Origin of the sequence: Actinoplanes sp. NPDC089786, assembly GCF_040684855.1 — a bacterium.
In the GTDB taxonomy this organism is placed as follows: Bacteria; Actinomycetota; Actinomycetes; order Mycobacteriales; family Micromonosporaceae; genus Actinoplanes.
In genome coordinates this window covers 170,736-226,467 of sequence record NZ_JBFBGU010000006.1, presented here as the reverse complement: position 1 = coordinate 226,467, position 55,732 = coordinate 170,736, and the positions used below count along the sequence as shown (strand labels likewise).

General features: G+C 72.3%; 57 protein-coding genes (1 of these 57 running past the window's edge). 36 read left to right on the top strand and 21 right to left on the bottom strand.

Annotated features, from left to right (window positions below; translation table 11 throughout):
• Positions 1-161: 161 nt before the first annotated feature.
• The 4 genes from AB0O15_RS21445 to AB0O15_RS21430 all read right to left on the bottom strand — a co-directional run bounded on the left by AB0O15_RS21445 (position 162) and on the right by AB0O15_RS21430 (position 2,871).
• Positions 162-644 carry a sigma factor-like helix-turn-helix DNA-binding protein gene (locus tag AB0O15_RS21445; protein WP_364321020.1) on the bottom strand — a complete coding sequence of 161 codons (483 nt, stop codon included), beginning with the start codon at positions 642-644 and terminating at the stop codon, positions 162-164.
• A gap of 74 nt (positions 645-718) precedes the next feature.
• Complete coding sequence (locus AB0O15_RS21440) at positions 719-1,261, bottom strand: TetR/AcrR family transcriptional regulator (RefSeq protein WP_364321017.1); 543 nt, start codon at positions 1,259-1,261, stop codon at positions 719-721.
• 90 nt (positions 1,262-1,351) lie between these two features.
• Positions 1,352-1,588, bottom strand: a complete 237-nt coding sequence (locus AB0O15_RS21435; RefSeq protein ID WP_364321014.1) for a hypothetical protein — start codon at positions 1,586-1,588, stop codon at positions 1,352-1,354.
• 518 nt (positions 1,589-2,106) lie between these two features.
• The gene (locus AB0O15_RS21430; RefSeq protein ID WP_364321011.1) at positions 2,107-2,871 is read right to left on the bottom strand and encodes a phosphatase PAP2 family protein; all 765 of its coding nucleotides are present in this window, start codon (positions 2,869-2,871) and stop codon (positions 2,107-2,109) included.
• 62 nt (positions 2,872-2,933) lie between these two features.
• Between AB0O15_RS21430 and AB0O15_RS21425 the strand changes: the two genes are divergently transcribed.
• The 6 genes from AB0O15_RS21425 to AB0O15_RS21400 all read left to right on the top strand — a co-directional run bounded on the left by AB0O15_RS21425 (position 2,934) and on the right by AB0O15_RS21400 (position 9,347).
• Complete coding sequence (locus AB0O15_RS21425; RefSeq protein WP_364321008.1) at positions 2,934-4,106, top strand: helix-turn-helix domain-containing protein; 1,173 nt, start codon at positions 2,934-2,936, stop codon at positions 4,104-4,106.
• Between the two features lie 164 nt (positions 4,107-4,270).
• Positions 4,271-5,431, top strand: coding sequence for an acyltransferase domain-containing protein (locus AB0O15_RS21420; protein WP_364321005.1), 1,161 nt, complete (start codon positions 4,271-4,273; stop codon positions 5,429-5,431).
• A gap of 31 nt (positions 5,432-5,462) precedes the next feature.
• Positions 5,463-6,413, top strand: a complete 951-nt coding sequence (locus tag AB0O15_RS21415; RefSeq protein WP_364321002.1) for a beta-ketoacyl-ACP synthase III — start codon at positions 5,463-5,465, stop codon at positions 6,411-6,413.
• Positions 6,414-6,447: 34 nt separating this feature from the next.
• Positions 6,448-6,690 (top strand): acyl carrier protein, encoded by a 243-nt coding sequence (locus tag AB0O15_RS21410; protein ID WP_023359558.1) that lies wholly within the window; start codon positions 6,448-6,450, stop codon positions 6,688-6,690.
• Between the two features lies 1 nt (position 6,691).
• Positions 6,692-7,918 (top strand): beta-ketoacyl-ACP synthase II, encoded by a 1,227-nt coding sequence (gene fabF / locus AB0O15_RS21405; protein ID WP_364320998.1) that lies wholly within the window; start codon positions 6,692-6,694, stop codon positions 7,916-7,918.
• A 19-nt stretch (positions 7,919-7,937) separates the two neighbouring features.
• Positions 7,938-9,347 (top strand): carboxyl transferase domain-containing protein, encoded by a 1,410-nt coding sequence (locus AB0O15_RS21400; protein WP_364320995.1) that lies wholly within the window; start codon positions 7,938-7,940, stop codon positions 9,345-9,347.
• A 7-nt stretch (positions 9,348-9,354) separates the two neighbouring features.
• Here AB0O15_RS21400 and AB0O15_RS21395 read toward each other — a convergent pair whose 3' ends face one another.
• Positions 9,355-9,846, bottom strand: coding sequence for a DUF3145 domain-containing protein (locus tag AB0O15_RS21395; RefSeq protein WP_364320992.1), 492 nt, complete (start codon positions 9,844-9,846; stop codon positions 9,355-9,357).
• 241 nt (positions 9,847-10,087) lie between these two features.
• Here AB0O15_RS21395 and AB0O15_RS21390 point away from each other — a divergent pair, with 241 nt between their 5' ends.
• On the top strand, positions 10,088-10,414 hold the full coding sequence (locus tag AB0O15_RS21390; protein ID WP_364320989.1) for a hypothetical protein: 327 nt from the start codon (positions 10,088-10,090) through the stop codon (positions 10,412-10,414).
• A 92-nt stretch (positions 10,415-10,506) separates the two neighbouring features.
• Here the strand turns inward: AB0O15_RS21390 and AB0O15_RS21385 are convergent, their stop codons facing one another.
• Positions 10,507-11,136: a carbonic anhydrase gene (locus tag AB0O15_RS21385; RefSeq protein WP_364320987.1), complete on the bottom strand. Its 630-nt coding sequence runs from the start codon at positions 11,134-11,136 to the stop codon at positions 10,507-10,509.
• A gap of 148 nt (positions 11,137-11,284) precedes the next feature.
• Between AB0O15_RS21385 and AB0O15_RS21380 the strand changes: the two genes are divergently transcribed.
• On the top strand, positions 11,285-12,226 hold the full coding sequence (locus tag AB0O15_RS21380) for an alpha/beta hydrolase (protein WP_364320984.1): 942 nt from the start codon (positions 11,285-11,287) through the stop codon (positions 12,224-12,226).
• 108 nt (positions 12,227-12,334) lie between these two features.
• On the top strand, positions 12,335-14,473 hold the full coding sequence (locus tag AB0O15_RS21375; protein WP_364320981.1) for an AAA family ATPase: 2,139 nt from the start codon (positions 12,335-12,337) through the stop codon (positions 14,471-14,473).
• Here the strand turns inward: AB0O15_RS21375 and AB0O15_RS21370 are convergent.
• Positions 14,451-15,341, bottom strand: a complete 891-nt coding sequence (locus AB0O15_RS21370) for a superoxide dismutase (protein ID WP_364320978.1) — start codon at positions 15,339-15,341, stop codon at positions 14,451-14,453. The genes AB0O15_RS21375 and AB0O15_RS21370 overlap by 23 nt on opposite strands.
• 165 nt (positions 15,342-15,506) lie before the next feature.
• On the opposite strand from AB0O15_RS21370, the gene AB0O15_RS21365 reads away from it, so the two are divergent.
• The 3 genes from AB0O15_RS21365 to AB0O15_RS21355 all read left to right on the top strand — a co-directional run bounded on the left by AB0O15_RS21365 (position 15,507) and on the right by AB0O15_RS21355 (position 17,701).
• The gene (locus AB0O15_RS21365; RefSeq protein WP_364320975.1) at positions 15,507-16,424 is read left to right on the top strand and encodes a cation diffusion facilitator family transporter; all 918 of its coding nucleotides are present in this window, start codon (positions 15,507-15,509) and stop codon (positions 16,422-16,424) included.
• A gap of 62 nt (positions 16,425-16,486) precedes the next feature.
• Positions 16,487-16,795, top strand: a complete 309-nt coding sequence (locus AB0O15_RS21360) for a hypothetical protein (protein WP_364320973.1) — start codon at positions 16,487-16,489, stop codon at positions 16,793-16,795.
• 66 nt (positions 16,796-16,861) lie between these two features.
• Positions 16,862-17,701, top strand: a complete 840-nt coding sequence (locus AB0O15_RS21355; RefSeq protein ID WP_364320970.1) for a 5'/3'-nucleotidase SurE — start codon at positions 16,862-16,864, stop codon at positions 17,699-17,701.
• Here AB0O15_RS21355 and AB0O15_RS21350 read toward each other — a convergent pair.
• A complete protein-coding gene (locus tag AB0O15_RS21350) occupies positions 17,676-18,551 on the bottom strand; it encodes an alpha/beta hydrolase (RefSeq protein ID WP_364320967.1) in 876 nt (291 codons plus the stop codon). The two genes, AB0O15_RS21355 and AB0O15_RS21350, sit on opposite strands and share 26 nt — an antisense overlap.
• Positions 18,552-18,571: 20 nt before the next feature.
• Between AB0O15_RS21350 and AB0O15_RS21345 the strand changes: the two genes are divergently transcribed.
• Positions 18,572-19,324: a PIG-L deacetylase family protein gene (locus AB0O15_RS21345; RefSeq protein ID WP_364320964.1), complete on the top strand. Its 753-nt coding sequence runs from the start codon at positions 18,572-18,574 to the stop codon at positions 19,322-19,324.
• Here AB0O15_RS21345 and AB0O15_RS21340 read toward each other — a convergent pair.
• Both AB0O15_RS21340 and AB0O15_RS21335 read right to left on the bottom strand, forming a co-directional pair.
• On the bottom strand, positions 19,321-20,091 hold the full coding sequence (locus AB0O15_RS21340) for a serine/threonine-protein kinase (protein ID WP_364320961.1): 771 nt from the start codon (positions 20,089-20,091) through the stop codon (positions 19,321-19,323). The genes AB0O15_RS21345 and AB0O15_RS21340 overlap by 4 nt on opposite strands.
• Positions 20,092-20,198: 107 nt before the next feature.
• The gene (locus AB0O15_RS21335) at positions 20,199-20,555 is read right to left on the bottom strand and encodes an STAS domain-containing protein (protein WP_364320959.1); all 357 of its coding nucleotides are present in this window, start codon (positions 20,553-20,555) and stop codon (positions 20,199-20,201) included.
• 337 nt (positions 20,556-20,892) lie between these two features.
• Here AB0O15_RS21335 and AB0O15_RS21330 point away from each other — a divergent pair, with 337 nt between their 5' ends.
• From AB0O15_RS21330 to AB0O15_RS21300, 7 genes are all read left to right on the top strand, one after another.
• Positions 20,893-21,477: a hypothetical protein gene (locus AB0O15_RS21330; RefSeq protein ID WP_364320956.1), complete on the top strand. Its 585-nt coding sequence runs from the start codon at positions 20,893-20,895 to the stop codon at positions 21,475-21,477.
• A 54-nt stretch (positions 21,478-21,531) separates the two neighbouring features.
• Positions 21,532-22,110 (top strand): YdeI/OmpD-associated family protein, encoded by a 579-nt coding sequence (locus AB0O15_RS21325; protein ID WP_364320954.1) that lies wholly within the window; start codon positions 21,532-21,534, stop codon positions 22,108-22,110.
• 70 nt (positions 22,111-22,180) lie between these two features.
• Complete coding sequence (locus AB0O15_RS21320) at positions 22,181-23,602, top strand: serine/threonine-protein kinase (protein ID WP_364320951.1); 1,422 nt, start codon at positions 22,181-22,183, stop codon at positions 23,600-23,602.
• Between the two features lie 3 nt (positions 23,603-23,605).
• Positions 23,606-24,451: a MerR family transcriptional regulator gene (locus tag AB0O15_RS21315; RefSeq protein ID WP_364320948.1), complete on the top strand. Its 846-nt coding sequence runs from the start codon at positions 23,606-23,608 to the stop codon at positions 24,449-24,451.
• Between the two features lie 79 nt (positions 24,452-24,530).
• The gene (locus tag AB0O15_RS21310; RefSeq protein WP_364320945.1) at positions 24,531-25,088 is read left to right on the top strand and encodes a hypothetical protein; all 558 of its coding nucleotides are present in this window, start codon (positions 24,531-24,533) and stop codon (positions 25,086-25,088) included.
• A gap of 23 nt (positions 25,089-25,111) precedes the next feature.
• Positions 25,112-26,509 carry a signal peptidase I gene (locus AB0O15_RS21305; protein WP_364320942.1) on the top strand — a complete coding sequence of 466 codons (1,398 nt, stop codon included), beginning with the start codon at positions 25,112-25,114 and terminating at the stop codon, positions 26,507-26,509.
• Positions 26,510-26,592: 83 nt separating this feature from the next.
• The gene (locus AB0O15_RS21300) at positions 26,593-27,228 is read left to right on the top strand and encodes a hypothetical protein (RefSeq protein ID WP_364320939.1); all 636 of its coding nucleotides are present in this window, start codon (positions 26,593-26,595) and stop codon (positions 27,226-27,228) included.
• 74 nt (positions 27,229-27,302) lie between these two features.
• Here AB0O15_RS21300 and AB0O15_RS21295 read toward each other — a convergent pair whose 3' ends face one another.
• The gene (locus AB0O15_RS21295) at positions 27,303-29,045 is read right to left on the bottom strand and encodes a 5'-nucleotidase C-terminal domain-containing protein (protein ID WP_364321294.1); all 1,743 of its coding nucleotides are present in this window, start codon (positions 29,043-29,045) and stop codon (positions 27,303-27,305) included.
• Between the two features lie 106 nt (positions 29,046-29,151).
• Here AB0O15_RS21295 and AB0O15_RS21290 point away from each other — a divergent pair, with 106 nt between their 5' ends.
• From AB0O15_RS21290 to AB0O15_RS21260, 7 genes are all read left to right on the top strand, one after another.
• Complete coding sequence (locus AB0O15_RS21290; protein ID WP_364320936.1) at positions 29,152-29,979, top strand: hypothetical protein; 828 nt, start codon at positions 29,152-29,154, stop codon at positions 29,977-29,979.
• Complete coding sequence (locus AB0O15_RS21285; protein WP_364320934.1) at positions 29,976-30,536, top strand: DUF4129 domain-containing protein; 561 nt, start codon at positions 29,976-29,978, stop codon at positions 30,534-30,536. The genes AB0O15_RS21290 and AB0O15_RS21285 overlap by 4 nt, the downstream gene beginning before the upstream one ends.
• On the top strand, positions 30,533-31,819 hold the full coding sequence (locus AB0O15_RS21280) for a DUF4350 domain-containing protein (RefSeq protein ID WP_364320931.1): 1,287 nt from the start codon (positions 30,533-30,535) through the stop codon (positions 31,817-31,819). Before AB0O15_RS21285 ends, AB0O15_RS21280 begins: the two co-directional genes overlap by 4 nt.
• On the top strand, positions 31,816-32,766 hold the full coding sequence (locus AB0O15_RS21275; RefSeq protein ID WP_364320928.1) for a MoxR family ATPase: 951 nt from the start codon (positions 31,816-31,818) through the stop codon (positions 32,764-32,766). Before AB0O15_RS21280 ends, AB0O15_RS21275 begins: the two co-directional genes overlap by 4 nt.
• The gene (locus AB0O15_RS21270) at positions 32,766-34,085 is read left to right on the top strand and encodes a DUF58 domain-containing protein (protein WP_364320925.1); all 1,320 of its coding nucleotides are present in this window, start codon (positions 32,766-32,768) and stop codon (positions 34,083-34,085) included. The genes AB0O15_RS21275 and AB0O15_RS21270 overlap by 1 nt, the downstream gene beginning before the upstream one ends.
• 78 nt (positions 34,086-34,163) lie before the next feature.
• The gene (locus tag AB0O15_RS21265; protein WP_364320922.1) at positions 34,164-36,137 is read left to right on the top strand and encodes a DUF4157 domain-containing protein; all 1,974 of its coding nucleotides are present in this window, start codon (positions 34,164-34,166) and stop codon (positions 36,135-36,137) included.
• Positions 36,138-36,278: 141 nt separating this feature from the next.
• Complete coding sequence (locus AB0O15_RS21260) at positions 36,279-36,482, top strand: hypothetical protein (protein WP_364320919.1); 204 nt, start codon at positions 36,279-36,281, stop codon at positions 36,480-36,482.
• Positions 36,483-36,563: 81 nt separating this feature from the next.
• On the opposite strand, the gene AB0O15_RS21255 is transcribed toward AB0O15_RS21260, so the two are convergent.
• Positions 36,564-37,442 carry a thioredoxin domain-containing protein gene (locus AB0O15_RS21255; protein WP_364320916.1) on the bottom strand — a complete coding sequence of 293 codons (879 nt, stop codon included), beginning with the start codon at positions 37,440-37,442 and terminating at the stop codon, positions 36,564-36,566.
• A 199-nt stretch (positions 37,443-37,641) separates the two neighbouring features.
• Between AB0O15_RS21255 and argS the strand changes: the two genes are divergently transcribed.
• Positions 37,642-39,279, top strand: coding sequence for an arginine--tRNA ligase (argS, locus tag AB0O15_RS21250; RefSeq protein ID WP_364320913.1), 1,638 nt, complete (start codon positions 37,642-37,644; stop codon positions 39,277-39,279).
• On the opposite strand, the gene AB0O15_RS21245 is transcribed toward argS, so the two are convergent.
• Complete coding sequence (locus AB0O15_RS21245; protein WP_364320910.1) at positions 39,229-40,137, bottom strand: RDD family protein; 909 nt, start codon at positions 40,135-40,137, stop codon at positions 39,229-39,231. The two genes, argS and AB0O15_RS21245, sit on opposite strands and share 51 nt — an antisense overlap.
• A 36-nt stretch (positions 40,138-40,173) precedes the next feature.
• Between AB0O15_RS21245 and AB0O15_RS21240 the strand changes: the two genes are divergently transcribed.
• Positions 40,174-41,169, top strand: a complete 996-nt coding sequence (locus tag AB0O15_RS21240) for a stage II sporulation protein M (RefSeq protein ID WP_364320907.1) — start codon at positions 40,174-40,176, stop codon at positions 41,167-41,169.
• Between the two features lie 4 nt (positions 41,170-41,173).
• Here AB0O15_RS21240 and AB0O15_RS21235 read toward each other — a convergent pair whose 3' ends face one another.
• On the bottom strand, positions 41,174-41,527 hold the full coding sequence (locus tag AB0O15_RS21235) for a nuclear transport factor 2 family protein (RefSeq protein WP_364320904.1): 354 nt from the start codon (positions 41,525-41,527) through the stop codon (positions 41,174-41,176).
• Positions 41,528-41,676: 149 nt separating this feature from the next.
• Between AB0O15_RS21235 and AB0O15_RS21230 the strand changes: the two genes are divergently transcribed.
• Both AB0O15_RS21230 and AB0O15_RS21225 read left to right on the top strand, forming a co-directional pair.
• Positions 41,677-42,120: a protein phosphatase gene (locus AB0O15_RS21230; RefSeq protein ID WP_364320901.1), complete on the top strand. Its 444-nt coding sequence runs from the start codon at positions 41,677-41,679 to the stop codon at positions 42,118-42,120.
• Entirely contained in the window at positions 42,105-42,503 is a 399-nt protein-coding gene (locus tag AB0O15_RS21225) for a DUF2809 domain-containing protein (RefSeq protein WP_364320898.1), read from the top strand. Before AB0O15_RS21230 ends, AB0O15_RS21225 begins: the two co-directional genes overlap by 16 nt.
• Before the next feature lie 90 nt (positions 42,504-42,593).
• On the opposite strand, the gene AB0O15_RS21220 is transcribed toward AB0O15_RS21225, so the two are convergent.
• Entirely contained in the window at positions 42,594-42,770 is a 177-nt protein-coding gene (locus tag AB0O15_RS21220; protein ID WP_364320895.1) for a hypothetical protein, read from the bottom strand.
• A 548-nt stretch (positions 42,771-43,318) separates the two neighbouring features.
• On the opposite strand from AB0O15_RS21220, the gene AB0O15_RS21215 reads away from it, so the two are divergent.
• Together AB0O15_RS21215 and AB0O15_RS21210 are read left to right on the top strand one after the other, a co-directional pair.
• Positions 43,319-43,678 carry a hypothetical protein gene (locus tag AB0O15_RS21215; RefSeq protein WP_364320892.1) on the top strand — a complete coding sequence of 120 codons (360 nt, stop codon included), beginning with the start codon at positions 43,319-43,321 and terminating at the stop codon, positions 43,676-43,678.
• 78 nt (positions 43,679-43,756) lie between these two features.
• Positions 43,757-43,906, top strand: a complete 150-nt coding sequence (locus AB0O15_RS21210) for a spore photoproduct lyase family protein (RefSeq protein WP_364320890.1) — start codon at positions 43,757-43,759, stop codon at positions 43,904-43,906.
• Here AB0O15_RS21210 and AB0O15_RS21205 read toward each other — a convergent pair.
• Entirely contained in the window at positions 43,863-45,908 is a 2,046-nt protein-coding gene (locus AB0O15_RS21205) for a methyl-accepting chemotaxis protein (protein ID WP_364320887.1), read from the bottom strand. The genes AB0O15_RS21210 and AB0O15_RS21205 overlap by 44 nt on opposite strands.
• A 68-nt stretch (positions 45,909-45,976) precedes the next feature.
• On the opposite strand from AB0O15_RS21205, the gene AB0O15_RS21200 reads away from it, so the two are divergent.
• The 3 genes from AB0O15_RS21200 (at position 45,977) to AB0O15_RS21190 (ending at position 49,915) form a co-directional block, all read left to right on the top strand.
• A complete protein-coding gene (locus tag AB0O15_RS21200; protein ID WP_364320884.1) occupies positions 45,977-46,420 on the top strand; it encodes an SRPBCC family protein in 444 nt (147 codons plus the stop codon).
• 67 nt (positions 46,421-46,487) lie between these two features.
• The gene (locus AB0O15_RS21195) at positions 46,488-47,846 is read left to right on the top strand and encodes a glycosyl transferase (RefSeq protein WP_364320881.1); all 1,359 of its coding nucleotides are present in this window, start codon (positions 46,488-46,490) and stop codon (positions 47,844-47,846) included.
• A complete protein-coding gene (locus tag AB0O15_RS21190; protein WP_364320878.1) occupies positions 47,843-49,915 on the top strand; it encodes a glycosyltransferase family 1 protein in 2,073 nt (690 codons plus the stop codon). Before AB0O15_RS21195 ends, AB0O15_RS21190 begins: the two co-directional genes overlap by 4 nt.
• Before the next feature lie 180 nt (positions 49,916-50,095).
• Here AB0O15_RS21190 and AB0O15_RS21185 read toward each other — a convergent pair whose 3' ends face one another.
• The 5 genes in view from AB0O15_RS21185 to AB0O15_RS21165 are tightly spaced (at most 57 nt apart) and all read right to left on the bottom strand, a layout consistent with a single transcriptional unit that may run on beyond the window.
• Positions 50,096-51,619 (bottom strand): glycosyltransferase family 4 protein, encoded by a 1,524-nt coding sequence (locus AB0O15_RS21185; RefSeq protein ID WP_364320875.1) that lies wholly within the window; start codon positions 51,617-51,619, stop codon positions 50,096-50,098.
• On the bottom strand, positions 51,620-53,245 hold the full coding sequence (locus AB0O15_RS21180; RefSeq protein ID WP_364320872.1) for a glycosyltransferase family 4 protein: 1,626 nt from the start codon (positions 53,243-53,245) through the stop codon (positions 51,620-51,622).
• A gap of 45 nt (positions 53,246-53,290) precedes the next feature.
• Complete coding sequence (locus AB0O15_RS21175) at positions 53,291-54,745, bottom strand: D-glucuronyl C5-epimerase family protein (RefSeq protein WP_364320869.1); 1,455 nt, start codon at positions 54,743-54,745, stop codon at positions 53,291-53,293.
• A 57-nt stretch (positions 54,746-54,802) separates the two neighbouring features.
• The gene (locus AB0O15_RS21170) at positions 54,803-55,447 is read right to left on the bottom strand and encodes a 4a-hydroxytetrahydrobiopterin dehydratase (protein ID WP_364320866.1); all 645 of its coding nucleotides are present in this window, start codon (positions 55,445-55,447) and stop codon (positions 54,803-54,805) included.
• 3 nt (positions 55,448-55,450) lie between these two features.
• Positions 55,451-55,732: the final stretch of an arabinan endo-1,5-alpha-L-arabinosidase gene (locus tag AB0O15_RS21165; RefSeq protein ID WP_364320863.1), read on the bottom strand. 738 nt of this gene lie beyond the right edge of the window; only the last 282 of its 1,020 coding nucleotides appear in the window; its start codon lies beyond the right edge, outside the window; the stop codon is at positions 55,451-55,453.

Here is a 55,732-nt window from a genome sequence, read left to right as displayed (position 1 = left end):
TTTGGGCGCCGCCCTCTTGGGGGCGGGGGTCATGGCGGCCTCGACGTCGCGGGCGGCCGTCGACCTAGCGCGGGAGGATTCGGCCGCGGCGGCCTCCGGGCTTCCTAGGTCGATCTCGGTGGTTGACCCGCGCTTGGCGTCGTCGTGGTCGGGAGCTGTGGTCATGCCGGGACCGCCTCGGGGTTGAGCAGGTCTTGCAGGGCGGCCAGGCCGGCCGCCTCGTAGGCTTCGACGCGCTCGTCGGGCAGGTCGAGGATGTCGGCGGTCTCGTCGACGGTGAAGCTGTCCCACTGGCGCAGGACGATCACGGCGCGGCAGCGTGGTGACAGTTTGTGCAGGGCGGCCAGGACGAGGACGGCCCGGATCGGGTCGGTGTCGCCGGTCGTGGCGTCGGGGCTGGCGACGAACAGGTGTTCGCGGCGCGGGGCCTTGCGCTGAAAGGCGGCCATCACGTCGGCGTACACGTACGCGTCGGGGTCTTCCACCGCGCTCCGGGCGCTGTCGCTCACGAACCGGGCCAGCGCCGCCTGGGTGACCTCCTCGGCCAGGCCCCAGTCCCCGCACATCAGGAAGGCGGACCTGCGCAGGTCCCGGTAGCGGTCGGCCACGAAGTCGTGCAGCCCCTCGTCGTTGTCGCCTGCCATCTCACGCCCCCGCGTCGCGTACCTTTTGCACCCATTTATAGGCCGCCGCAGGCAAGATCAACGCAGAACCGTGCTCACCGCCCCCGAACGGCGACCTCCACCAGCCGCACCAGGTCGTCGAGGTCGGCGTCGTACTCACCCTCGCCGGGCCGGCCGGGCAGCCCGCCGGTGACCTCGCCGGTCGCGTAGCCCAGCAGGAACGCGCAGATCATCCGGGCCAGGCGCGGCTCGTCGTCGGGGCCGGCGCCGGCGTCGTGCAGCACCCCGCGCAGCGCGGCGGTCAGCCAGGAGGCGGAGGCCCCGGCCGCGGACCGGTTCAGCAGCAGGGGGAACGCGCCGGGATGCGCGTGGGCGAGCGCGCGGACCGCCCGCCCCAGGGCGCGGAGCCGCTGCCGCCAGTCGGCGTCGCCGGGTCCGGCGCAGACCGCGCCGAGCTCGAGGTGGAGAAGGTCGACCAGGCCGTCGAGAAGGGCGTCCTTACCCCCGACGTACGGGTAGAGCGCCATCGACGTGAGCCCGACCCGCTGAGCCACCGCGCGCATCGACATGGCGCCCAGTCCCTGCTCGTCCACGAGCGCGAGCGCCTGGTCGAGAATCAGCCGCCGCTTGTCATCCACGCCGTAACGGTTGTCGCCCCGCCCTCCCGCGCGTATCGGACGCGCCGCACACGGCCGCGTGTCCACCCGACCGGGCGACCCGGGGTCAGCTCAGCACCAGCGGCCGGGCGGGCGGCCACGGCCGGCCGCGCGACGGCGGGGACGCACCGCGCCGTGCAGGTGAGCACCGGCCCAGCCGCGCAGGCGGGTGCGGCAGCCATCGCGACCGGGGGTGTCCTTCTCGTCGCCGGCCGCGGGCACAGCGGCCGGCTGCGGCGCGAGCTCGGCTTCCCCGGCCTCGGCGGGCTCAGGTTCGACGCACAGCGGGCCGTCTTCGCGGTCGCTCATGTGGCCTCCTCTCCTCGCCGGTTGCCCGGTTCCATCGGCACGTTCGTGGTGGTCATGAAGCCGCCGGCCTGTGATTCAGGACGACACTGTGCCAGCTCACCGACCGCAGCCACGGCACAGACTCACTGCAATAACGGTCAAATAGTGCAAAAGTTCCCTCAGGGCTCAGCCGTCTCGCGCAACCGCCGACCATCCTTGCTCGCTCACTCCATGGTCACCAAATACAACTACTCTCCGTAAGCAACGAGGCGGAGCCGCCGGAGACGTGGAGATGCATGCTGCCTCGGTCCACTACCCGCTGGCAACCCTCGAACGTCTGAATCGCCCCGCACCGACCAGCTCAACCGCTATGCCCCGGTCGGTCTCGGGCACCTGACGCGAGAGGGTGCCATCCCACAACCTGGCACGGTCACCATCACGGTAAGTAGCCATATGGTCATGGAGATCGCAGAGAGCGGATCTTCAAGGCGAAGTACGAAAGCGCACATCGCGCGAAACGCCGCAGAACGGCGCGTCCACTAGCCGACGGCCGCGGCCCTCCGAGCCGCCCGGGCGTGGAGGCGGGCGACCAGGTTGGCAAGGGCCGGGACCACCGCGGCCGCCAGCAGGAAACCGCCCAGAACCTGGGAGGGGTAGTGGGCCAGGAGAACGACTCTGGTCAGCCCGATCACCAGGGCGAAGGCGATCGCGAGCGTCCAGACGACAGCGCGGCGGGAGCGATGGGCGTGGTGGCCGGTCACCGAAGGACGGTGGCCGGGCGAAACCGACGAGCCGCCAGACAAAAACGGCGAGACGCCAGGCGAGACGCCCGGCAGGGCGCCGGGCAGGGCGGCAGGCGAGAAGCCGGGCGGGGCCAGCAGCAGGATGGCGACGAGGGCGGCCGCCGCGGCGTTCGCGGTGTGGCCGCTGGGGAAGCCGTACGAGGCGACCTGCACGAAGCCGTCCGGCGGGCGAGCGTGCGGCAGCAGCAGGTGGAACAGGGACCACAGGATCGGGATCAACGCCGTCACCGACCACACCAGGTGGCCGGCGGCGTGCTTTCGGCGTACCCGGAGGATTGCACCGAGGGTGAGGCCCGCCACCAGGAAGGGAATCGTCTCGGCCGCGTCCGTCAGGATGGTGACCGTGTCGATCAGGGCGGGATGGGCGGCGCCGAAGGCCCGGAACGCGTCGGCCCCCGCGCGGTCGACGGCACGGAGCCAGCCGGCCAGCACGGCGACCGTCAGCAGGACGTAGAGGATCGCGGCGGTGGCCGGCACCGAGGGGCGCACGCGGGGGATCATCCCGATGATCGTGACATGCGGGCGACGGAGGGCTGGGCGCCGGCGCGTGCGACGCTGAACGCATGAACGCCAAGCCGCCGCTCGCGGCCACCCTGCGCCGGATCGAGCGGCATGCGGGGAAGCTGGCCAGCGCGGCGGTGGCGAAGATGGACGAGACGCTGCCGTGGTTCCGGGCGCTGCCGGCCGACCAGCGGGCGTGGGTCATGCTCGTGGCCCAGGCCGGCGTGCGGTCGCTGGTGGAGTGGTTGCGGTCGGGCGGGACGATCGGTGGCGACTCGCAGGAGATCTCCGACGAGGTGTTCGCGGCGGCGCCCCGGGCGCTGGCCCGGTCGATCACGCTCACACAGACCGTGGCGCTGATCAAGGTCACCATCGACGTGGCCGAGGCCGAGGTGAACGCGCTGGCCGCGGCCGGTGAGGAGGAGGCGCTCAACTCGGCCATCCTCAAGTTCTCGCGGGAGATCGCGTTCTCGGCGGCGCGGGTCTACGCGCGGGCGGCCGAGTCGCGGGGCGCCTGGGACGCGCGGCTGCAGGCCCTGCTGATGGACGCGCTCCTGCGGGGCGACACGCCCGACTCGGTGGCCAGCCGGGCGTCGGCGCTGGGCTGGACCGACAAGCCGCCGGTGTCGGTGGTGGTCGGCAAGTCCCCGGGTGGCGACATCACCGCGGTGATGCACGGCGTCTACCGGGCCGCGAGGCGGGCGCGGGTCGAGGTCATCTGCGGCGTGCACGGTGAGCGGCTGGTCGTCGTCGTGGGGGGTACGGACGACCCGAAGCTGACCGCGAGCCAGTTGCGGGCCTCCTTCGGCGACGGTCCGATCGTGGTCGGCCCGGCCGTGCCGTCGCTGGACCAGGCGTCCGAGTCGGCGAGGGCGGCGCTGGCGGGCTACCGGGCGGCGCCGGCCTGGCCGGGGGCGCCGACCCCGGTGGCGGCCGACGACCTGCTGCCCGAGCGGGCCCTGGCCGGTGACCTCGAAGCGCGGCGGATGCTGCGGCACGACGCCTTTGGTGTGCTGGTCAAGGCCGGTGGCGGCCTGCTCGATACGCTGGACGCGTTCTTCGCCGCCGGTGGGGTGCTGGAGAGCACGGCCCGGGAGCTGTACGTGCACCCGAACACCGTCCGCTACCGGCTGAAGCGGGTGGCCGAGCTGACCGGACTGTCCCCGCTGGACGCCCGGGAGGCGTTCGCGCTGCGGATGGCGCTGAGCCTGGGCCGGTTGGATCCCGGAGCGTAAAAGGCGACGCGAATCACTGCCCACGTTGAGGAAACGTTCAGGCGACAAATCACCTTTTCACCGGCGAGTCCACCCAGCCTTTGTAGGATTCCTCCAACGCCGGTCGTAGGGTTTCGTGCATTGCAGCAGCCGCGCAACGCACCGAGATCCGGGAGAGTCAGATCGTGCTCGCCGTCCTCTCCCCCGGTCAAGGCTCCCAGAAGCCTGGCTTCCTCGCTCCCTGGCTCGCGCTCCCCGGCGCTGAGGCCCGCCTCCGCTGGTGGTCCGCGCTGGCCGGGGTCGACCTGATCCAGCTGGGCACCGAGGCCGGCGCCGACGAGATCAAGGACACCGCGCGTACGCAGCCCCTGCTGGTCGCGGCCGCGATGCTGGCCGCCGAGCACCTTCCGATGTACGACGTCGGCCTGGTCGCCGGGCACAGCGTCGGTGAGCTCGGCGCCGCCGCGCTGGCCGAGGTGATCCCGCCGGAGACCGCGATCACGCTGGCCGGCGTCCGGGGCCGCGAGATGGCCGCCGCCTGCGCGCTCGAGCCGACCGGCATGAGCGCGGTGCTCGGCGGCGACGCCGACGCGGTGGTGGCCGCCATCGAGGAGGCCAAGCTCTACCCGGCCAACCGCAACGGCGCCGGCCAGATCGTCGCCGCCGGCGCCCTCGACGCGCTGGCCACCCTGACCGTGGACGGCGCCCGGGTCCGCGCCCTGCCGGTGGCGGGCGCGTTCCACACGCCGTACATGCGTCCGGCCGAGGAGGCGCTGGCCGCGATCGCCGGCGGGATCACCACCTCCGCCCCGGCCCGGATCCTGCTCTCCAACTTCGACGGCACCGCGGTCGCCCACGGCCGCGAGATGCTCCAGCGCCTGGTCCGCCAGGTCACCGCGCCGGTCCGCTGGGACCTGTGCATGCGGACGCTGCGCGACCTGGGCGTGACCGCGATCATCGAGCTGCCACCGGCCGGCACCCTGGCCGGTCTGGTCAAGCGGGAGCTCAAGGGCGACGACGCCCCCGAGATCCTGACCCTGAACACCCCCGACGACCTGCCCGCCGCCCGCGATCTGATCGCCCGGCACGGCATGGCGCCCAGCCTCGAGCCGACCCCGCTGTTCCGGGTCGTGGTCGCGGCCGGCGCCGGCCTGTTCCACCCCGCCGACGACCTGACCGAAGGCCAGCCGGTGTCCACCGGCCAGGTCATCGGTCAGGTCATCACCCGCCAGGGCGGCGTCGACGTGGCCGCACACGCACCCGGCGTCCTCACCGAGTGGCTGGCTCACGACGACGACCCGGTCGCGCCCGGCCAGCCGCTGGCGCGCATCGGCGGGCCGCAGTGACGGCCCGTCCCGCGAACGAAGGAGCTGCCCGATGAACGCTGGTTCCCGCATCGTCGCGATGGGCCATTACCAACCGTCCCGCGTCGTCACCAACCACGACCTGGCCAAGATCGTCGACACCAACGACGCGTGGATCCGCGACCGGGTCGGCATCGCCGAGCGCCGCCTCGCGGTCAACGAGACGGTCGCCGACATGGCCACCTTCGCGGCCGAGAAGGCGCTGGCCGGCTCCGGCCTGACCGCGGCCGACATCGACATGGTCGCGGTGGCCACCTGCACCTCGGTCGACCGCTGCCCGAACGTCGCCACCCGGGTCGCGTCCCGGCTGGGCATCCCGGCGCCGGCCGCCTTCGACCTGAACACCGCCTGCTCCGGCTTCTCCTACGCGCTCGGCACCGCCGACCACGCGATCCGGGCCGGCGCCGCGCGCAACGCGATCGTGATCGGCGCCGAGAAGCTCTCCGACGTCACCGACTGGACCGACCGCTCGACCGCGGTGCTCTTCGGCGACGCCGCCGGGGCGGCCGTGGTGACCGCGGTGCCCGAGGGCGAGGAGCCGGGCATCGGCCCGGTGCTCTGGGGCTCGGCGCCGGACAAGGGCGACGTGCTGCGGATCGAGGGCTGGCGGCCGTACATCGAGCAGGAGGGCCAGATCGTCTTCCGCTGGGCCACCACCGCGCTCGCGCCGTTCGCGATGGAGGCCTGCGAGCGGGCCGGCGTCAAGCCCAGCGACCTGGCCGCCTTCGTCCCCCACCAGGCGAACACCCGCATCATCGACGGCATCGTGAAGCGGCTGGGGCTCGGCCCTGAGGTCGTGGTCGCGAAGGACCTGGTCGAGTCCGGCAACACCTCCGCGGCGAGCGTGCCGCTGGCCCTGTCCAAGCTGGTCGAGCGCCGTGAGGTGCCGTCCGGCGCCCCGGTGCTGCTGTTCGGCTTCGGCGGCGGCCTCACCTACGCCGGACAGGTCATCCGCTGTCCGTAGCGATATCCCCACCGATGGAAGGAAACAACTGACGATGGCAACCCGCGCTGAGATCACCTCCGGCCTCGCCGAGATCCTCGAGGAGGTCGCCGGCGTGAACCCGGACGACGTCGCCGAGGAGAAGTCCTTCACCGATGACCTGGACGTCGACTCGCTCTCCATGGTGGAGGTCGTGGTCGCCGCCGAGGAGAAGTTCGGTGTGAAGATCCCCGACAACGAGGTCCAGAACCTGAAGACCGTCGGCGACGCCGTTTCGTTCATCGAGGCGAACCACTGACATGAGCAGGCCAGACGTCGTCGTCACCGGGCTCGGCGCGACCACCCCGTTGGGCGGGGACGTCGCGTCGACCTGGGACGCCATGCTCGCCGGCCGCTCCGGGGTGAGTGCTCTCACCCAGGAGTGGGCCGAGCAACTGACGGTACGCATCGCCGCGCAGCTCGCGGTCGAGCCGTCCGAGGTTCTCGAGCGGGTCAAGCTCCGCCGGCTGGACCGGTCCGAGGCGATCGCGCTGATCGCCGCGCACCAGGCCTGGGCCGACTCCGGGCTGGCCGATTCGGGGCTGGACGGCGAGCGGCTGGCGGTCAGCTTCGGCAGCGGAATAGGCGGCGCGCAGACCCTGCTCATCCAGGACGACATCCTGGAGGCCTCCGGGCCGCGCAAGGTCAGCCCGCACACGGTGCCGATGCTGATGCCGAACGGCCCGGCCGCGTACGTCGGCCTCGAACTGGGCGCCAAGGCCGGCGTGCATTCGATGGCCAGCGCCTGCGCCACCGGCGCCGAGGCGATGGCCCTGGGTCTCGACATCATCCGGTCGGGCCGCGCCGACGTGGTGGTGACCGGCGGCACCGAGGCCGTCGTGCACCCGCTGCCGATGGCCGGCTTCGCCGCGATGCGCGCCATGTCGACGCGCAACGACGATCCCCAGCGCGCGTCCCGTCCGTGGGACAAGGGCCGGGACGGTTTCGTGCTCGGCGAGGGCGCCTGTTCCCTGGTCATCGAGCGGGCCGACCACGCCGAAGCGCGCGGCGCCCGGATCTACGCCCGGCTCGCCGGGGCCGGCATCACCTCGGACGGGTACGACATCGTGCAGCCGCACCCGCAGGGTGAGGGCGGCATCCGCGCGATGACCAAGGCCATCCAGGACGCCGGCCTGACCAAGGCCGACATCGTGCACATCAACGCCCACGCCACGTCGACCCCGGTCGGCGACATGGCCGAGATCCACGGCATCCGGACCGCGATCGGCGACCACCCGGTGCTCACCTCGACCAAGAGCATGTCCGGCCACCTGCTGGGCGCGGCCGGGGCGCTCGAGTCGATCGCCACGGTGCTGGCCATCCGCGAGGGTGTCGTCCCGCCCACGATCAACCTGGACGACCCGGACGACGAGCTGACCCTCGACGTGGCGGCCCACAAGGCCCGCCCGATGGACATCCCGGCCGCGATCAACAACTCGTTCGGCTTCGGTGGCCACAACGTGGCGCTCGTCTTCACCCGCGTCTGACCGTCAGCTGGGAGCAGCCGTGACGACCCTTTCCTCGGAGACCGGATCTACCACCGCCGATGAGCGCGACCCGGAGCTGAGGCTGCGGGGGTTCTTCGATCAGGGGACGTTGCGGCTGCTCGCGCCGCGGGACGACAGCGGTGTGCTGTACGCCCGCGGCCTGGTGGAGGGCACGCCGGCCATCGCGTTCGCGTCGGACGGCACCCGGATGGGCGGCGCCCTCGGCGTCGTGGGGTGCCAGCACGTGGTCGACGCGATCGATCTGGCCGTACGGGAGCGCGTACCGGTGATCGGCCTCTGGCACTCCGGGGGCGCCCGCCTCGCGGAGGGCGTGGTCGCGCTGGACGCCGTGGGCCAGATCTTCGCGGCGATGGTGCGGGCGTCCGGCCGGGTGCCGCAGATCTCGGTGGTCCTCGGCCCGGCGGCCGGCGGCGCGGCGTACGGTCCGGCGCTCACCGACATCGTGATCATGAGCAAGGCCGGCCGGATCTTCGTGACCGGCCCCGAGGTGGTCCGCAGCGTCACCGGCGAGCAGGTCGACATGGAGCGGCTGGGCGGCCCCGAGCCGCACGGCCGGCGGTCCGGCGTCGTGCACATCACCACCAAGGACGACGCGACCGCGCTGGCCGAGGCCCGCCGGCTCACCACCCTGCTCGGTCACCAGGGCCGGCTCACCCCGGTGGACGCCACGGACCACGACCTGGGTGCGCTTCTCCCGGCGCAGACCAACCGGGCGTACGACGTGAAGCCCCTGGTCCGGGCCCTGCTCGACGAGCCCGGGGTGGAACTGCACGCCAAGTGGGCCCCGAACGTCGTGACCACGCTGGGACGGTTCGCCGGGCGCACGGTCGGCGTCATCGCCAACAACCCGCTGCGGCTCGGCGGCTGCCTGGACGCCACCAGCGCCGAGAAGGCCGCGCGCTTCGTGCGGATGTGCGACGCGCTCGGCGTGCCGCTGATCGTGCTGGTGGACGTGCCCGGCTACCTGCCCGGCCTCGGCCAGGAGTGGGACGGCGTGGTGCGCCGCGGCGCCAAGTTGCTGCACGCCTTCGCCGAGGCGGTCGTCCCGCGGGTCACCCTCGTCACCCGGAAGGCGTACGGGGGCGCGTACATCGCCATGAACTCCCGCGCGCTCGGCGCGACCGCCGTCTTCGCCTGGCCGGACGCCGAGATCGCGGTGATGGGCGCGAGCGCCGCGGTGAACATCCTGCACCGCCGGAAGCTGGCGGCCGTCCCGCACGAGCGGCGTGAGGCGCTGCGCGAGGAACTGGTCGCCGAGCAGATCCGGGTCGCCGGTGGGGTCGGCCGGGCCCTGGAGATCGGCGTCGTGGACGACACGATCAAGCCCGAGGACACCCGCCGCCGCATCGCCGAGGCCCTGGCCGCGGCCCCGGCCGCACGCGGGGCGCACGGCAACATCCCGCTCTGAGCGACGATCAGCCGACCCGGGTGAGCAACGTCACCGGGGCACCGTCGCCCGCGTAGCGATAGGGCTCCAGCTCGGCGTCCCAGGCCGTGCCCAGCGCCTTCTCCAGCGCGTGCGAGAGGGCCTCGGGCGCGGGGGCCGACGCCATGATCGAGCGCAGCCGATCTTCGCCGATCTGGATGTCGCCGGACGCGCCCATCGTGCCGTGGAACAGGCCACGGCCGGGCACGTGCATGAAGCGCTCACCGTCGACGCCCGGGCTGGGCTCCTCGGTGACCTCGAAACGGATCATGGGCCACTGCCTGAGGGCAGCAGCCAGCTCGGCGCCAGTCCCCTGTCGTCCCGACCAGGAACACTGCGCCCGGCGCATGGCGGGATCAACCGGCTGCGCCGTCCAGTGCAGGGTGACCGGCGCGGTGAGGACGCGCGCGATCGCCCACTCGACGTGCTGGCACACGGCGAGTGGGGTCGAGTGGACGTATACGACGCCACACGTTTGCACGGTGACCTCCCGAGGACCGAGATGCGTCTTCCCCTACGACCTCGACCGCGGTTGATCGTGTCCCATGATGCCGGTTGCCACGGATGGTGCGCCAGAGAAACCGCAATATCGACTATGGGACCGGCCACAGGGGCACACCCGGCCTAACGCCCGGACCTGCTCCGACGGCACGGCATGACCGCCCTCGTGTACGATTACTGCGGCCTTTTTCTGCACATGCTTTTCCCTTAGGAGTACCGCCGTGGCGAGCAACACCTCAAAGACCGCCCGCGCCTCAGTCCGCGCCGGTCAGGGTTCTGGCGGAGCGCTCAGCGTTCTTGGTGAGTACAAGTACCTGATCCCGCTGGCCGAAGGCCGTTTCGCCTACGTGCGTAACCTGACCAACGGCCGCACCAACCACCTCCGCACCGACTCCGACGCCTTCGTCGAAGAGATCCGCGGCCTGGTCGCGGCCGGTCACGGCGCGAAGGTCCGCACCGAGCTCAGCGCCCTCGACGCCGCCCACCCGGCGCACGGCTGGGCCGACACCGAGAAGCGCCTGGTCGACGCCGGCGTCTTCGAGGGCTGATCCCGGCCCCGCCGCTCCACCGCGAACGCCCATCCTCCCCCGGCGGGACGGATGGGCGTTTTCGCATTTCCTGAAGATCAAGACCAACGGCCTCAGTCGAGGAGCTCGACCCAGCCCGTGTCGAGGTCGTAGATGGCGCCGACGACGTCGACACGGCCGGCCGCGATCGCCTCGGTGACGCCCGACAGGTCGCGCATGCGGCGGGCGGTGCGGGTCACGTGGGCGCGCATCGCCTTGTCGGGGGCGTCGGGATCGTCGGCGCCGACCGCCTCGACCGCCGGCGCGATCTCGTCGACCAGGTAGCCGATGTCGCCGCCGGGACGCTCGCCCGCCCGCAGGGCCTCCACCGTCGCGGTGACCGCGCCGCACCGCACATGGCCGAGCACCACGATCAGGGGCACGCCCAGGGCGCTCACCGCGAAGCTCACCGAGCCGGCCACCGCCCGGTCGACCACGTGACCGCCGGAGCGCACCACGCAGATCGAGCCGAAGGTCTGGTCGAAGATCGCCTCCAGCGGCACGCGGGAGTCGATGCAGCCGAGCACGACGGCGTGCGGCTGCTGGCCACCGGAGACGGCGGCCGCGGCGGAGACGTCGTGGCCGTTCTGCGGCCGGCCGCTGACGAAGCGGCGGTTGCCCGCGACCAGGGCGGCCAGCGCGTTCGCGGGGCTGCGGGCCAGGTCGGTGGCGGCGGGCGTCGTGGAGGGCGAGGGGGCCGTCATGAGGTCATTCTTGCCGAGCGGAACGGCTCGGGCACCCACTGCGACGCAGCTCACGTCGTACCGTGAATGACCTTTGCAATTTGCATCTACACGCGTGATGCTTATTACCCGCGGGTATAGCGGGGGGGTGCGACTCGCGGAGGTGCCCATGCCCGAACGCTCGGAAGTGACCCTTCCGGACGGCGTGCGGTTGCAGGTCGAGACGTCGGGACCGGCCGACGCCCCGGTGACCGTGATCCTGCTGCACGGCTGGTGCCTCGACCGCCACATCTGGCACCACCAGGTCAAGGCGCTCGGTGACGTGCGGGTCGTGGCGTACGACGCCCGCGGCCACGGCCGCTCCGACGCCACCCTGCTCAAGGCGGCCACGCTGCCCCAGCTCGGCGCCGACCTGGCCGAGGTGATCCGGGCGACGGCGCCGACCGGGCCGGTGGTGCTCGTGGGTCACTCACTGGGCGGCATGACGATCATGGAGTACGCGGCCGACCACCCCAAGGAGTTCGCCGAGCGGGTGGCCGGGCTGGTCCTCGTCTCCACCACGGCCGAGGGGCACACGCACACCCGCTACGGGATGCCGGCCCAGTTGGCCACGCTGTTCCGCTACTACGAGACGATCGGCGCCGGCGTGCTGGCCCGCTGCGGCACGTGGCGGCCACACCGGATGATGACGCCGGTGCTGCGGCCCACGGTCCGGTGGCTGCTGTTCGGCGACGACTGCGACGACACCTCGCTGACCGTGACCATGCGCGGGGTGGGCCGCGCCTCGCTGCGGTCGATCGGTGGCTTCCGGCCTTCGATCGGGGCCCAGCAGCGCCTGGAGACGCTGGCCGCGTGGACCGGCGTACCCGCCGCGGTCCTGGTGGGTGACCGTGACCGGCTCACTCCCCCGGCCTGCGCGGAGTCCATCGCCGGGGCCCTGCCGGGTGCCGAGGCGACCGTGCTGGCCGGCGGCGGGCACATGCTGATGCTGGAGCGCCCGGAAGAGGTGACCACCACGATCCGCGACGTGGTGCGCCGCGCGGCCGGCGCGACGCCGATCAGGCAGGGGCGCGGGCGGCGGGCGGCGGAAGGTTTCGATGAGGCCGCATAGCGCGCCGCGATCGACGCGGGGCACTGCTCAGGAGTAGGTTCGTATGTCCCCCTTTTCGCGGCCGCACGCGGCCCGGGCGGGGGCGAACCACGAGGGAGCAGATCGAACTTGAGCGACGCCACCATCCTTCAGCAGGAGATCGCCGTCGAGCAGGAGCACGTCGACCGGGTCTACGCCCGGCTCGCGGAACTGCGCCAGGACGCCTCCCGGGCCGAACGGGACGGCTACCGCATGGCCGGCGTCGGCACGTACGGCGCGCTGGTCGAGCGCGACGCCATGGTGTTCCACGCGGCCCGGCGCCGGCACGCGCTCGACACCGAGTACGAGGGGCTGGTCTTCGGCCGCCTCGACCTGACCACCGAGGCCGTGCACTACGTCGGCCGGATGGGCATCCGCGACCAGGACTCGCAGCCGCTGGTGGTCGACTGGCGGGCGCCGGCCGCGGCCGCGTTCTACCGGGCCACCCCGGCCGACCCGATGGGCGTGGTCCGGCGCCGGATGATCCAGTCCAGCCGCGAGAAGGTCACCGGCATCGAGGACGACCTGCTCGACCCGGACGCGGCGCCGGACGGCATGCGGGTGGTCGGCGACGGCGCCCTGCTGGCCAGCCTGTCCAAGGCGACCGGGACCGGCATGCGCGACATCGTCGCCACCATCCAGCGGGAGCAGGACGACGCGATCCGCTCCCCCGCGTCCGGCGTGACGATCGTGACCGGCGGGCCGGGCACCGGCAAGACCGCCGTGGCCCTGCACCGGGCGGCGTACCTGCTGTATTCGGACCGGAGCCGGTTCGCCGGCGGCGGCATCCTGGTCGTCGGGCCGTCGGGGGTGTTCGTCACCTACATCGCCACGGTGCTTCCGTCGCTGGGCGAGGAGACGGCCACCCTGCGGTCGCTCGGGTCGCTGGTGGTGGGCTATTCCGCCACGCGCACCGACCCGACCGACGTGGCCGCGGTCAAGGGCTCGCTGCGGATGCGCAAGGTGCTCGAACGGGCCTCGCACGACGCGGTGCCCGGGGCGCCCGACGAGTTGCGGCTGCTCTACCGGGGCACGCTGCTGCGGCTGGGCCGGACCGACCTGGACAAGATCCGGCGGGCCGCGCTGCCCCGGGGCGCGCGGCGCAACGAGGTGCGCGGGGCCGGCTTCGACCGGGTCTTCGATGCCCTCTGGTCCCAGGCCCGGCAGCACCGGGTGGCCGGTCTGCCCGAGAAACGCGACTTCGAGGCCGAGCTGGCCGACCGCGGCGATTTCCGGGACTTCCTCAAGGCGTGGTGGCCGCGGCTCACCCCGGCCCGGGTGCTGGAGTGGCTGCGCGAGCCGGCGCGGCTGCGGTCGTACGCGACGGGGATCTTGAGCCGCACCGAGATCGCGGCGCTGGAGGGGCGGTTCGGCCCCGAGCCGACGATCGCCGACGTGGCGCTGCTGGACGAGCTGGACGAGCTGCTGGGCCGGCCCCGGCGGGCGCAGAAGAAGAAGGTCAACCCGTTCCACGTCCGCGACGGGATCCAGGAGGTCACCACGCAGTCCGACCGGATGGCCGCGGCCCGGGCGCAGGCGGTCGAGCGGGACGACGACTACCGCGACTACGCGCACGTGGTGGTCGACGAGGCGCAGGACGTGTCGCCGATGCAGTGGCGGATGATCGGCCGGCGCGGGCAGTACGCGTCCTGGACGATCGTCGGCGACCCGGCCCAGACCGCGTGGTCGGGCGACCCGGGCGAACTCGACCGGGCACGTGAGCGGGCGCTCGGCACCCGCAAGCGCAACACGTACGCGCTGACCACGAACTATCGCAACTCGTCGGAGATCTTCGCGGTGGCCGCCTCGGTGATCCGCACGATCATGCCCGACCTGCCGCTGCCGACCGCGGTCCGCAGCACCGGCGTGGAGCCGGTCGACCTGGTGGTGGCGGCGGGCCAGCTGCCCGACGCGGTGCGTGAGGTGGCCGAGAAGCAGCTCGCCGACGTGGACGGCACGATCGGCGTGATCGCCCCGGTGCCGCGCCGCGACGAGGTGGCGTCCTGGCTGACCGGGTTGCCCGAGCGGGTGCAGGTGGTGACCGCCATCGAGGCCAAGGGCATGGAGTACGACGCGGTGGTGCTGGTCGGCCCGGGAGAGATCGCGGTCGACCCGTCCGGCGTACGGACGCTCTATGTCGCGCTCTCCCGGGCCACTCAGCGCCTCACCACGGTGGGCACCGATCCCGGCTGGCTGCCGGACCCGGTCAGGGAATCCGCACCGAGGTGACGTTGTACGGCGTGGCCGGGGTCGGCGGCGTGGTGAACCGCGCGTTGGGCAGGTAGAAGCGGCCGGCGTACTCGGCGATCGTGGTGGGCACGTCGAAGCCCGCCGAGGTGGTCGTCGAGACGACCCGGCCGTGGGTGCCCGAGCCGTCCAGCTTGATCTCGGTGATCTTGTTGTCCCGGTTCTGCACGACGTAGAGCGAACGGCCGCGCAGCCACAGCCCGTCGCCGTTCGGCACCAGGACGCCGCCGGTGTCGATTTTCCGGGTGACGCCGGTGAACGTGCTGCGGAACAGCAGGCCGGTGTTGGACTGCACGATGATCAGGCCGTTGCCGTCCGGCGAGGGCACGATGCCGTTGGCGTTGTTGCCGGGCTGGTAGACGATGTCGCCGGTCAGCGGCACCGCCTTGGCCGCGGCGGGCAGCGCGCCGTGCCGGCCGTACTTGACCCGGTGCAGGTTCGGGTTGGCCGAGTCGGTGAACCAGGCCGAGCCGCCGGCGAAGGCCACGTCGTTGATGAACGCGGCGCCGGTCTGGAGCGGGTACGACTTGAGCACCCGGCCGCTGCGGACGTCGACGACCCGGGCGTCGCCGCCGGTGCCGCCGGCCACGAAGAGCCGGCCGTCCCGGTCGAGCTTCAGGCCCAGCGACGGTGTGCCGGGGCCCTGCGAGATGACCTCGCCCCGGCCCGACTTCAGGCTGACCCGGTAGATGTCGCCGTCGGCCCGGGAGCCGAAGTAGGCGTACGGGGCCTTACCGATCGCGATGCCTTCGGGCTGGAACCCGGCGGGCAGGTCGAAGGTGGTCTCGAGGTGTTCGTGCGACGACGCCGTGGCGGGCGTCGCACCCGCGGTGACGGCCAACGCCGCCATGGCCGCGATCGCAAGAGTTCGCTTGAGCACTGACTACGGTCCTTCCCTTCGGAAGCGGTTGTCACTCAAGGAGTACCCCGGCAATGGCAATCGAGTTCAACTTGCATACATAGCGATGTGAACATACATTGGCCAAGGCTGGGCGCCGCGTCGGAGGGTTGTGTCATGGGAGCAGGTCACGACCACGGGGGCGCGGCCCGGCACGGTGGCGCCCGGCACCGCCGCCGGTTGTGGTGGGCGGGCGGTCTGCTGGCGGCGTTCATGCTGGTCGAGGCGGGCGCGGCCTGGGCCACCGGTTCCCTGGCGCTGCTGTCCGACGCCGGCCACATGTTCACCGACGTGCTCGGCATCGCGATGGCGCTGGCCGCGATCACCGCCGCCGGCCGGACCCAGGGCCCCGACTCCCAGCGGACGTTCGGTCTCTACCGGCTCGAGGTGCTCGCCGCGCTGGCCAACGCGCTGCTGCTGACCGGCGTCTCGATCTACGTGCTGATCGAGGCGGTCCGCCGGTTCACCGACCCGCCCGACGTCCCGGCCGGCTGGATGCTGCTGGTGGCCACCGGCGGCCTGATCATCAACATCGTGGCGTTCCTGCTGCTCCGCGAGGGCGCGGAAGAGAGCATCAACGTCCGCGGGGCCTATCTCGAGGTGGTCGGCGACCTGATCGGCTCGGCCGGGGTCATCGTCGCCGCCGTGGTGATCGCGTTCACCGGGTGGTCGTACGCCGACCCGATCGTCGCCGTCGTGGTGGCGCTGATGATCCTTCCCCGGACGCTGGCGCTGGCCCGGTCGGCCGTCCGCATCCTGGTCCAGGCCGCGCCGAAACACCTGGACGTGGCCGTCGTGCGCACCCGCCTGGCCGCCGTGCCCGGCGTCTGCGACGTCCACGACCTGCACGTCTGGACGCTCACCTCGGGCATGGACGTGGCCTCGGCCCACCTCAGCCTCGAACCGGCGGCCGAGCTGGCCACGGTGCTCGCCGGGGCGCGGGAGGCGCTGCACGACGACTTCTCGATCGACCACGCCACGCTCCAGGTGGAGCCGGTCGGGGCCGGCGGCCGGTGCACCCCCGCGGGCTGGTGAGAGTGGTAGCGCACTCGATGAAGGGTGTGGCGATCATCACGTTCTGAGGTCATCATGAGGCCATGACCATGGTCACGCACATACCTCGCGTCGCCTGGGACGCCGCCCGGGCCTTCGTCATCATGGCCGAGGCGCCCTACTTCGAGGACTTCGCCGACCAGGTGTGGCGGCGGCTCGGTCCGGACATCCACGACGCGCTGACCGACACCCGGGCCCGGCTGGCCGACAACCTGCGGCGCACCGGGGGCGACCGGCGGGTCGCCGACATCGAGCGCGGTGCTTGGCGCGTACGCGTGGAAGAGCTGTTGCGGGCCCGCCCCGATCTCACCGACGTGGTCATGGAACTGAACTCCATGGTGCTGCGCTACTGACGTTTGCCGGGCACCCGTCGCCGCCATCCGTGACAATTGGGGCATGAGCAGCGGCATGGTGTTCGCGTGAGCGAGCGCATCCTGATCACCAACGACGACGGCATCGACACGCCGGGGATCCGGTGGCTGGCCAAGGCCGTGCTGCGGGCCGGGCACGACGTCGTGGTGGCGGCGCCGATGACCGAGGCGAGCGGCAGCAGCGCGTCGATGACCGCGATCGAGGAGGACGGCAAGATCGTCGTAGAGCCGCGGGAGCTGGCCGGGGCCCGGAACGTGCCCGCGTACGGGGTGGCCGCGTCGCCCGCGTTCATCGTGCTGCTCGCGCTGCGGGAGGCCTTCGGCGAGGCCCCGGCGGTGGTGCTCTCCGGGATCAACCGCGGGGCCAACGCGGGGGCGGCGGTGATCCATTCGGGTACGGTCGGCGCCACGCTCACCGCGGCCCACGCCGGACTCCGCGGGCTGGCCGTGTCGCTGGACGTGCTCACCCCGGTGCAGGGGTCGGTGGCCAGTGGCGGTGCCGCGATCGATCAGCTCGACGAGACCGACGAGAAGCGGCACTGGGGCAGCGCGGCCGGCCTGGCCGTCAAGCTGCTGCCGGTGCTCGCGCACACGCCGGCCGGCACGATCCTCAACCTGAACGTGCCCGACCTGCACGTGGACGGGATCCGGGGACTGCGCCGGGCGTCGCTGGCCCGGTTCGGCCAGGTGCAGGTGAGCATCGCCGAGCGGTCCGAGGGTTTTGTCCGCACGGCGGTGCAGGCCGCGCAGGAGAACCTGGAGCCCGGCACCGACCTGGCCGCGCTGGCCGAGGGCTACGCCTCGGTGACGCCGCTACGGTCGCCGTCCGAGAACCGCGACGTGCGGCTGAACCTCGAGTCGATCAGGGTGCAGACCCCGGCGTTGTGATCGCCCGGCTGCGCAGGAACGCCCCGATCTGGGCGACCACGATCGCGGCGGCGTCGAAGATCGCCAGCTTGCGCGGGAAGTTGTGGTTCAGGCCCTGGTAGACCGAGGCGATCACGGGCACGCCGGCGTCCTGGAGCCGGGCCGCGTACCGCTGCGCGTCGCTGACCAGCACGTCCAGTTCGGCCGCGACGATCAGCGCGGGCGGCATCCCGGCCAGGTCCATCCGCGTCGGGTCGGCCTGCTCGGGCAACCCGTCCGGGGCGAACGCGGCCCAGAAGAACGCCATCTCCTCCCGGTGCAGCCCGTAGTCGTCCAGGGGCGGGTAGCTCATCGCCGGGTCGAGGGCCGGGCAGATCAGCACCTGCGCGGCGATCGGGCGGGCCGCGTGCCGGGCCGCCACCACGGCGAGATGCCCGCCGGCCGAGTCGCCGCCCACCGCGACCGTCCGATCCGGCGGCAGCCAGCGCAGCGCGCGCTCCACATCGTCCACCGGCGCCGGGTACGGGTGTTCCGGCGCCCGCCGGTAGTCCACGGCCAGCACCGACCAGCCGGAGTCGTGCACGATCCGCCGGCACAGCCCGTCGTGGGTTTCCAGGTCGCCCAGCACCCAGCCGCCACCGTGGGCGTAGACCAGCACCGGCGCGTCGTCGATGTCGCGATAGAACCGGGCGGGCACCCCACCGGCGTCCACCTCGGCGACATCGCGGACCGCCGGGCCGGGGCCCATCTCGACGGGCGCGGCGTCGGCCATGCTCCGGCGTACCTCGGCCAGATTGTCCAAGGTCAGCGGAGCACGCTGCTGCGCACTAATGGCCGAACGAGCCTGAGGGTGGAGGCGCTTGAGGTCCACAAGCAGAACAATAACCAGTTATGAACGACCTGCTACCGGCGCTGCCGGAGGACTGGGAACGCTGCCTGTGCGTGGCGGCACACCCCGATGACATCGAGTACGGCGCCGCGTCCGCCGTGGCACGCTGGACCGCCCAGGGCAAAACCGTCACCTACCTGCTCGCCACCAGCGGCGAGGCGGGCATCGACTCGATACATCCGGACCAGGCCGGGCCGATGCGCCGCGACGAGGAACGGGCCGGGGCCCGCGAGGTGGGCGTCGAGGTGGTCGAGTTCCTCACCCATCAGGACGGGATCGTCGAGTACGGGCCGGCGCTGCGCCGGGACATCACCTCGGCGATCCGCCGGCACCGCCCGGACATCATCGTCAGCGGCGACTTCAACGTCCGCATGATCGGGGGCATGGTCAACCAGGCCGACCATCGCGCGGTCGGGCTGGCCGCGCTGGACGCCGCCCGCGACGCCGGCAACCGGTGGATCTTCCCGGAGCTCGACCTGCCCGCGTGGGGCGGCGTGCGCTTCGTCGCCTACGGCGGCTCGGCCAACCCGACGCACGGCGTCGACATCACCGGCGACCCGCTCGAGCGGGGCATCGCCTCGCTCGAGGCGCACGCCGAGTACACCAAGGGCCTGGGTCCCGGCGGACCGGACGCGCGGGCGATGCTGAGCTGGATGGCTCGCCAGAGCGGGCCGGCGATCGGCGCCGGCGCGGGCGCGCTCTTCGAGGTCATGTCGCTGGGCTTCGACGGCCCGCCGCCCTGGGTCACCGCCTAGGTGATGGTCGCGCCCTGGGGCGTGTCGAGCAGGCCCCAGAGGTTGAGGGCGGCGTCCCGCGCGGCGGGGCGCAGCCCGGGGCTCTTGGCCATGCAGGCGCGGACCAGGTCACGCAGGCGGGACGGCAGGCCCGGAACGGGCAGGACCGGGGTCGGCGCCAGGCAGGCGGTCCGACCGGCGGCCCGGATGGTGGCGGCGACGGCGGCCGGGTACGGCGACCGGCCCATCACCATCTCGTACAGCAGCACACCCAGCGGGTAGACGTCGTCCTTCTCCGGCCCGGCGGCGTCGAACTCGCGGGCCAGGCCGAAGTCGATGATCTTGGGGCCGGTCGGGGTGAGCATCACGTTGCGGGCGGAGAGGTCGCGGTGCACCACGCCGCGGCGGTGGGCCACGGCCAGCACGTCGGCGGCGGTGGCGGCGATCCGGGCGGCCTCGCGCCAGGGCAGCGGGCCACGGGCCAGGCGGGCGGTCAGCGGCCGGCCGTCGAGCAGTTCCATCGCCACGTACGGGACGACGGTGCCGTCGGGCAGCGGCGCCTCGCCACACTCGAAAACCCGCGGCACGCTCGGGTGGCGCAGCCGGTCGGTGATCATCGCCTCGCGCCGGGCGTTCGAGCCGACCGCGGGGGCCAGCACCTTCACCGCAAGCTTGCGGCCGTGCACGGCGTCGACCGCGGCGTAGACCGTGGAGACGCCGCCCTGACCGATGGCGCGGATCAGCACGTACCGCCGGCTGATGCTCGTACCCAACAGAAGTCGCGCCACGGGAGCGCACTATTCCGCAACTCCTGTGGCACGACCACGGTATGAAAGAAAGCTTTAAGGAGAGAGCGTTTCACGGTCGGATGTCGGACACTTGCCGCTACTCACGGTCAGGTGCCGGACACCGCCGGCTGGTTCCGGCCCTCGCCGTGCGGGTCGGGATTACCGAACAGACCCAGCAGCCCCGTCACCCACAGTTGTCGATGGGCGAACCGGCTGGGCTTCGTCACGACGACCTTGACCCCGGAGATCCCGGCCATCTGATGTGCGCTCACCAGAGCACTGATCCCCACCGAGTCGATGAAGGTCACGTCCTGCATGTTGAGCTCGATGCGGCTCGGCGTCCCCTCCGCCATCGCGGCCACCACCGCATCCTTGATCAGGTACGCGTTCTCTACGTCGATCTCCCCCGCGGGTGCCACCTCGACCGTCTGGTCGGCGGCCGTCCGTGTTATCGACAGCGTCACGCCCTCAACCTCCACCCACCCGGGACGCGCCCGAGCGTCTGCTCAAAAACCGGGGTCGACTACCCCCGAAGAGTCCGGTGAAACTGCCTCGCCAGGCTATGCACCGAACCTGTTAACCACCTGAGTGCCGACCCTGCAAACGCGCTCCACCCTACTCACACCGGTCCACCGGATTTCCCATGGTGACGCTCCACCCACGACCCGGTTGCGGAGGGTACTCAGGTCTTCCGCCGCGGACAACTACGGTTGCGAAGACGTGGCACGTTTGCGCGCGTGTTTGCTCACCGCGACGGTTGGGCACGGTGAGACCGACCCTTGCAGAGCGGAAGGCGAAACTATGTCCTCGAGGAAGAACAAGGCCGAGCGGACGGCCGCTCAGGCGTGGGATTATCTGTCGTCTGCGGTCGCCTCGGCCGGTGAGGCGGGCGTGCACGCGGTCGACGTGACCAGCTCGAAGGCCAACAAGCTGGCCAACCGGGCGGCCAAGCGGTCGTCGAAGCTGGCCGACCGGGCCGCCAAGCGGTCGTCGAAGTTCGCCGACCGGGCGGCCGGCACGTCGTCCAAGGTCGCCGACCGGGCGGCCCGGAAGTCGGCCCAGTTCGCCGACCAGGCGGCCGGCTTCGCGGCTCAGGCGCAACAGTCCGGGCTCAAGCTGGCGGGCAACGCCGGCGACCGGGTGGCCGCGGCCAAGGACGAGGCGTGGACGCGGGCGGCCCTGGCCGCCGACGCGCTGGCCGGGCGCCGGCGTGGCCTGCCCTGGGGCCTGCTGATCGGGGTCGGCCTGATCGGCGTGGCCGTGGGCTGGGCGGCGGCGAACGCGGCCCAGGCGGCGGCCGAGCGCCAGGCTCAGGAGGAAGAGCTCGAGCTGGCCGAGTCGGCGGTCATCGTCACTCCCGAGAGTCGCGGCTACCACGAGTCCTGACATGCGCACCGCCGGGCGGCGCGACTTGCCGCCCGGCGGTCCTAGGCTGTGCCGATGACCGACGCCGTGTTCTTCACCGACGCCGCTGAACTGCGCGAATGGTTCGAAAAGCACCACGATTCGGCGCCGGAGCTCTTCGTCGGCTACTACAAGAAGCACGTCAAGAAGCCGGGCATCACCCACACCGAGGCGATCGAGCAGGCGCTGTGCTTCGGCTGGATCGACAGCATCGGCCGGCGCATCGACGACGAACGCCATCAGGTGCGGTTCACCCCGCGCCGGAAGGGCAGCGTATGGAGCGCGGTGAACATCGCGACCGTCGCCCGGCTGGCCGAGCAGGGGTTGATGCGCCCGGCCGGGCAGAAGGCGTTCGACGAGCGCAAGCCCGACCGGGTCGCGGTGTACTCGTACGAGCAGCCGGCCGACGCCCAGCTCACGCCGGAGCAACTTGCCGAGCTGAAGGCCGACCCGCACGCCTGGGAGTGGTTCTCGGCACAGTCCCCCGGCTATCAGCGCTCGGCGATCCACTGGGTGGTCAGCGCCAAACGCGACGAAACCAGGTCACGCCGCCTCGCCCAGCTCATCACCGACTCGGCGGCCGGGCGCCGTGTGCCACCGCTGGTCCGGCGCTGAACGCCCCGCGTGGGTAGCATGGTCCGTCGTCCGCACTGATCCACCCCCCACACAGATAAGGGTTCGTCTGGTGCTCGATGTCGGTCATCTCCTCGACAACCGTTACCGGTTGGACGAGCGCATCGCCACGGGCGGGATGGGCGATGTCTGGAAGGGCACCGACGTGGTGCTCGGCCGCACGATCGCGGTCAAGGTGCTGCGCGACAACATGATGTCCGACCCGGAATTCGCCGCGCGGTTCTACGGCGAGGCCCGGATGATGGCGGCCTTCCGGCACCCGGGCGTGGTCGAGGTCTTCGACTACGCCAGCTCCACCGGCGACGGCGACAACCAGTGCGCCTACCTGGTCATGGCGTACGTGGAGGGCGAGCCCCTGTCCTCCCGCCTCAAGGAGCAGGGCCGGCTCGACGTCACCGAGACCATGTCGATCGTGTCCCAGGCGGCCGACGCCCTGCACGCCGCCCACCAGAACGGCACGGTCCACCGCGACGTGAAGCCGGGCAACCTGATGATCCGGCCGACCGGCGCGGTCATCCTGGTCGACTTCGGGGTGGCCCGCTCCAACGCCGTGACCAGCGTCACCGGGGTCAACTCGATCGTCGGCACCGCCCTCTACATGGCCCCGGAACAGGTCGCCAAGGGCAAGGTCACGCCGGCCACCGACATCTACGCGCTGGGCGCCGTGGCCTACCACTGCATCGCCGGCCGCCCGCCGTTCGACGGCGACAACGCGCTCCAGGTCGCCCTCATGCACCTCGAGGACGAGCCGGCCCCGCTGCCCGACGAGGTGCCGCCGGCCGTCCGTGAGCTGATCAGCCGGGCCATGGCCAAGCACCCGGACGACCGCTTCCACAGCGCCGCCGAGTTCGCCGAGGCGGCCCTCGCCGCGACCAAGCCGCTCGACTACCGCACCATGACCGGCACGGCCCTGACCGGCACGGCCCTGACCGCGCCGATGAGCCCGGCGTCCCCGACCCGGGCGGTGCCGTTGCCGCGCAACGTCCCGCCGTCGGCGCCTCCGCCGCGGCGCAGGCGGGGCTCGCGGAGCCAGGTGGCCGTACTCGTCATGGTCATCGCTCTGGGACTCGCCGCGGCCGGCCTCGCGCTCGCCCTGGCCATGCGGACCACCAACAGCGACGGCGCCGTGGTCGAGCCGACGACCACCCCGTCCGCCGAGGCCACCGAGAGCGGCGAGCCCCAGGTGCCGACGACCACGATCGAGGACGAGCCGACCGAGGGTGACAGCCGGCCGAACATCCCGGACATCACGCCCACCAAGAAGCCCTCCCCCAGCAAGTCCGCGTCGCCCACACCGTCCAAGACGACCCCGCCGCCGCAGAACAGCCAGCCGCCGGACGACCCGACCGACGACCCGACCGACGACGAGACGACCCCGCCGACCGGCGGGGCCACCACGCCGGCCGACGGCGGCGGCGGCGAAGAGGGCCAGGGCACCGGCGTGGGCGTCGGCCTCGGCAACGGCCAGAACTGACCCTTGTTCGGGATCGGCGAGTTCGCCACCCTGGGCCGCGTGTCGGTGCGCATGCTGCGGCACTACGACGCGATCGGGCTGCTCCGGCCGGCCCGGGTCGACCCGTCCAGCGGCTACCGCTACTACACCGCGGCCCAGCTCACCCAGATCAACCGCATCGTCGCGCTCAAAGACCTCGGTTTCACCCTGGAACAGGTGCAGACCATGGTCGGCGAGAAGATCGATCCGGCCGAGCTGCGCGGGATGCTCCGGCTGCGGCGGGCCCAGCTGGCCGAGCAGGTGGCCGCCGACAACGCCCGGCTGGCCCGGGTGGACGCCCGGCTGCGGATGATCGAGACGGCCGGGGTGCTGGACACCGCCGAGGTCGTCCTCAAGCCGGTCGCCGCGCAGCGGGTCGCCCGGCTCAGCGCGCCCTGCGCGAACTACCTCGCGGCCGACATCGGTCCCGCCCTCCAGCCGCTCTACCCCGAGCTGATCGAGCGGATGGAGCAGGCCGGGGTACGGATGGCCGGCCCGCCGCTGGCCTGGTACGAGCGGGACCACACGGTGGCCGGGGAGGACGCCGTCACGGTGAACGCGGCCTTCCCGATCGAGGGCGAGCCACCGGCCGACCCCGGATTCGAGGTGTATGAACTGCCGGCGCTCGATCGGGCGGCCACGCTGATCCACCACGGGCACATGGACCTGGCCTTCCGGACCGGGCAGACGATCGGCGCCTGGATCGAGGCCAACGGCTACCGCGCCGTCGGCGAGGGGTACGCCCGGGAGGTCTACCTCGACTGCCCGCCCGGCGACTTCGACCGCTGGGTCACCGAGATGCAGGTCCAGGTGACTTTCCCTCAAGTGTGACGCTGCGTAACCGAAATGAAGCCTCGACCAGCTACCGGCGGGTACGAAGGAGAGGCACATGGCGCCGAGCCGAACGCGCGTGGCAACGCTGTTGGGTGTGCTGCTCGGCGCCTCGCTGACGTCCACCGTGGTGGTGCGGACCACCCAGGCCGTGTTCACCGGGAACACCTCGACCACCAACACCTGGTCCTCCGGCGGCGCCGAGATCACCAGCGACGGCACCGGCAGCGCGGTCTTCAACAGCGGCTCGGACGGGGCCCTGGTGAACGGGCAGACGCTGACCAAGTGCATCGTCGTCACGTACAAGGGCGCCACCGTCCCCGCCTCGGTCAAGCTGTACAGCAGCACGGTCGGCGGCACCGGGCTGGCCGACTACCTGAACCTGACCGTCGAGACCGGCAGCAGCACCTCCACCAACGGCAACTGCGCCGGCTGGTCGGCCGGCGGCACGGTGTTCACCGGGACGCTGACCGACTTCGCCGCAAAGAACGCGTTCGCCAACGGAGTGGGTGTCTGGGGGCCTAGCGTCGTGAACGAGAAGCTGACGTACCGCTTCACGGTGACCGTGCAGAACCAGGCGGCCGCCCAGAACAAGACGGCGTCGGCCACGTTCATCTGGGAGGCGCAGACCGTTTGATCCCCGCTCGATCACGCGGGCCGGTGCGCCGGACCGCTGATCGCGGGATCCGGTCCGGCCGGCATCGCCGTGCCGACGGCCGGCGTGGCACCGACCGCCGCCGCCACGGGACCCACCACCACCAGGCGACCGAGCCCGCCCGGCTGGTCGCCGAGGCCGTCCAGGTGGTGCTGGTGATGACCGTGGTCACCGTGATGACGCTCGGCGCCTGGGTGGTGGTGCCGCTGCTGTGGGGCTGGGACGCCTACACCGTCACCTCCGGGTCGATGACGCCGCTGGTCTGGCCCGGTGACGTGGTCGTCGCCGCGGGCCACCACGGCACGGCGGTCGTGCCGGTCGGCACCGTCGTCGTCGTGGAGCCGATCAGCGCCGACGCGCAGCCGGTCACGCACCGTGTTGTCGAACGGTTGCCGGACGGGCGCTACCGGACCAAGTGCGACGCCAACCCGCAACCGGACTCGCGGCTCATCCGCCCCCAGCAGATCATCGGCACCGCCCGGCTCGTGGTGCCGCTCGCCGGGCTGGTGAAGCTCTACCTCGGGCGCGGGGCGCCGGTCGCCGGACTCCTGCTGATCCTGCTCAGCCTCGCTCTGCCCGTACTCAGGAAGAGCCGGAGCCGGAACCACCCCGCGCTCGCCGCCGCCGTGGTCTGCGTGCTCGCCGTCAGCACCGGCGCGGCCGGCACCTCCTGGGGCAGCTCGCGGGCGGCCTGGACCGGCTCGACCAGCGCGTCGCCGACCTGGGCCACGTCGGCGTTCTACTACCAGGCGGTGGTGGCCTCGACGCCGGTCTCCTACTGGCGGATGAACAACACCACCTCGATCCCCGACGTGATGAACGTCAGCCCGCTCACGGTCAGCGGCACCAGCGCGCTGGCCGCGAGCGGGCTGCGCGGCGACCCGGACCCGGCACTGCGCTTCTCCCGCGTCGCCAACACGTACGCGCAGAGCACCAACGCCGCCTACCGGATGACCGCACCGATGTCCGTGGCCTGCTGGACCAGCACCAACGGCATCGCCCTGGGCCGGCTGGTCTTCAAGGGCACGTCGACCAACGGCGACGTCAACTACCTGCTGGCCTTCTCGTCCGACGGCGCCTACATGCGCTTCGTGTTCGACCAGGCCGGGCCGCCGGGCGGGACCCGGGCCACGGCCGGGGCGCCGGGCCGGTCCGACTGGGTGAAGGACGGGACGTGGAAGTTCGTGGTCGGCGTGTTCGACGGCACGATGGCCCGGCTCTACGTCAACGGCGTGGAGAAGCACGCGGTGCCGGCGACCGCCATGGCCGGGTCGAACAACCGGCTGGCGATCAACGAGTCGGGCGCCAACGCCATGGACGGCGACATCGACGAGGTGACGGTCTGGTCGCGGGCGCTGACCCCGGCCGAGATCCAGAACCTGTGGAACATCGGCAAGAAGTAGCTCATGTTCCGGGGATGACCGCCGATGATGAGGCCACTCTGGCACGGCGATGCACCCGAGCCGCTACCGGAAAGGCCCCCGCCATGACGACCCAGCAGCAGCAACCACCGCAACAACCGATGTACCCCACCGCACCGCCCTGGGCGAACCCGGCGCCGCCGCCGGTCGAGCCGGCGCCGCCCGCCTACGGCACGGTCACGCCCTGGGAGGCGCCGTACCCGCAGACCGGGCAGCTCCTCGTGCCCTACCCGGAGGAGATGCGCAACGCCGCGCGTCCCACCCCGCCGCGGTGGTGGCCGGTGGTGATCTGGACGTTCCTCTTCGGGATCCTCGGCGCGGTCTCGGCCGCCCGCCGGGCCAACATCGCCCGGCGCGGCGGCAACAGCACGGCGCCGTACTGGATCACCTGGGCCGCCACGCTGGCCGCCGGCGCCGTCCTGTGGGGCGTCGCGGCGTTCGCCGTGCAGCCCGTCGTCCTCCAGCAGCTGGAGGACGGCCGGACCACCCAGGTGGAGAAGAACATCCGCACCGACGGCGCCCTGAAGGGCCTGATCGGCGTCGACGCCACCGCGGTGAACTGCGACCCGCTGAGCGCCCGGGACGCGACCGGCCTGCGGTTGTACGACTGCGCGCTCACCCTGGACGACGGCCGCACCGGCACCCTGGTGGTCGAGGCCGACAAGGACAGCAAGTGGAGCGTCGTCCGCAAGAAGAAGTAACCGATGGACTCGCGGCGCACCCTCCGGCGGGGAGGGGTGCGCCGCGTACTTCTTTCGTCAGGTCTCGGGTTTCGTCAGGCCTCGGGGAAGACCGGCTCGCCGGCCCGGACCAGGCGCCAGTTGGGCTCGAAGAAGTCGGCCGGGTCGATCGTGCCGCGCCGCTGGGCCCAGTCGATGAGCAGCTGCCGGATCTCCTGCTGGGCGTTGTAGACCTGGGTCTTCACGATGCCCGGGAAGTTTCCGCCACCACTGCGCCGGTAGTTGTTGACCGCCACCACGAACCGGGCCGCCGGGTCGACCGGGTCACGGAACACGATCCGCCGGCCGACCGGTTCGCTGATGTCGATGTCGTAGGCCAGGCCGGAGATCACGTCGTAGTTGTAGTCCGGCACCGCGGGATCGCTGATCGTGGCCGGGTCGACCGGCGCGCCCGGGGCCGACGTGACGAAGTACTTGGCCGAGTACTCGAGGTAGGCCTTCACCTCGGCGCCGGTGAGAACCACCGCCTCCAGGGTGTTGTCGTAGATGTACAGCCCGGCCACGTCCTTGATCTTCACCTCGCCGCGCGGGAAGACGGCGGTCCGGCTGAACGGCGCCGCGATGGACAGCACCGGCAGGCCGGCGTACTCGGTGCCGGCCAGCGCCGCGGTCACCGTGTCGGTCTGCACGCGGTTGATGTAGTCGAGGATCGGCGTGTCCCGGTACCGCGACTCGGCCGCGCTCAGCTCGACGATCGAGGTGGCGACGACCTGGTTCACGTACGCCACGGTCTTGGCGTGCTGCTTGCGCACCGCCTTGAGCACGGCCGGGTCCTCGGCGACCGTGTTGGTGTTGAGCGTGGTCGCCTGCTTCGCGGTGACCGCCCAGCGGCCGCGTTCCCGGGTCAGCGTGAAGTCCATCCGGGTCAGCCGCTGCCCCCACTTGGACGGCTCGGAGAGCAGCACCTGGTCGCCGGTCTCGGCGTTGGTCACGAACCGCTGCGGCACATCGGCGTGCGCGTGCCCGAACAGGATCGCGTCGATGCCCGGCACCCGCTCGGCGATCAGCGCGCTCGGGTTCTCGTTGGGCAGCTCCGGCCCGTAGCTGGAGGTGCCGCTGTCCCCGCCGTGCGCCGAGATCAGCACCAGGTCGGCCCCGTTACGCCGCATGATCGGCACATACTTCGCCGCGGTCGCGACCAGGTCCTCGAAGCGCAGCAGCCCCTCGATGTTGGCCCGGTCCCAGATCGCCACGCCCGGGTTGGTCAGGCCCAGGATCCCCACCCGCAGGGTGCTGCCCCCCACGATCAACTTCTTGATGAGGTACGGGCGGAAGGCCGGCCGCCCCGTCGCCACGTTCACCGCGTTGGCGGCGAGGGCCGGGAACCCCAGCTGCTTGATCCACAGGTTCAGCAGCGGCAGCCCGTAGTTGAACTCGTGGTTCCCCAACGTCACGGCGTCGTAGTGCAGCACGTTCATGGCCTTGGCCATCGGATGCTTCTCGCCGGTCTCGGTGATCGGCTCCTGCTTGGCGTAGTAGGTGGCGAGCGGCGTCCCCTGGATCGTGTCCCCGGCGTCGAGCACCAGCGAGGTGGTGCCGCGCTCGCCCCGGATCTGGTTGATCAGGGCGGCCAGCTTGGCCACACCGACGTCGTTGTGCGCGCTGTCGTCGTACTCGGCGTCGCGGTAGTAGTCCCAGTTGTAGACGTTGCCGTGCGTGTCGGAGGTCCCGAGCACCGAAAGCTTGAAGGAGCGGGCGCCGGCGGTGGCCGGCTCACCCAGCGTGAAAGGAGCGGCGGCGGTGGCCGCCGCGGCCGCGAGCACGCCACGTCGAGTCATACGAGAGGTCACCCGCGCACGATAACCATCGATGCATCCTCCGGCCACCCGGCGGTTTGGGCCACTCGCCCGGAACCGGATGACGGGGTGAAATAGGATTCGCCGCATGTCTGGGCCGCCGGAGCTTCCGTTGCGCCCGATGACGCTCGGCGAGCTGCTCGACGCGGCCATGGCGCTGTTGCGGCGTCGGGCGGTGCCGCTGTTCGCGGCCGGGCTGGTGCTCGCGGCGGCCGAGCAGGTGGCGCTGGCCCCGCTCCGGGCGTGGGCCCATCTGACGCCGCCCTGGTACGGGCCGTCGGAGGAGTACCTCATCCCGTGGTGGATCACGGTCGCCGCGGGGTTCGGGACCGAGCTGTTCGTGCTCACGCTGCTGGGGGCGTACGCCGGAGCGGCGGCGGGGCCGGCGCTGCTCGGGCGGCAGGTGCGGCACCGGGACCTGTGGCGGCGGGCCCGTCCGCTCGCGGCGGTGGGGCTGGCCCTGTGGCTGGGGCTGGTCGGCGCGGTGGGCGCCCTGCTGGTGGTCATCCCGTGGGCGGTCTTCTACGGGTTCTTCGTGATGACCGCGCCGGCGCTGGTGATCGATCGGGCCCGCAATCCGCTCGGGCGGGCGATGCGGCTGGCCGGGCGGCAGACCGCGCGCGGCTTCTGGATCCTGATCCTGGCCTATCTGACCTGGGCCGCCGTGCGCGGGGCGCTGGGTGTCGGCTGGACCGAGCTGGTGGGGCTGGTCAGCGGGGCCGAGCCCGACCTGCAGGCCTGGGTGGTGCCGGCCGCGCGGACGCTGGGCAACGCGGTCGCGTACTCGGCCCTGGCCTGTGTTTCCGCGGTGCTGCTGCTGGACGTGCGGGTGCGAACCGAGGGGCTGGACATTCTGATCAACCGGACCCGCAGCCGCGGCGGCGACGTCGACCAGTCGCTGGTGCACGTGCCGTGAGCCGGACCTGGGACGAGGCCGCCGCCGCCGTCTTCGACGTCGTGCCGGCCGGCACGGCGATCCTGCTGCTGCTCTTCGCGGGCGCGCTGGCCGGAACGCTCTGGTACTTCTGGCCGCGCTGGGTGCCGACCCGGTTCGCCTGGCCGGCGTGGCTGCGCCGGCGGCCCAAGAAGGAGAAGAAGGCGAAGAAGGAGCCGGTGCGGATCGCCGACGACGCGACCGAGCCGGTGATCACCCCGGCCGAGCCCGCGACGGTGGCCGCCGACCTGACGCTGGCCGATCGGCTGGCCGCCGAGGGGCGGTTCGCCGAGGCGCTCCGCCAGCGTCTCCGGGTGACGTTGAGCGAGCTGGTCGCCGCGCGCCTGGTCCCGCCGCAACCGGGCTGGACGGCGGCCGAGCTGGCCGCGATGGCCGGCGGGCAGCGACCGGCGGTGTCCGGCCCGCTGAGCGGGGCGACCGAGCTGTTCGCCGAGGTCTGGTACGGCCAGCGCCCGGCCGCACAGGCCCACGACCAGCACATGCGCGCGCTGACCGAGCAGATCAGGCAGGCGATATGAAGGGCTGGCTGAAGGCCGCGATCCCGCCCGCCGCCGCGATCGCCGTCGTCGTCACCACGCTGATCACGCACGCGATCCAGCAGCCGGATCCGAGCCGACCGACGTACCTCTCGCCGGTGGCCCGGACCGGCGACGGCGCCGCCACCCTGGCCGACCGCCTGACCCAGCAGGGTGTCGCCGTGGTCCGGCGGACCAGCACCCCCGAGGCGATCGCCGCGGCCACCACCACCCGGGACGCCACCCTGTTCGTGCCCGCGCCGGAGATGGTCCGGCCGGAATACCTGGAAGACTTCCGGATCGTGCCGCCGTCGGTACGCATCGTGCTGGTCGCGCCGAACCGGGCCGTGCTGGCCAAGCTGGACGCCTACCTGCCGCAGGCCGGGCCACGCTGGACGGCCGCCGCGCCGGGGCCGGGCTGCGACGCGCCGTTCGCCCGGGGCCGGGCCGCGGTGCTGCGCTGGCAGTACGCCCCGTCCGAGGGCGAGTTGCTGCGCTGCTACGACGGCGCGGTGGTCGAGCTGGACCGGGGCGGCCCGGCGATCACGCTGGTCGGCGCGCCGGACGCGTTCCGCAACGACCGGCAGGGCGAGCACGACAACGCCGGTTTCGCCGCCGGGCTGCTCGGCCGGAGCCGCCAGGTGGTGTGGCTCGACCTGCACCAGCGGGAGCCCGAGCCGCCGCCCGACCCGGTGACGGGCGAGCCCGACGACCCCGACCAGGGCGACCGCGGCGAGGTGGACAACGGCGACGAGTCCGGGGACAACGGTGGCCGGCCCGAGGAGGGCGACAACCAGGGCGACGGCGACTCGGCGCAGCAGCGGCCCGAGGAGCAGACGATCTTCGACGCGTTCCCGCCGTCGTTCTGGGCCGCGGCGCTGCTGGTGATCCTGGCGATGATCGCGTTCGCGGCGGCGTCGGCCCGGCGGCTGGGCGCGCCGGTGAGCGAGCCGCTGCCGGCGCGGGTGCGGGCCGCGGAGACCGTACGCGGGCTGGCCGGCCTCTATCGACGGTCCGGGGCGCGCGAAGCCTCGCTGACCACCGTCCAGGCCGCGGCCGTGCGCCGGCTGGCCGCGCACTTCGACCTGCCGGCCAACGACCTGGACGCGGTGGTCGAGCGGGTGGCGGCCCAGGTGCACCGGCCGGCGCACGAGGTTCGGGCGGTGCTGACCGGCCCGGACGTGGACCCGGACGAGGATCTGACCGACGAGGACATGACCGCGCGGGCCGCCCTGGTGCAGAGGCTGGTCCGAGCGGTGCTGGGTGATCAGAGGGGGAACGTGTGACGTCTTCGGTTGAGGCGCTCGGCCGGCTGCGGGCCGAGGTGGGCAAGGCCGTGGTCGGTCAGGACGCCGTGGTCGGCGGGGTGGTGATCGCGCTGCTCTGCGGCGGCCACGTGCTGCTCGAGGGTGTGCCCGGGGTGGCCAAGACGCTGCTGGTGCGGGCCCTGGCCGCCGGGCTCGACCTGCAGACCAAGCGGGTGCAGTTCACCCCCGACCTGATGCCCGGCGACGTGACCGGCTCGCTGGTGTACGACGCCCGTTCGGCCGCGTTCAACTTCCGGCCCGGCCCGATCTTCACCAACCTGCTGCTCGCCGACGAGATCAACCGGACGCCGCCGAAGACCCAGGCCGCGCTGCTGGAGGCGATGGAGGAGCGGACCGTCAGCGTGGACGGCGAGTCGCGGCGGCTGCCCGAGCCGTTCATCGTGGCCGCCACCCAGAACCCGATCGAGTACGAGGGCACGTACCCGCTGCCGGAGGCGCAGCTGGACCGGTTCCTGCTGAAGCTGTCGGTGCCGCTGCCCGAGCGCCACGACGAGCTGAACGTGTTGCGGGCCCACCACCACGGCTTCGACCCGCGTGACCTGAAGGCGGCCGGGGTGACCGCGGTGGCCACGGCCGAAGATCTGGCCGCCGGCCGGGCCGCGGTGCGCCGGGTGGCGGTCACCGACCAGGTGCTGGAATACATCGTGGACCTGACCCGGGCCACCCGGTCGGCGCCGTCGCTGGAGCTGGGCGCGTCCCCGCGGGGGGCCACGGCGCTGCTCGCGGTGGCCAAGGCGCGCGCGTTCCTGAGCGGCCGGGACTACGTGATGCCGGACGACGTGAAGGCGTTCGCGCTGCCCACCCTGCGGCACCGGGTCCGGTTGAAGGCCGAGGCCGAACTGGACGGCATCACCGTGGACGCGGTGCTGCGCTCGGTGCTGTCCGCCGTGCCCGCGCCGCGCTGATGGTCACCCGCCGGTTCGCGCTGCTGGTCGCCGCGGGTGCGGTCCTCGTCGCGGTGCTTCCGGCGCCCTGGCTGGTGCTGGGCGGCGTGCTGGTGCTGCTGGCCGTGGTCGCCGGCCTGGACGCGCTCGCGGCCGCGCCGCTCACCGAGGTCAAGCTGCGCCGCGACGGTGACAGCCAGGTGTGGCTCGGCCAGTCGGCGACGGTCACGCTGGTCGTCGGCAACGCTTCGGCCAAGGCGCTGCGCCTGTCCCTGCGGGACAGTTGGGTGCCGTCGGCGGGTGCGGCCAACGCGGAGCACCGGCTTCTTCTCCCCCCGGGTACGCAGGAGAGCGTCGCGACCTCGTTGGTGCCGACCCGGCACGGCGACCGGCCGGCCGTGCGCGTGACGCTGCGGTCGTACGGGCCGCTGCACCTCGCGTACCGCCAGCGCCGTGCCTCCTGGAACTCGGCCAACACGCCGGCCTGGACCTTGCGGGTCCTCCCCCGGTTCCCGTCCCGGCGCCTGCTGCCCGAGAAGCTGGCCAAGCTGCGGGTCTTCGACGGCGCCGTGGTCACCCGCGGGCGGGGTCAGGGCACCGAGTTCGACAACCTCCGCGAGTACGTCGTCGGCGACGACGTCCGCTCGATCGACTGGCGGGCCAGCGCCCGGGCCCAGGACGTGGTCGTGCGGACCTGGCGCCCGGAACGTGACCGCCGGGTGCTGTGCCTGTTGGACACCGGCCGGACCGCGGCCGCCCGGATCGGCGACGAGCCCCGGCTGGACGCCTGCATCGACGCCGCCCTGCTGCTGTCGGTGCTCGCCACCCGGGCCGACGACCGGGTCGACCTGCTGGCCGTGGACACCGAGATCCGCGCCCGGGTGGAGGGTGGCGGGCACCGCACCAAGCTGGCCCGGCTGATCGCCGGCCTGGCCGCCCTGGAGCCGGCCCTGGTCGAGACCGACTTCGGCCTGGCCGTGGCCGAGCTGCTGCGCCGCGACCACAAGCGCGCCCTGGTGGTCATCTTCACGGCGCTCGACGCGGCCCCGATCATCGAGGGTCTGCTGCCGGTGATGGGCAAGCTGACCACCCGGCACCGGGTGGTGGTGGCCAGCGTCCGCGACCCCGAGACGGCCCGCCTGGCCCGGCTGCCGGAGACCGGCGTGACGGCCGACGACGTGCACGTGGCGGCCGCCGCCGAACTGGCCCTGGACGAGCGCGACCGGGTTCGTGCGGTGCTCACCCAGCTCGGCGTGACCGTGATCGACGAGACCCGCGACCAGTTCGCCTCGAAGGTCGCCGACGTCTACCTGATGATGAAGTCGGCCGGGCGGCTCTGAGCTGTCGGTTTGCCGATGGTGCGGCTTCGTCCCGGCTGCCATAGTGGCCCGATCGAGCGAACTCGCGCACCGGAGCCCGTGGTCGCGGCCACCCCGGCGGCTGCGCCGGAGTCGCCTGCGCGGCTTCCCGAGGACAACGCCGGGTTCGAGCGGCTGCTGCGCTCCGGTCCGTCGGCCTCGCTGCCCGGCGCCGTCCAGGGCGACATGGAGGCGGCCTTCGGCGGGGAAGACTTCTCCGGGGTACGGGTACACACCGGACCGCAGGCGGCCGCGGCCAGCCAGGCCGTGCGGGCCGAAGCGTTCACCACCGGGCACGACATCTACTTCTCGGGCGGGATGGACGCGTCCTCGTCGTCCGGTCGAGAGCTGCTGGCCCACGAGCTGACGCATGTCGTGCAGCAGCGGTCGGGGTCGATGCCGAGTGGGATCAGCGACCCGGGCGATCCGACCGAGGTGGAGGCTCACCGGGTCGGCCGGGCGGTGGCGTCGTCGCCCGTACCCACCGCCGTGGTCGCCGCTCTGGGCGGGGTGGCGGGCAACGCGGCCGTGGCGCGACTGGCGATCCAGCGTTCGCCCGCCGAGGACCTGATCGACGACAACACCAGCTGGTTCGATCTGGACGAGGCGCAGCTCGGGCGTACCCTCCTCGACCGCGCCGGGAAAGGCCAGCACGCGCTGGTCGTGTCGGTCCTGAACGAGCTGGGCAGCACCAACCGTGACGACGTGGCGCTCGAGTTCTGCGAGGCCGCGTCGGTCGAGCAGCTCGCCGCGCTGGCCGGCGCCGAGTCCGGCCGGCGCCTGCTCGACCGGCTCTACGACGAGCTGACCGGCGGCAACCTGGCCGGGGACGAGCAGAAGCAGGCCGACCGGATCATCGCGGTCAAGGGCCAGCGCGTCGACCCGGCCCAGGCCCAGAAGCAGATGCTGACCGGCAAGGTGTTCCCGTTCCGGCCCGGCGGGATCACCGTCTGGGACGACGCGCCGATCATGGCCGAGCGGCGCGAGGGCGGCCAGATCTGGGTCAAGCAACCGGTCCGGGTCAAGGGCACGGCCATGTTCAAGGGCGAGACGGCCACCCTGCCCGACGACGTCTTCCTCGGCGGCGCGCTGCTGCCCGAGAACGAGATCGTCGGCGTGAAGATCTACGACCTCGGCGGCGAGATCGTCTACCGGCCGGCGCTGTTCCTGATCCAGATCTCGAACCAGAACGAGACCCAGACCCTCACCAAGATCGCCGAGGTGGCCGGCATCGGCCTCACCCTGGGCACCGGCGCCCTGGTCGGGCTGGGCGTCGAGGCGACCATGACGGCCCGGGTGCTGCTCTGGGCCGACCGGGCGGCGTTCGTGCTCGGCACCATCGCGACCGTGATCAACGAGCACCGCGGCGAGATCATCTCGCGGTACGGCGCCTCCGGCCGCGAGTTCCTCAAGTACGTCGACTACGTGCAGAGCGCGACCGCGATCTACGGCTTCGGCCGGGTGGCGCTCGGCATGGGCAAGATCATGACCGGCTTCCGGACCAGCTACCGCAACTGGCGCGACACCGTCCGCCGGGTCGAGCAGGAACTGGAGGAGCACGAACGGACGGTCGCGGCGAAGCTGCAGCAGCAGGCCGACGAGGTGCTGGACAACGCCGACAAGATCGACGACGCGCGTACGCCGGCCAAGCCCTCCCCCGAACCCGAGCCGCAGCCGCAGCCGGCCGCGGAAACGCCGGCCACCGAACCCGCGCCGGACAAACCCAAGCCCAAGAAGACCAAGAAGAAACCGAAGACCTCAGAGGACTTCGAGGACGAGTACGGCGACGACCCGCGCAACGAGCTGCCCAGGAAGAAGCGCATCAGCGACGGGAACAAGGAGGAGCTCCAGGAGAGCGGCTGGCTGCGGAAGAAGCTGCCCGACGTGGAGCGCCGCCGCGAGTTCATGGACTGGCTGAAACGCAACCACCAGGTCGGCGAGGAGCACACGCACCTGCGGCCCGGCTCCCGCGAGGCGGACCGCATGCTGAAGCGTTTCCTCGAGGAGAGCCCCGATCCGGGCGACTTCGACTGACCTCACCGGCATTCCGGTCAGCCCCCGCATCCGACCCGCGGCCGGCTCCACCCGTCACTCCACCGTGGTCACCCGGTCGGGCACCGGACCGGCCATCGAGGACGATTACGCTGCGGGCATCGGCCCGCCACGATACGTGACATGGCATTGGAGAAGCACGTCGAGTTCGAGGTCGGGCCACGGACCTACCGCGTCAAGCTGCGCCTCGGGAACAGCTACGACGTGCACGGGTTCAACGCGCTGATGCAGCAGGTCGGCATCTACGACGACCTCATCACGGGCGAGAAGCTGTTCGTCAACTGGAGCAACATCTCGGTCATCCGCTTCCGTGACGCCACCGACTGACGGGCCGGTCACCAGCTCATCGGCTGCCATCGGCGGCGACGGCGCCACTGCTCGTCGCCGGTGCGAACGGCACGCAGGAAGTCACCGGGCCCGGTCGATGGCGGTGACCAGGTCGGACTTGGTGGCCTTGACCGGGTGATCGTTGACGAGGACGGCGGGGACGGTCTCGACCCCGTTGGCGTGGGCGGCGGCGGTGGCGTCGTTCACCCAGGCGCGTTTCCGGCCTTCGGCGATGCAGTAGTCCCAGTCGGCGCCCAGGCCCAGGGCGTGGCCGGCGATGGCCAGCTCGCGGTCGGTCGGGCCGGCCGTGTTCTCGCCGGGCTGATGGCTCAGCAGGTAGCTGTGGAACTCCAGGGTCTTGCCCTGCTCGTGGGCGCAGGCCACGGCCGCGGCCGAGCGGGTGGAGTACTCGTTGGTGGAGCGACGGTCGGTGAACGCCACCGGGTGGATGTTCAGGGTCACCCGGTCGGCGGCCAGGTAGGTGGTCAGGGAATCGCCGGTCAGTTCCTCGAACCTGGCGCACGGCGCGCACTGGTAGTCGACGTAGACGTCCACCCGCACCGGGCCGGCGCCGACGGCCAGGCCCTCGACCGCGTCGGGCGGGAGGGACGGCGTGACCGGCGCCGACGGGTCCGGCCGGGAGACCACCCAGACGGCCACACCACCGGCGACCAGCATGCCCACGACGGCCACCGCGGCCACGGCCAGCAGGACCAGGTGCGAGGTCGCGAAACGGGATCGCGCCGGCGCCGGCGCGACCGGGCCGGGGACCGGCGGCGGCAGGTGGATCGTGGGCGCGCCGGAAAGCGGCGCCGGCTGTTGAACCGTCGGCGCGCCGGAAAGCGGCGGCGCCTGTGGGGCCGTGGGCGGGCCGGAAAGCGGCGGCGGGAAACCCTCGCCCGTGTGATAGGGATCCTGCGGCGGCGGGTAGGACGGCGGCTGATCCGGATCCGGATTCATCACGCCCACCATTGTCGCCGGGTGATGCCAGGTGCGGGCGTACCCGTCGGTGGCTATTCTGGGCCCGTGATCAGCGTGCGCCGTGACCGACGCCGGGCCCTGCCCGACCGTCCGCGCTGACCCATGTCTCCCGCCGGCGGGCTCGTCTCCGCCGGTCCTTCCCCGCGCAGCGATCCCGCCACAACACCGAGGATCGCTGATGAATCTCGAAGCACTGCTCGCCGATCGGCTGGCCGCCGCGTTCGCCGCGGTCGCCGGGCATCCGGTGGACCCGGCGGTGCGCCGCTCGCCGCACGCCGACTACGCCAGCGGCGCCGCCCTCCAGCTGGCCCGCGAGCTGAACGCGAGCCCGCGTGACGTGGCGGCCGAGGTGGCCCGCAAAGCCGACCTGGCCGGCATCGCGACGGCCGAGGTGTCGGGGCCGGGCTTCGTCAACCTGACCGTGGCCGACGAGCTGCTGGCCCGGGAACGGCCCGAGTTCCCGAAGGCCGCCACGCCGCAGACCGTGGTGATCGACTACTCGGCGCCCAACGTGGCCAAGGAGATGCAGGTCCACCACCTGCGGTCGACCGTGATCGGCGACGCGGTGGCCCGGCTGCTGGTGCGGCTGGGCCATGACGTGCGGCGGGCCAACCACCTCGGTGACTGGGGTACGCCGTTCGGCATGCTCGTCGAGCACCTCCTGGACGGCGGCGAGCTCAGCACCGACGACCTGACCGGCTTCTACCAGGCGGCGCGGGCCCGGTTCGACACCGACGAGGACTTCAAGCGGCGGGCCCGGCTGCGGGTCGTGGCCCTGCAGAGCGGGGACGAGCCGACGCTCGCCACCTGGCGCCGGCTGGTCGGTGTGTCGAAGAAACACTTCATGGCGGCGTACGCACGCATGGGCGTGACCCTCACCGAGGGTGACTTCGTCGGCGAGAGCTTCTACAACGACGACCTGCCTCGCGTGGTCGACGAACTGCACGCCAAGGGCCTGCTGCGGGTCAGCGGGGGCGCGTTGTGCGCGTTCCCCGAGGGCTTCACCGGCCGTGACGGCGAGCCGGTCCCGTTGATCGTGCGCAAGAGCGACGGCGGTTTCGGGTACGCGGCCACGGATCTGGCCGCGGTCCGGTACCGGGTGGGAACGCTCGGGGCCGACCGGCTGCTCTACGTCGTCGGGGCGCCGCAGCGTACCCATTTCCAGATGGTCTGGGCGGTGGCGCGGGCGGCGGGCTGGCTGCCGGACGACGTGCCGGTCGAACATCTGGCCTTCGGGTCGATCCTGGGCACCGACGGCAAGATGCTCAAGAGCCGGTCCGGCGAGACCGTGCGGCTGTCGGCGCTGATCGACGAGGCGGTGCGGCGGGCGGCCGAGCTGACCGGCGACGGGACCACCGCTGAGGCGGTCGGCATGGGCGCGATCAAGTACGCCGACCTGTCCACCGACCGGCGCACCGACTACGTCTTCGACCCCGAACGGATGCTCGCGCTCACCGGCAACACGGGCCCCTACCTGCAGATGGCGTACGCCAGGATCCGATCGATCCTGGAGAAGGCCGGCGAGACGCGGCCCGGACCGGTGATCATCGAGCACCCGAAGGAGCGGGCGCTGGCGCTGGAACTGCTCGCCTTCGAAGCCACCCTGGCCACGGTCGCCGAGACCCTGGAGTTCCACCGGCTGACCGCTTATCTGTACGCGCTGGCCAGCGCCTTCTCCACGTTCTACGAGGCGTGTCCGGTGCTCCGGAGCGCTCCGGGCGTACGGAGGAGCAGGTTGTCGCTCTGTGAGCGGACGGCCGAGACGCTACGGGAGGGGCTGGACCTCCTGGGTATCCGCACTCCCGAGCGCCTGTGAGCGGGTGAAGCGCTCGAGCCGGCCGAAGCCGGGCCAGATCCGCTCGGTCAGCGCGCGGGTGGCCAGCTGCTGACCGCTCGCGCGCCGGCGACGCTCGGCCAGCACCGCCGCCAGCAACATCCACGGCGGTGTGCCGGGCGGCGCCGGCTGCGGGATGCGGGCGATCATCTCGTCGGCCAGGCCGTTGGCGAAGCGGTGCGCGTACAGCGGCTTGATGTCCCTCGACCGCGCCAGGAAGTGCCGCGCGGCCAGCGCGAGGTCGTCGTCGACGCCGTTCAGGTCGGCGGCGGCGGCCCACCCGGCCAGGGGCAGGGGCATCGCGGGCATCCAGCCCCACTCGGCGGCCGACCGCTCGTGGATCACGAACGTGCCGGCGGCCAGGTCACCCAGCCGGCGGCCGTGCGGCGACAGGATCATCGTGGTCATGCTGACCACCCAGGTGACGAACGGCATGATCAGCCCCGGCCACTCCAGGGTCAGCCCGACCAGCGCGCGGGTCAGCGCGTGGCGCAGCCGGATCGGCCCGCCGTCGGCGCGGACGACCCGCAGGCCCAGGGCCCGCTTGCCCGGGCTGCGGCCGTTGGTGAAGGTCTCCACGATCGTCGGGTACGCCAGGACGACGACCACGATGATGACGATGACCAGGGCCTGGACCAGCGCCTCGTCCGCGAGGTCACCGAGGGCCAGGGGCGCGAACGACAACACCAGCACGAACAGCACCAGCGCCAGCACGAACTGGATCATGATGTCGATCAGCAGCGCGAGCGCGCGCGAGCCCAGCCGGGCATAGCGGATGTCGACCTCGACGGCTTCACCGTTGACGAGGCGGTCCGGGGCGCTCTGTTCGGTGCCGGGCACACGCCAAGTCAACACCACGGGGGCTATCCTCCGGCGGTGGACCTCGATGCGTACGTCGCTGAGCGCCGCGGCGAGTGGAATCGTCTCGAGGCGTTGACCCGCAAGCGCAAGCTCCGCCCCGACGAGGCCGACGAGCTGGTGCTGCTCTACCAGCGCGCGGCGACCCACCTCTCGGTGGTGCGCAGCCGCTCCCCCGACCCGGTGCTGGTCGCCGGCCTGTCCCGGCTGGTGCTCGCGGCCCGCGCGGCGATCACCGGCACCCGCCGGTTCTCCTGGGCGCCGATCGGCCGGTTCTTCACCACGACACTGCCCGGTGAGCTGTACCGCACCCGCTGGTGGTGGATCACGGTCAGCGTGGTGTGTGTGGTCGCCGGGACCGCGCTGGTGCAGTACGTCGCCGGCAACCCCGAGGTGGCCGGCCTGTTCATGAGCGAAGCCGAGATGAACCGCCTGGTCAGCAACGACTTCGTGGCGTACTACAGCGAATATCAGGCCCAGAACTTCGCGGCCCTGGTGTGGACGAACAACGCCTGGCTGACGGCACAGTGCCTGGCTTCCGGCGTACTCATCGTCCCGGTCTTCTACCTGCTCGGCAGCAACCTGCTCAACCTGGGCGTGGTCGGCGGGGTGATGGTCGGCTCCGGCTCCGGCGACACCTTCCTGACCTACCTCGCGCCGCACGGTCTGCTCGAGCTGACCTGCGTCTTCGTCGGCTCCGGGGTCGGCCTGCGGATCGGCTGGGCGTGGATCGCGCCGGGCCCGCACCGCACCCGCGCGCAGGCGCTGGGCGAGCGGGCCCGCAGCGGCATGCTGGTCGCGCTGGGCCTGGCGCTGGCCCTGTTCGTCTCGGGCCTGGTCGAGGCGTACGTGACCCCGTCGCCGCTGCCGGCCCCCCTGCGGATCGCCATCGGCGCGGTCGTCTGGCTCGGCTTCTTGGCGTACGCGCTGGTCCTCGGCCATTTCGCCCACCACCACCAGTCCTCCGCCGACCTCGACGAAGACCTGGGCGAGGCGGCCGTTCCTACTCGCTGATCCCCTATTCGGTGATCAAGAACGTGTAGACGCGGGTGATCACCCCGTCCGCGACGGTGGCGATGTCGACGCCACGGACCACCGCTTCTCCGGCCGGCCCGAACTGCCAGGCCAGGTAGCCCAGGTCATCGCTGACGCGGATCGGACCATCCGGGCGGAAGACGAATCCCGGTGCGCCGTCGAGGATGTGCTGCGCCTTGGCGTCCAGCGCCTGGTGGCCGACCACGGTCTCGTCCGGGTCGGAGAACCGCACCTCGGGCGCGTAGATCCGGGCGATCGCCGCCCGGCGCCGGTCGCCGTCACGCTCGTTGAAGACGTCCAGCAGGTTGCCCCGCATCAGTTCCTCGATGCTCGCCATGTCACTTTCCTCCAGATAGGTTCGGGCCGTGAATTCCCTCGAGTTGCGTGCGTGGCGCGGCCTCATCGAGACGACCGCTCTCACACCCGCCCAGTTGGAGGCGCTCGCCGACGCCATGTACACCTTCCGCCATCACCTGGGAAATTCACATGACGCATCATGAATGGGAACCCCAGGCCACCGGGGTGGTGGCTCTGCCGTCCGGCCTGCTGATCCGCGGGCGGGGCCTGCGCGACCCGATGCCCGGCGGCCACGCCCCCACCTTCGGGGTCTACCTGCTGGGCGAGCCGCAACCGGAGTTCGGGTGGGAGAGCCGCTGGGTGGCCTGGCCCGACTTCCGCTTGCCGCGCGACCCCGCATACCTGCGTGCGGTCCTGAAGGAGGTCTTGACCCACGCGCGGGCGGGCCGGGCCGAACTGGCCTGCGGCGGCGGCCGGGGCCGAACCGGCACGGCGCTGGCCTGCCTGGCCATCCTCGACGGCGTTCCCCCCGGGTCGGCGGTCGCCTGGGTCCGCGAGCACTACCACCCGCGCGCCGTCGAAACACCGTGGCAGAAGCGGTTCGTCCGGTCGTGGTCGTGCGACGACGGCTGATCGCGCTGGCCGGGGCCGGCGCCTGCCTGGGGTTGGCCTTCGGGATCCGCCTGCTGACCGGCTCCGACGTCGTCGACAGTTCCGGCGCCCTGGCGCAAAATTCGGGGACGGCGCTGTACGCGTCAATGATCTACGCGGGCGTGTTCGTCCTGGCGCCGTCATCGCGGCCGGCGGTGGCGGCCGGCTTGGCGATCGCGTTCTGCTGGCTGATCGAACTCTTCCAACTGACCGGCATTCCGGCCGACCTGTCCGCGCGAAGCCTCCTGGCGCGCCTAGCCCTAGGCGTCACCTTCGACCCCAAAGACCTCCTCTGGTACGCCATAGGTGTCCTCCCCCTCCTGGCAATCCACAGTGCCCTGCTTCGCCTTCGACGCCGATCCTGACGCTGGAGAGTGAAGGTCTTCTCCGCCATCGCGAGGAATCTCGCGCTCGCCCAAAGCCCCGTCGTGGCTCAAACGTCGTCGCTGAGTTCCTCAACCGTCGCGGAGATCGCTTCCAAGTCGCGCCTCGTCGCCCGGACGCAACGCGGCGGCGAGGTCCGCCACCAGCCGCTGGCTCTCCTCGTCGAACACGGCGTCGGCCAGCGCCCGCCCCCCACCGCGGACATCCGCTCCCGCGCCACCAGCGGAGGCCCGGACAACGCCTCCCACACCCGATCGACGTCCGATGGCAGATCCGCCGAGCATCGGCACACCGGAGCACCCGCCAGGAACACCTTGCTCGTCAGGCGCTGACCGTCGAACCGAACGTCGATCAACAACTCGGTCGGCAGGGCGGCCGACGAGACCCGCCGACCAGGCGAGGACTGCGCGGCAGACGACGGGTCGTTGGACCGAGGCGGCAGCGTCGGCACTGATCCCAGCGGCGGCTCGACGTGAAGGGGCTGGTCGGTCAAAACCCGCAGCACGCGCTCCACACCGGACGGGGCGAGGTCGCGCAGCTCGTAATACGTGGCGCCGGCGGGCAGCAGCCAGGTCGGGAGACCGTCGAGGCTCTCCGGGCAGGATCACCGGCACGATGGGGCGCAGGCCGCGATTTAATCGATCATGAAAGCCGCAAGAAAGTCGGCCTGAAGTAAAGATTTAGCACGCCTGCGCAATGAGCCGAAACAACGCATCGACCGGAATGCGCGGTCGAATCGCTGGCACCTAGCGGACAAGGCGCCGTTGCCACCGCCGCCGATTTCTAGGCTGATGCGATGACCAGACCGACGCGGACCGTGCCGCCGTGGCAGATCGTCGTGCCTGTCCTTCTGTTCGGTGCCATCGTCGTCTTCGTCGTGGTGGTCGTGGTGGCCGCACTGGCCGGGGGCGACTTCAGCACAAGAGGGCTCCTTCCCAGCGCGGCCGTGGTGGCGGTGGCGACCGGGATCTCGGTCGGGCTGTTGCGGCGATGGCGGATCGCCCGGTTCGTCGGGTTCCTGGCCGGCGTCGCGCTGGTCGTGCTCGGCCTGTACATCTACAGCCTGGACTCGACCTGGCTGGAACTGGTGGTGGGTCTGGGGATCGCCATACCGCTGGCCTCCCGGCCGGCCGAGCGGTGGACGCGAGGTGAATGACGCATCATTCGCACAGGTCAGCCGGCCGGTCACCACCCGGGTCGAGGGTGGCACGAGTCGCCGCGGACGAAGCTGGAGATGGACGAGAGCGCGCGTACCCGCAAGCCCGGCAAGTTCGGGGCGGTGAAGTACGTCTACCCGGCCGACCGGATGGCCGAGCTGAGGTCCTGGTTCACCGGCGCGATCAGCGAGCGCCTGCCAGCGTGTCGGGTTCTGTACTGGACATGACGCCGGTCAGGGTGCCGAGGTAGTCCTCGACCCGCTCGGCCTGCTTGTCGTCGGCGAAGAGGAACTGCAGGCCGAGCTCGTGGCCGTCCTTGTTGACCAGCCGGGCCTGGACGGGGTGATCGCCGACGGTCGTCTCGACGACGTCGCCGGTGACCAGGCCGCCGGTCATCGACGGGTCGACCTGGATCCGCATGCCGCCGACCCCGACGTTGATCAGCGTGGCCGGCACCGGGTCGGCGCGGCCCGTCACTCGCAGCTCGATGGCGCCGGTCGCGGTGACCCGGTCGGTCTGGCGGCGTTCGAGCTGGGCGGCCAGGCCGGACATCTCCTCGACCTTCTCGATCGTGGTGCCCATCCGGTCGGCCAGCCGGGTGACCACGGCGCCCTGGTCGGCCGCGGTCGCCCGCAGGGACGTCGCCGCGTCGCCGACGCTGCCGATCCCGGTGACCATCGCCGAGATGGTGCCGGACATCTCGGCCGTGGCCCGTTCAAGCTCCTCGATCGTCTCGGCGATCTGCTCGGTCGACTGGGTGGTCGTGGTCGCCAGTTCCTTGACCTCGTCGGCGACCACGGTGAAGCCGAGGCCCAGCTCGCCCGCCCGGGCCGCCTCGATGGTGGCGTTCAGGGCCAGCAGGCGGGTCTGGCCGGCGATGCCCTTGACCAGCGCCGCGGTGGCCGCCACCCGGCGCAGCGACTGCTCCAGGGTGGAGATGGTCTCCTCGGCGTGCCGGGCGTGCTCGACCACGGTGCTGGTGGCGGCGTCGGTGGCCGAGATCTCCGAGTCGATCGTGTCGGCTGCGTGGCGTACGTCGGCGACCTGGGCGGTCACCTCGCGCAGTTCCTCGGCGATCACCGTGGTGGACTCGTCGATGATCGACTGGGCGCGGTCGCGGAGCCGCGTCTCGGCCTGGCGCTGGTGCAGGAAGCTGATCCGCAGCTGCTCCTCGCGTACCGACCGGGACGTGCCCAGTTCCTCCTCCTGCTGGACCAGCCGGGACCGCGCGGTGGTCAGCGCCTGACCGATGTCCCCGAGCTCGTCGCGGCCGGCGGGCAGCGGCCGTTCGGCGAAGTCACCCTCCGCGATCGCGGTCACGCCGATCACGGCCAGGGCCACATCGTGCCGGGTACGCCAGAGCACGCCGGCCGCGAGCCAGGCGGCCAGCACGAACCCGCCGAGCGTCACGACCAGCACGACGACCCGGCCGGAGGTGAAGCCGCCGATCCGGGTCTCCAACAGCCCCCGCAGCGCGTCCACGAGCGCGGGCACCGCGGCCTTGACCGCGTCGGCGGCCGCCGTGACATCCGCCGGTCCGGGGTTCTCCAGCGCCCCGGTCAGCGTGTCGGCCAGCGCGCCGACCGCGTCCGCGGCCACGCCCAGCGTCCGCAGCTCGTCGGCGAGAGAGCCGCGCGCGGTGGTGTCCACCGCGGTCTTGATGTCGGTCCGCAGGCTGTCCGCCGCCCCGGACAGGGTGCCCGCCCGTACGGCCTGCGCGGCCATCGCGTCGCTGGTGCCGGCCCGTTCCGCGGTGGCCGCCTCGTACGCCGCCAGCAGCACCTTGGGCAGTTGCACGATCTGGGCGTCCATCACGTAGAACGAGTCGAGGTCGGGGTCGAGGATCAGGTTGGAGTTGTTGCCGGTCTCGGTGACCAGGGCGCCCAGCGCGGCCACCACGGCGGCCCGGTCGGTGGCGGCGGGCAGCGTCGTGGTCAGCTTCAGCTCGGGATGAGCGGCCATGGCCGCCTGCACGGGGCCCAGGTCGGGCGTACGCCCGGCGATCGTGTCGGCCAGCGCGACCAGCGCCGTCTCGACCACGTCGGTCCCCTCGGCCTCCATCGCACTGAACTGGATCTTGGCGTTGACCTCGGAGGTGTAGGCCCAGGTGGCCACGATCCCGGGCACCATCAGGACCAGGACCAGGACCCCGAGACGCATGCTGGTCCGCATCCGGTCCGCGGCGAGCAGCACGGGACGCAGCAGCACCGGAGCAGCAGCGACCGACATGCCCCGATTCCACCACGTTCGACGTGAATCCGAGTCGGTTCTCCGGAGCCGCCCTCTACCCTTGGGCGATGAGTATCGTCGTCGTGCGGTCCTTCGGCGTTAACGCGGCGGCTGAGGCGGTGCTCGAGTACCTCCGAGATTTCCGGCATACCGAGGAGTGGGACCCGGCCACGCGGCGGAGCGAGCGGATCGATGCCGGCCCGATCGGTGTCGGCAGCCGGTGGCGCAACGAGTCGCGGGTGCTGGGCGTGACCTCGGAGCTGACGTACACGCTGTGTCACGCCGAGACAGACCGGCTGGTCTTCATCGGGCGCAACGAGACGGCCACCGCGACCGGCACCTTCACCGTGGTGCCGATCCCGCCGGGCAGCCACATCACCTACCACCTCGATCTGGAGATGCACGGGGTGGCGAAGCTGGCCACCCCGGTGGTGAAGGCCGAGTTCGAGAAGCTGGGCAACCAGAGCGCGGTCCGGCTGGCCGAGGTGCTGCAACCGGCCCTCGAGACATAGGCAGTTACCGACCGGGGCGTGCGGAGTTAGGCCATGCGGCAGAGTCCGCGACCGAGAGGCACGCCCGATGAGAGTCCGATCCGGCTGGCGGCTGACCGGCCCCCGCCGGCGCGCCGAGGGCCGCCCGCACGCCTACTACCTGGCGATCGGTTTCCCACCGGCGGCGAAGAGCTGCGCGTACCGGATGCGGGAGACCGCCAACCAGCTGTACGCGTACGGCTGGGACGTCACCGTCATCACCATCCGGCAGGAGTCGTGGGAGCGGGAGTTCGGGCTGGACCACACGCTGTCCGAGGCGGTGCACCCGGCGATCCGGATCGTCGAGCTGCCGCTGGTCCGCGACGATCTGCTCACCGACCTCCGGCAGTTCTCCAAGGAGCGGTCGCTGGACCCGGCCCGCTGGATCCGCGAGCGCCGCGCGAAGGACCTGACCGTGTTCCCCGAGCCGGTGTTCGGCGGCTGGCGCCCGGTCCTCGAGGAGGCGATCCTCGAGCTGCACCGGAAGGACCCGGCCGACCTGCTGGTCACGACCTGCGTCCCGTACGTGAACATCGCCGCCACCCTGCGCCTGCACGAGGTGGCCGGCGTGCCGTACGCGGTGGACTTCCGGGACGGCTGGTCGATCGACGTGATCGGTGGTGCCGAGGCGTTCCCGCCGGACTCGGAGGCCGGGCGCTGGGAGGCCCGGCTGCTGCGCGGCGCGACGAAGTTCTGGTGCGTGAACGAGCCGATCGCCGACCACTACCGCGCGCGCTATCCGGAGCTCGGCCCGAAGATCGAGGTCGTCCGCAACGGATTCGATCCGGACAGCGTTCCGGCGCGGACGCGTACCCCGGACCCGGCGAATTTGATCTTCGGTTATCTGGGTTCGGTCAACTTCAAGGCGGACTTCCTGGCCACCATGTTGGACGCCTGGCGGGCCGCCCGCGCCGCCGACCCGCTGATCGCGCGGGCGACGCTGGACTTCCGCGGGCACATCGGCGCGGGCGCGACCCGGGAGGACACCGCGCACGTCGAGTTGCTGCGGGCGGCCGCGGGCGACGGGGTCCGGTTCGGCGGCGCGGTGCCCAAGACGCGGGTCGCCGAGACGTACGGCGGCTGGGACGTGCTCGCCCTGGTGCTGGTCGGCGGACGCTACGTCACCTCGGGAAAGGTCTACGAGGTGGCGGCGAGCGGGCTGCCGGTGCTCTCCGTGCACGACGCCGACCACGACGCCTGCACCGTGCTCAGCGGCAACCCGCTGTGGACGGGCGTGGCCGCTCCGATCGCCGAGCGGATCCGGCGGGCCGCCCGCCTGGCCCTGGACGCCACCCCGGAACAACGCGCCGAGGCCCGGCGGACGGCCGCCCGCTACCAACGCGCGGCGCAGATCGCCCCGGCCGTGGCCCGGCTGAGCGAGGCCGTGCGGGAGAGGGCAGCCGCATGATCAACGTGCTGGTGGTGGCCGCGGCCGCGCCGGGACGCCCGGCCGTCCTCGCCGAGTCGATGCGCCGGCTGGCCGAGGCGGGCGCGGCGGTCACGCTCATCGTGGGCGACGACCTCGCGTACTCCCGGCGCTACCGCACGATGCCCGGCACGAACGGCCAGAAGCTGTGGTGGCGGGCAATGGGCGACGGCAAGCTGCGGACGGCGGCGGCCCGGGCCGACGTGCTGGTCGCCCTGGACGCGGTCGCGGTGCACACGGTCTGGCAGCTGGCCCGGCGGCATCGGGGCGCGGACGCGGTGCTCGGCCTCACCCCCGCGCTGCGCCGCGTCGAGGCCCGCGCGGCCGGCGGCATGGGCCTGCGGGTGCGGCGGCTGCTGGTCCGCGGTCCTTCCGTCGGGTACGTACGGGAAGCCGTCGCGCGCCGGGTCAAGGGGTACGGCCGGGCCGCCGCCCGCCACGCGACCGGTTCGGCCGTGCAGGGCACCCGCCTCGGCCGGGTGGCCTGGAGCAGCGCCCTGACCAGCCTCCCGATGCCCGCCCGGGCCCGGTTGCCGCTGGCCCGCCGGGTGGCCGACGGGATGGCCCGGGCCGGGTACGCCGACCAGGCCGGCACCACGCTCACCGCGGCCGTCCGCCGGGTGCCGCAGCCCCGGCGCCGCGCCCGCTTCCTCAGCACGCCGGCCCTGAACGAGCTGACCGCCGGGCGCATCCCGACGTACCTGCACGAAGCCGCCGCGGCCGAGCTCGCCGACGCCGACGCCCTGCTGACCGGTCCGGCCCCCGGACCGGCCGCCGCGGCCGTGCAGCGGGCCGCGAAGCTGCTCTTCCACCGGGTCCTGCACTACGACTCGCTGACCTCACCGGCGGCCGAGGACCCGGCCGCGTTCCTCGCCCCGTGGCACCGCAGCGCGACCTGCCGCGCGCTGGCCGCGCCGAGAGGTCGCACCGGCCGGCCCGCCCCCGTTCCGAAGAACCGCCCGGCGCGGCTGCTGTTCCTCTACCGCATCAACGACAACTTCCTGAAGGTCCTGCGGGACCGGTACGCCGCCCGGGACGACGTCGAGGTGCGCTGCGTCAACGTGCACGCCGACGAGCGGCTGGAGAGCGCGGCGATCGAACCGCAGCAGTACGCCGAGCACGTGCTGGGCGGCGCCCCGGACTACGTGGCGCCGGTCGCCGAGGCGCTCCGCCCCCACCTGGACTGGGCCGACACCGTCTTCGTGGACTGGTTCTCCCCCGCCGCCGGGCTGCTCACGCTGCTCGACCCGGGGAGCACCCGGGTGGTCGTACGGCTGCACAGCTTCGAGGTCTTCGACATCTGGCCCCAGCTGGCCGACCTGAGCCGGGTGGACGACCTGGTCTTCGTCTCCGAGCACCTGCGCCGCTACGCCCGGTCGATCCTGCCCGGCCTGGACGAGCCGGGCGGCCCGCGCACCCGGGTCCTGCCGCACCCGGCCGACCTGAATGGCTTCGCCCGGCCCAAGCCGCCGTCGGCCCGCTTCGCGCTCGGCCTGATCGGGGTGAGCGCGATCGCCAAGGACCCACGCTGGGCGATCGACGTGCTGCGGCGGCTCCGGACCGAGGACGAGCGCTACCACCTGCTGCTGATCGGGGCCGACCTGCGCGGCGACACGAGCGCCGCGGCCCGGCGCTACCGGCGGGCCTACGAGGAGGACCTGGCCGAACTGGAGCCGGTGGGCGCGGTCCGGCGGCTGGGCCAGACCGACGACGTGCCCCGGGCGCTGACCGAGGTCGGCACCGTCCTGAGCAGCTCGGTGCGGGAGAGCTTCCACTGGGGACTCGCCGAGGGCGCGGCCAGCCACGCGGTGCCGGTGGTCCGGGACTGGCCGTTCTTCCCGGGCGCCGCCGCCCAGCTGTTCCCGCCCGAGTGGGTGGCGGCCGACCCGGCCGCGGCGGCAGCCCGGATCCTGGCCGCCACGGCGACCGAGGAGGCGTGGCGGAAGGCCGGCGCCGAGGCGGCGGCGCACGCCATGGCCACCTGGGACCAGTCGGTGACCGCCTCGGCCTACGACCGGTTGTTCGGGGTGTCGGGCTTACCTACCAACTAGTCGGTAACCGGGGCGGCCCGGCGCGAAGAGCAGCTCGCCGTCCTACCTACCGACTAGTCGGTAACAAGGGGCGACCTAACGCGCGAAGCAGCTCACGGTCCGTCCTGCCTACCTACCAACTAGTCGGTAACTTGGGGGGCGACCCCGGCACGGGCAGCAGCTCGCGGTCCTACCTACCAACTAGTCGGTAACTGGGGGACGACTCGGCGCGGGCAGCAGCTCGCGGTAGACGTCGTCGAGGACGCCGGCCTGCGCGCGCCAGGTCCAGCCGTCGAGCAACCCCGGTTTCTCGTACGCGGCCCGGTAGCCAGCGGGCTCGGCCAGCACGGCGCGGACCGCCCGGACGAGGTCGTGCACGTCATCCGCGTCGTACACCTCGCCCTGGCCGGTCTCGCGGACCGTGGCCGCCATCGCCCGCACGTCGCTGACCACCAGCGGCAGCCGCGCCTGCGAGTACTCGAAGAACTTGTTGCTCAGCGCGATCTCGTGGTTGGGCAGGTGGCGCAGCGGGCTGACGGCGCAGTCGGCGGCGGTCAGGTACGGGACCAGCCGGTCGTGGGGCACGTACGGCAGAAGGTGCACCCGGTCGGCCACGCCGAGTTCGGCCGCCAGCGAAGCGATCGGGTCGGCGCCGGCCCGGCTCCCGTTGGGGTGCAGCGAGACCAACGCCAGATGCAGGCCCGGAAGCCGCGGCAGCCCCTGGACGACCAGGTCCACCCCGCGTACCGCGGTGAGCCCGCCGCAGTAGGCCATCAGCGGGGTGTCCGGCCCGATGCCGCAGTCGGCCCGCAGCTTGCCGTCGGGCTCGGCATCGGGAGCATCCGGGCAGTTCAGCACCACGGCCGGCGTCCGTGCGAGGCCATGGCGCTGCTGGAGCAGGTCGGCCAGGGCGGGCGAGACCGTGACGACGGCGTCGGCGTGCCGGGCGTACTCGCGCTCGTGGGCGATCTGGGCGGGCAACCAGCGTGGTTGGCCCGGGCGGCGGGGCATCCCGGCCACGTCCTCGTGCGCGTCCCAGACCAGGCGCACGGTGCGGCCGTGGGCGGCGGCGCGCAGCTTGGCCCGGGCGCCGACGCCGATCATCCGGTAGTCGTTGGCGTGGATCAGGTCCGGCGCCAGGTCGTCCACGATCGGGCCGAGGGCCAGCTCGTAGTCCCAGAGCGCCGGGTCGAGCCGCCGCCAGCTGCGCACCCCGCGCGTCGCGGTCCACCAGGCGATCGCGGCGCGGTGCGAAAAAGAAAGTTCGTTCTCTCTCTCCGCCTCCAGCCGCCGCAGCTCCTGGTGGCGGAACCGGGTCCAGTGCTTGAGCACCTTGAGCGCGACCCGGCTTCGTAACAATCCGGCGCGGCGGATCAGTGTCGGGCGGTCCGTGGCCAGCTCACCGAACCGGGTGACCAGGTCCGCGCGGCGGGCGCGGACCAGCTGGAGGCGGTAGCCCGCGGTCGGCCCCGGCGGGTACGCGAGCGGCCGCCGCCACGACCGCCGGAACGTCGACCAGTGGTGCCGCAGCGGCGCGCGGATGCCGTACAGCCGCACCTCGGCCCGGCCGACCATCCACCGCTCGCGGGCGCTGCCCACCGCCGTCAGGCCGATCAGTGTCACGTCCCAGCCGGTCTCGGCCATCGAGCGGGCCTGCTTCTGCACCCGGGAGTCGCCCTCGACGCCGTTGTCGACGAGCATCACCACGCGGCCGCGAGACGTCACCTACACCTCAACTGCGGAACCTCCCCGGGGTTGCGCGACGATGCGCGGGGCGGCGCCGGCCACCGGCATCAGCGAGGCGTAGACCGCGTCGAGGACCATCGCCTGCCGCTCCCAGGTCCAGCCGTCGAGCAGGCCGGGCTGGGCGTACGCGGCGCGGTACTTCCCGGGGTCGGCCAGCACCGCGCGGACCGCCCGCAGGTAGCCGTCGCGGTCGCCGGCCGGGTAGACCTCGCCCTGCCCGGTCTCCCGGACCGTGGCAGCCATCGTGCGGCAGTCGCTGACCACGATCGGCAGGCGGGCCTGCGCGTACTCGAAGAACTTGTTGCTCAGCGCGATCTCGTGGTTGGGCAGGTGCAGCAGCGGGCTGACGGCCACGTCGGCGGCGGCCAGGTAGGTGACCACCTCGTCGTGCGGGACGTAGGGCAGGGCGTGCACCCGGTCGGCCACGCCCAGTTCGCGGGCGCGGGCCAGGTGCTCGTCGGCGGCGGCGCGGCGGCCGTTCGGCGGGATCGAGACCAGGGCGAGGTGTACGCCGGGCAGGTCGGTCAGCGCCTCGACCAGCAGGATGGTGTTCCGGGCGACGGACAGCCCGCCGCCGTACGCGATCAGCGGGGTGGTCGCGTCGATGCCACAGTCGGCCCGCAGGTTCCGGGCCGGGCGGCCGGTCGGCGTGGTCGGGCAGTTCATCACGACGGCGGGCAGCTCGGGCAGGCCGTGCTCGACGCGGAGGAGTTCGGCCAGCGCCGGCGAGACGGTGACCGCGGCGTCGGCGTGCACCGCGTACTCACGCTCGTGGGCGACCTGCGCGGGCAGCCAGCCGGGCCAGCCGGGGAACGGCGCCAGGCCGGGCACGTACTCGTGGGCGTCCCAGACCAGCTGGACCGTGCGGCCGCGGGCGGCGGCGCGCACCTTGGCCCGGGCGGCGACGCCGAGCATCTTGTAGTCGTTGGCGTGGATGATGTCGGGGCGCATCTTGTCCAGGACCGGGCCGACGGCCAGTTCCATGTCCCACAGGCTCGGGTCGAGCGTGCGCCACGAGCGCTGGCCGCGGAGGGTGCGCCAGAGCACGATCGACGCCCGGGTCAGCGGGGCCTTCGGGTTCTCCCGGGCGGCGGTCAGGCGCCTCAGTTCGCGTGCTCTGAGGCGTACCCACAGGTCCTGGAACTTGATCAGGACCCGGAGCGGCAGCAGCCGCAGCCGGCCGGCCAGCTCGGCCACCCGCCCGCCTCCGCCGCGGCGCTTCGCGGCCACCGACGCCAGCCGGAAGCGCACGTCACCGGCACGCGCGGCGACCGTCTGCCGGCGGTTCGCGGCCAGGGCGGTGCTCGAGTACGCCAGCGGCCGGCGCGGCGACCAGCGCAGCTTGGAGTGGTGGGTGAACAGCGGTCGCCGGGTCGGCACCAGCTTGACCTGGGCGTCGCCGATCTTCCAGGCGACCTTGCGCGCGGACGGCGCGCACACCCCGATCAGCGTGACGTCCCAGCCCGCGGCGGCCGCCGAGCGGGCCGCCTTCTGCACCCGGGAGTCCCCGTCGACGGCGTTGTCGACCAGCATGACCACTGTGCCGCGCGGCGCGCCGGGCGGATCGGAGACCCCGCCGAGCGGTTCGTTCATCGTCACGGTCATGTCGTCACTCCCACGGATCGGCGGCCCACGGTTCCGCAGGCATGCTCATCCCAACGGGGCCACCCGCTCACAGGAAACGCCGCAAATCACCTCATCGTGGTCGTCGCCCTCCGCGATCCGGAACGTGGTCCGCGGTGTCACGACCAGCCACAGCCCGCGCAGCGATCCGGCCGACACGAGCACCGCACGCCGGCCGTCGACCCAGCCCAGCCGCACGATCCCGGCCTCCGAGGTGGCGCTGACCCGGGCCACGCTCGGGCCGGACGCCCGATAGACCAGATGCGATCCCTTGGCCAGCACGGCGGTCCGCCTGGTCAGGTACGGGAAGGTGGCGATCGGTCCGGTCGTCGACCGCCGGCCGGGGAACTCCTGCACCCAGAAGCCGGCCAGCGCGCCCTTGGTCACGTGGTACCAGAAGCCGGGCTGCCCGCCGATCCGGCGGCGCTGGTCGACCGGCGCGCTGGACGCCCGGCCCAGCGTGAGGCCGCGCCGGGCCCTTACTCGGCCGTCGGTGGTGCTGCGGAAGGCGACCCCGACGTGGGTGCCGCCGGAGAACCGGATGGTCGCGGTCACCCGGGCCATGGTGAAGTCGCCGTGCAGGATCTCGGCCATCGCGGCGAAGACCGGCTGCCCGGAGAGCGCGTGCAGATGCAGCAACTGGTTCACGTGGATGTTGTGGTACTTCTCGCTCGGCACGTCGCCGCGCAGGCTGTAGCTGGAGGCCCAGGACGGGTTGCGGAAGCCGCGGAGCAGGTACGTGTAGACGGTCCGGGTCGCCTCGCTGAAGATCGCCGCGGCGGCCGGCGAGCGGGTCACGTTCCAGTAGTCCCAAACGCCGTAGATCGCGAAGATGTGCCCGTTCAGCACCCGGGCCGAGGTCGCCGGGTTCGGCCCTGGGTACTCCTCCAGCCAGAGCCGCCCGGCCGCGTCCCGGTGGGTCGCCCACGGGACGCCGGCCGCGTAGCCGAGTTGCAGCGACCGGAACGCCCGGTCGGCCGCCCGGCGCCACTCGGCCGAGCCGGTCGCCTTGGCCAGCCGGATGAACAGCGACGTGGCCTGGCCCTGGGCCATCGCCGAATACCAGGGCGCCCTCATCGTCAGGCCGATGCCCGAGCTCAGCGGGAAGTCGAAGCGGTACGGGAAGTACCAGGCGCCCCGGGCGTCGACGTGGGTGTCGGCCAGCCGCCGCGCCTGCCGCTGGGCCAGGTCGAGGTACCAGGAGTCGTGCGTACGCCGGTAGTTGTTGACCAGGGCCAGGCCGTACTGGGCCTGGGCGACCGGGTGGTTCATCTTCCGGCCGCCGGTGATGCCGGGGTGCACGAACATGCGTACGCCCTGGTTGTCGACCACCCCGGTGTACTTCTTGGGCAGCTGGCCGCCGTCGTGGTAGGGCCAGGCGTTGACGCCGGCTTCCCGGGGCCCGAACGTGGTGGCTGCTTCTGCTCGTCCCGGGAAGATCAGGGTGGACAAAACGGTCAGCAGAACCACGATTGGTCTCACCCGTACAAACTCGTGCACCGGGGCTTTTCCGACCGGCGAACGCGGGGCGGTAATCCGTTAGAGGGACCCGCGGGACTGCCACGTGCACAGACAGACCTTGTTGCCCTCCGGGTCGGCCAGCACCCAGAAGCTCGGCGCCTCCGCGTCGCTGACCAGGGTGCCGCCGGCGGCCAGGGCGGCGGCGATGCGCGGCCGCACCTGCTCCGGGTCGAGCCACAGGTCGGGGTGCCAGCGCTGACGTGGCTCCTCGTCGCCGCTGTCCTGGAACCAGAACGCCGGCAGCGCGTCGTACGGATCGGTGATGTCGTCCTCGGCCGTCTCGTACCCCATCACCGCGGCCCAGAACGGCATGACCCGGCCCTTGGCCGGGCTGTCCAGCGCGAACTCGAGGCGCGACACGGTGGTGTTCTCGGTGGCCAGGCCGGCCGCCGCGGCGATCTCGGTGATCTTCCGGGCCATCCGGATGTCGCGGCCGGTGATCGCGCCGACGTCGTGGCTGCGCAGCCGGACCGCGACGTGGGTGTAGCGCAGGTCGAGGTCGGGGTGGTGGTCGGCCGCCTCGGCGGCGGCGCCGATCGCGTCGACCAGCGCCAGCCCGGCCGCGAAGTCCTTGGTGGCGATGCGGGTCTGCAGGCCGCCGAGCATGGTGGTCCAGCCGGTCAGCCCTTGGTCGGCGATCTCGTCACCGGTCAGCTTGGTCATCCGCTAATTCTCGGAGAACCGCGGCCAGCCCGCACGGTCCCATTCGATCTCGCGGATCTGCATCCGGATCACGCCGCCGGCGTTCGCGTCGTAGTAGTGGTGGACCATGTACCAGCGGCCGTGGGTGAAGATCACGTCGGGCGCGCCGGTGCCGATCTGGTTGCCCCGGCTGGCCAGCACGATCGTGCCGCCGCCCCGGGCCAGCGGCTTGCCGTCCCGGTCCAGGTAGGGCCCGTCCGGCCGGGTCGCCCGCCCGGCCACGGTCTTGTACGTGCTGTTCACGCC

What these genes read in the sequence shown, in the direction of transcription:
- AB0O15_RS21445 (WP_364321020.1), bottom strand. Translation starts at nt 644, where the DNA reads ATGGCAGGCGACAACGACGAGGGGCTGCACGACTTCGTGGCCGACCGC.
- AB0O15_RS21435 (WP_364321014.1), bottom strand. Translation starts at nt 1,588, where the DNA reads ATGAGCGACCGCGAAGACGGCCCGCTGTGCGTCGAACCTGAGCCCGCC.
- AB0O15_RS21430 (WP_364321011.1), bottom strand. Translation starts at nt 2,871, where the DNA reads ATGATCCCCCGCGTGCGCCCCTCGGTGCCGGCCACCGCCGCGATCCTC.
- AB0O15_RS21425 (WP_364321008.1), top strand. Translation starts at nt 2,934, where the DNA reads ATGAACGCCAAGCCGCCGCTCGCGGCCACCCTGCGCCGGATCGAGCGG.
- AB0O15_RS21415 (WP_364321002.1), top strand. Translation starts at nt 5,463, where the DNA reads ATGAACGCTGGTTCCCGCATCGTCGCGATGGGCCATTACCAACCGTCC.
- AB0O15_RS21410 (WP_023359558.1), top strand. Translation starts at nt 6,448, where the DNA reads ATGGCAACCCGCGCTGAGATCACCTCCGGCCTCGCCGAGATCCTCGAG.
- fabF (WP_364320998.1), top strand. Translation starts at nt 6,692, where the DNA reads ATGAGCAGGCCAGACGTCGTCGTCACCGGGCTCGGCGCGACCACCCCG.
- AB0O15_RS21385 (WP_364320987.1), bottom strand. Translation starts at nt 11,136, where the DNA reads ATGACGGCCCCCTCGCCCTCCACGACGCCCGCCGCCACCGACCTGGCC.
- AB0O15_RS21380 (WP_364320984.1), top strand. Translation starts at nt 11,285, where the DNA reads ATGCCCGAACGCTCGGAAGTGACCCTTCCGGACGGCGTGCGGTTGCAG.
- AB0O15_RS21370 (WP_364320978.1), bottom strand. Translation starts at nt 15,341, where the DNA reads ATGGCGGCGTTGGCCGTCACCGCGGGTGCGACGCCCGCCACGGCGTCG.
- AB0O15_RS21365 (WP_364320975.1), top strand. Translation starts at nt 15,507, where the DNA reads ATGGGAGCAGGTCACGACCACGGGGGCGCGGCCCGGCACGGTGGCGCC.
- AB0O15_RS21360 (WP_364320973.1), top strand. Translation starts at nt 16,487, where the DNA reads ATGACCATGGTCACGCACATACCTCGCGTCGCCTGGGACGCCGCCCGG.
- AB0O15_RS21345 (WP_364320964.1), top strand. Translation starts at nt 18,572, where the DNA reads ATGAACGACCTGCTACCGGCGCTGCCGGAGGACTGGGAACGCTGCCTG.
- AB0O15_RS21330 (WP_364320956.1), top strand. Translation starts at nt 20,893, where the DNA reads ATGTCCTCGAGGAAGAACAAGGCCGAGCGGACGGCCGCTCAGGCGTGG.
- AB0O15_RS21325 (WP_364320954.1), top strand. Translation starts at nt 21,532, where the DNA reads ATGACCGACGCCGTGTTCTTCACCGACGCCGCTGAACTGCGCGAATGG.
- AB0O15_RS21300 (WP_364320939.1), top strand. Translation starts at nt 26,593, where the DNA reads ATGACGACCCAGCAGCAGCAACCACCGCAACAACCGATGTACCCCACC.
- AB0O15_RS21295 (WP_364321294.1), bottom strand. Translation starts at nt 29,045, where the DNA reads ATGACTCGACGTGGCGTGCTCGCGGCCGCGGCGGCCACCGCCGCCGCT.
- AB0O15_RS21290 (WP_364320936.1), top strand. Translation starts at nt 29,152, where the DNA reads ATGTCTGGGCCGCCGGAGCTTCCGTTGCGCCCGATGACGCTCGGCGAG.
- AB0O15_RS21280 (WP_364320931.1), top strand. Translation starts at nt 30,533, where the DNA reads ATGAAGGGCTGGCTGAAGGCCGCGATCCCGCCCGCCGCCGCGATCGCC.
- AB0O15_RS21270 (WP_364320925.1), top strand. Translation starts at nt 32,766, where the DNA reads ATGGTCACCCGCCGGTTCGCGCTGCTGGTCGCCGCGGGTGCGGTCCTC.
- AB0O15_RS21260 (WP_364320919.1), top strand. Translation starts at nt 36,279, where the DNA reads ATGGCATTGGAGAAGCACGTCGAGTTCGAGGTCGGGCCACGGACCTAC.
- AB0O15_RS21255 (WP_364320916.1), bottom strand. Translation starts at nt 37,442, where the DNA reads ATGAATCCGGATCCGGATCAGCCGCCGTCCTACCCGCCGCCGCAGGAT.
- argS (WP_364320913.1), top strand. Translation starts at nt 37,642, where the DNA reads ATGAATCTCGAAGCACTGCTCGCCGATCGGCTGGCCGCCGCGTTCGCC.
- AB0O15_RS21235 (WP_364320904.1), bottom strand. Translation starts at nt 41,527, where the DNA reads ATGGCGAGCATCGAGGAACTGATGCGGGGCAACCTGCTGGACGTCTTC.
- AB0O15_RS21230 (WP_364320901.1), top strand. Translation starts at nt 41,677, where the DNA reads ATGACGCATCATGAATGGGAACCCCAGGCCACCGGGGTGGTGGCTCTG.
- AB0O15_RS21215 (WP_364320892.1), top strand. Translation starts at nt 43,319, where the DNA reads ATGACCAGACCGACGCGGACCGTGCCGCCGTGGCAGATCGTCGTGCCT.
- AB0O15_RS21210 (WP_364320890.1), top strand. Translation starts at nt 43,757, where the DNA reads ATGGACGAGAGCGCGCGTACCCGCAAGCCCGGCAAGTTCGGGGCGGTG.
- AB0O15_RS21205 (WP_364320887.1), bottom strand. Translation starts at nt 45,908, where the DNA reads ATGTCGGTCGCTGCTGCTCCGGTGCTGCTGCGTCCCGTGCTGCTCGCC.
- AB0O15_RS21200 (WP_364320884.1), top strand. Translation starts at nt 45,977, where the DNA reads ATGAGTATCGTCGTCGTGCGGTCCTTCGGCGTTAACGCGGCGGCTGAG.
- AB0O15_RS21195 (WP_364320881.1), top strand. Translation starts at nt 46,488, where the DNA reads ATGAGAGTCCGATCCGGCTGGCGGCTGACCGGCCCCCGCCGGCGCGCC.
- AB0O15_RS21190 (WP_364320878.1), top strand. Translation starts at nt 47,843, where the DNA reads ATGATCAACGTGCTGGTGGTGGCCGCGGCCGCGCCGGGACGCCCGGCC.
- AB0O15_RS21180 (WP_364320872.1), bottom strand. Translation starts at nt 53,245, where the DNA reads ATGACCGTGACGATGAACGAACCGCTCGGCGGGGTCTCCGATCCGCCC.
- AB0O15_RS21170 (WP_364320866.1), bottom strand. Translation starts at nt 55,447, where the DNA reads ATGACCAAGCTGACCGGTGACGAGATCGCCGACCAAGGGCTGACCGGC.